At 72.4% G+C, this 55777-nt stretch carries 52 protein-coding genes and 1 tRNA gene (2 of these 53 cut by a window edge); 23 read left to right on the top strand and 30 right to left on the bottom strand.

Features of this window, described 5'->3' with window-relative positions; translation table 11 throughout:
* A protein-coding gene (mfd, locus tag AOM04_RS02535; RefSeq protein WP_082104296.1) for a transcription-repair coupling factor crosses the window boundary here: on the bottom strand, nucleotides 1-2619 show its 5' portion. Its footprint begins 918 nt before the window's first position; only the first 2619 of its 3537 coding nucleotides appear in the window; the start codon lies at nucleotides 2617-2619; its stop codon lies off the left edge, out of view.
* A gap of 75 nt (nucleotides 2620-2694) precedes the next feature.
* On the opposite strand from mfd, the gene AOM04_RS02540 reads away from it, so the two are divergent.
* From AOM04_RS02540 to AOM04_RS02565, 6 genes are read left to right on the top strand one after another with little or no spacing between them, the layout of a single operon-like run.
* A complete protein-coding gene (locus AOM04_RS02540) occupies nucleotides 2695-3432 on the top strand; it encodes an ABC transporter ATP-binding protein (protein ID WP_062461769.1) in 738 nt (245 codons plus the stop codon).
* Nucleotides 3429-4325, top strand: coding sequence for an ABC transporter permease (locus AOM04_RS02545; protein WP_062461772.1), 897 nt, complete (start codon nucleotides 3429-3431; stop codon nucleotides 4323-4325). Before AOM04_RS02540 ends, AOM04_RS02545 begins: the two co-directional genes overlap by 4 nt.
* Complete coding sequence (locus tag AOM04_RS02550) at nucleotides 4318-5286, top strand: ABC transporter permease (protein WP_062461775.1); 969 nt, start codon at nucleotides 4318-4320, stop codon at nucleotides 5284-5286. Before AOM04_RS02545 ends, AOM04_RS02550 begins: the two co-directional genes overlap by 8 nt.
* Nucleotides 5286-5879 carry a hypothetical protein gene (locus AOM04_RS02555; RefSeq protein ID WP_062461778.1) on the top strand — a complete coding sequence of 198 codons (594 nt, stop codon included), beginning with the start codon at nucleotides 5286-5288 and terminating at the stop codon, nucleotides 5877-5879. The genes AOM04_RS02550 and AOM04_RS02555 overlap by 1 nt, the downstream gene beginning before the upstream one ends.
* Before the next feature lie 48 nt (nucleotides 5880-5927).
* A complete protein-coding gene (locus AOM04_RS02560; RefSeq protein WP_062461781.1) occupies nucleotides 5928-6608 on the top strand; it encodes a response regulator transcription factor in 681 nt (226 codons plus the stop codon).
* Nucleotides 6605-7552 carry a sensor histidine kinase gene (locus AOM04_RS02565; RefSeq protein WP_062461787.1) on the top strand — a complete coding sequence of 316 codons (948 nt, stop codon included), beginning with the start codon at nucleotides 6605-6607 and terminating at the stop codon, nucleotides 7550-7552. The genes AOM04_RS02560 and AOM04_RS02565 overlap by 4 nt, the downstream gene beginning before the upstream one ends.
* 9 nt (nucleotides 7553-7561) lie before the next feature.
* On the opposite strand, the gene mtnN is transcribed toward AOM04_RS02565, so the two are convergent.
* Nucleotides 7562-8284: a 5'-methylthioadenosine/S-adenosylhomocysteine nucleosidase gene (mtnN, locus tag AOM04_RS02570; RefSeq protein WP_062461790.1), complete on the bottom strand. Its 723-nt coding sequence runs from the start codon at nucleotides 8282-8284 to the stop codon at nucleotides 7562-7564.
* Nucleotides 8284-8754, bottom strand: a complete 471-nt coding sequence (locus AOM04_RS02575; RefSeq protein ID WP_439645049.1) for an S-ribosylhomocysteine lyase — start codon at nucleotides 8752-8754, stop codon at nucleotides 8284-8286. The genes mtnN and AOM04_RS02575 overlap by 1 nt, the downstream gene beginning before the upstream one ends.
* A 72-nt stretch (nucleotides 8755-8826) precedes the next feature.
* Here AOM04_RS02575 and AOM04_RS02580 point away from each other — a divergent pair, with 72 nt between their 5' ends.
* From AOM04_RS02580 to AOM04_RS02605, 6 genes are all read left to right on the top strand, one after another.
* Complete coding sequence (locus tag AOM04_RS02580) at nucleotides 8827-10305, top strand: adenosylhomocysteinase (protein ID WP_062461793.1); 1479 nt, start codon at nucleotides 8827-8829, stop codon at nucleotides 10303-10305.
* Nucleotides 10302-11606, top strand: coding sequence for an amidohydrolase family protein (locus AOM04_RS02585; protein ID WP_062461796.1), 1305 nt, complete (start codon nucleotides 10302-10304; stop codon nucleotides 11604-11606). The genes AOM04_RS02580 and AOM04_RS02585 overlap by 4 nt, the downstream gene beginning before the upstream one ends.
* Nucleotides 11603-12028 (top strand): cupin domain-containing protein, encoded by a 426-nt coding sequence (locus AOM04_RS02590; RefSeq protein WP_062461799.1) that lies wholly within the window; start codon nucleotides 11603-11605, stop codon nucleotides 12026-12028. Before AOM04_RS02585 ends, AOM04_RS02590 begins: the two co-directional genes overlap by 4 nt.
* 112 nt (nucleotides 12029-12140) lie before the next feature.
* Entirely contained in the window at nucleotides 12141-13013 is an 873-nt protein-coding gene (locus tag AOM04_RS02595; RefSeq protein WP_062461802.1) for an ABC transporter substrate-binding protein, read from the top strand.
* A gap of 18 nt (nucleotides 13014-13031) precedes the next feature.
* Nucleotides 13032-13898: an amino acid ABC transporter permease gene (locus tag AOM04_RS02600; RefSeq protein WP_062461804.1), complete on the top strand. Its 867-nt coding sequence runs from the start codon at nucleotides 13032-13034 to the stop codon at nucleotides 13896-13898.
* Nucleotides 13895-14629: an amino acid ABC transporter ATP-binding protein gene (locus AOM04_RS02605; protein ID WP_062461807.1), complete on the top strand. Its 735-nt coding sequence runs from the start codon at nucleotides 13895-13897 to the stop codon at nucleotides 14627-14629. The genes AOM04_RS02600 and AOM04_RS02605 overlap by 4 nt, the downstream gene beginning before the upstream one ends.
* A gap of 150 nt (nucleotides 14630-14779) precedes the next feature.
* On the opposite strand, the gene AOM04_RS02610 is transcribed toward AOM04_RS02605, so the two are convergent.
* Together AOM04_RS02610 and AOM04_RS02615 are read right to left on the bottom strand one after the other, a co-directional pair.
* The gene (locus tag AOM04_RS02610) at nucleotides 14780-17296 is read right to left on the bottom strand and encodes a glycoside hydrolase family 65 protein (RefSeq protein ID WP_062461811.1); all 2517 of its coding nucleotides are present in this window, start codon (nucleotides 17294-17296) and stop codon (nucleotides 14780-14782) included.
* Nucleotides 17293-18045, bottom strand: a complete 753-nt coding sequence (locus AOM04_RS02615; protein WP_082104297.1) for an HAD family hydrolase — start codon at nucleotides 18043-18045, stop codon at nucleotides 17293-17295. Before AOM04_RS02615 ends, AOM04_RS02610 begins: the two co-directional genes overlap by 4 nt.
* A 194-nt stretch (nucleotides 18046-18239) precedes the next feature.
* On the opposite strand from AOM04_RS02615, the gene AOM04_RS02620 reads away from it, so the two are divergent.
* Entirely contained in the window at nucleotides 18240-18860 is a 621-nt protein-coding gene (locus AOM04_RS02620; RefSeq protein ID WP_062461814.1) for a hypothetical protein, read from the top strand.
* Between the two features lie 12 nt (nucleotides 18861-18872).
* Here AOM04_RS02620 and pth read toward each other — a convergent pair whose 3' ends face one another.
* From pth to AOM04_RS02655, 7 genes are all read right to left on the bottom strand, one after another.
* Nucleotides 18873-19445 carry an aminoacyl-tRNA hydrolase gene (gene pth, locus AOM04_RS02625; RefSeq protein ID WP_062461817.1) on the bottom strand — a complete coding sequence of 191 codons (573 nt, stop codon included), beginning with the start codon at nucleotides 19443-19445 and terminating at the stop codon, nucleotides 18873-18875.
* 85 nt (nucleotides 19446-19530) lie between these two features.
* Nucleotides 19531-20124, bottom strand: a complete 594-nt coding sequence (locus AOM04_RS02630; protein ID WP_062461820.1) for a 50S ribosomal protein L25/general stress protein Ctc — start codon at nucleotides 20122-20124, stop codon at nucleotides 19531-19533.
* Nucleotides 20125-20417: 293 nt separating this feature from the next.
* The gene (locus AOM04_RS02635; RefSeq protein WP_062461823.1) at nucleotides 20418-21470 is read right to left on the bottom strand and encodes a glycosyltransferase family protein; all 1053 of its coding nucleotides are present in this window, start codon (nucleotides 21468-21470) and stop codon (nucleotides 20418-20420) included.
* Complete coding sequence (locus AOM04_RS02640) at nucleotides 21470-23980, bottom strand: sodium-translocating pyrophosphatase (RefSeq protein WP_082104298.1); 2511 nt, start codon at nucleotides 23978-23980, stop codon at nucleotides 21470-21472. Before AOM04_RS02640 ends, AOM04_RS02635 begins: the two co-directional genes overlap by 1 nt.
* A gap of 156 nt (nucleotides 23981-24136) precedes the next feature.
* On the bottom strand, nucleotides 24137-25117 hold the full coding sequence (locus AOM04_RS02645; protein WP_062461826.1) for a ribose-phosphate diphosphokinase: 981 nt from the start codon (nucleotides 25115-25117) through the stop codon (nucleotides 24137-24139).
* Complete coding sequence (glmU, locus tag AOM04_RS02650) at nucleotides 25114-26676, bottom strand: bifunctional UDP-N-acetylglucosamine diphosphorylase/glucosamine-1-phosphate N-acetyltransferase GlmU (protein ID WP_082104299.1); 1563 nt, start codon at nucleotides 26674-26676, stop codon at nucleotides 25114-25116. Before glmU ends, AOM04_RS02645 begins: the two co-directional genes overlap by 4 nt.
* 135 nt (nucleotides 26677-26811) lie before the next feature.
* Nucleotides 26812-26883: transfer RNA gene (locus tag AOM04_RS02655), tRNA-Gln, on the bottom strand.
* 107 nt (nucleotides 26884-26990) lie between these two features.
* Here AOM04_RS02655 and AOM04_RS02660 point away from each other — a divergent pair.
* Nucleotides 26991-27587: a TetR/AcrR family transcriptional regulator gene (locus tag AOM04_RS02660; RefSeq protein ID WP_062462358.1), complete on the top strand. Its 597-nt coding sequence runs from the start codon at nucleotides 26991-26993 to the stop codon at nucleotides 27585-27587.
* A 108-nt stretch (nucleotides 27588-27695) separates the two neighbouring features.
* Nucleotides 27696-28085 carry a large conductance mechanosensitive channel protein MscL gene (gene mscL / locus AOM04_RS02665; RefSeq protein WP_062461829.1) on the top strand — a complete coding sequence of 130 codons (390 nt, stop codon included), beginning with the start codon at nucleotides 27696-27698 and terminating at the stop codon, nucleotides 28083-28085.
* A gap of 12 nt (nucleotides 28086-28097) precedes the next feature.
* Here mscL and AOM04_RS02670 read toward each other — a convergent pair whose 3' ends face one another.
* The 7 genes from AOM04_RS02670 to rsmI form a co-directional block, all read right to left on the bottom strand.
* Nucleotides 28098-29030 (bottom strand): 4-(cytidine 5'-diphospho)-2-C-methyl-D-erythritol kinase, encoded by a 933-nt coding sequence (locus AOM04_RS02670; protein WP_062461832.1) that lies wholly within the window; start codon nucleotides 29028-29030, stop codon nucleotides 28098-28100.
* Nucleotides 29027-29923: a 16S rRNA (adenine(1518)-N(6)/adenine(1519)-N(6))-dimethyltransferase RsmA gene (gene rsmA / locus AOM04_RS02675; RefSeq protein WP_228373591.1), complete on the bottom strand. Its 897-nt coding sequence runs from the start codon at nucleotides 29921-29923 to the stop codon at nucleotides 29027-29029. Before rsmA ends, AOM04_RS02670 begins: the two co-directional genes overlap by 4 nt.
* Nucleotides 29890-30744 carry an aggregation-promoting factor C-terminal-like domain-containing protein gene (locus tag AOM04_RS02680; RefSeq protein WP_174447656.1) on the bottom strand — a complete coding sequence of 285 codons (855 nt, stop codon included), beginning with the start codon at nucleotides 30742-30744 and terminating at the stop codon, nucleotides 29890-29892. The genes rsmA and AOM04_RS02680 overlap by 34 nt, the downstream gene beginning before the upstream one ends.
* A gap of 126 nt (nucleotides 30745-30870) precedes the next feature.
* Nucleotides 30871-31719 carry a TatD family hydrolase gene (locus AOM04_RS02685; protein WP_062461838.1) on the bottom strand — a complete coding sequence of 283 codons (849 nt, stop codon included), beginning with the start codon at nucleotides 31717-31719 and terminating at the stop codon, nucleotides 30871-30873.
* A 3-nt stretch (nucleotides 31720-31722) separates the two neighbouring features.
* A complete protein-coding gene (gene metG, locus AOM04_RS02690) occupies nucleotides 31723-33510 on the bottom strand; it encodes a methionine--tRNA ligase (RefSeq protein WP_062461842.1) in 1788 nt (595 codons plus the stop codon).
* A gap of 78 nt (nucleotides 33511-33588) precedes the next feature.
* Nucleotides 33589-34446 carry a M15 family metallopeptidase gene (locus AOM04_RS02695; protein WP_062461845.1) on the bottom strand — a complete coding sequence of 286 codons (858 nt, stop codon included), beginning with the start codon at nucleotides 34444-34446 and terminating at the stop codon, nucleotides 33589-33591.
* Complete coding sequence (gene rsmI, locus AOM04_RS02700) at nucleotides 34443-35282, bottom strand: 16S rRNA (cytidine(1402)-2'-O)-methyltransferase (RefSeq protein WP_369401307.1); 840 nt, start codon at nucleotides 35280-35282, stop codon at nucleotides 34443-34445. Before rsmI ends, AOM04_RS02695 begins: the two co-directional genes overlap by 4 nt.
* A gap of 63 nt (nucleotides 35283-35345) precedes the next feature.
* Here rsmI and AOM04_RS02705 point away from each other — a divergent pair, with 63 nt between their 5' ends.
* Nucleotides 35346-36863, top strand: coding sequence for a dolichyl-phosphate-mannose--protein mannosyltransferase (locus AOM04_RS02705; protein ID WP_062461851.1), 1518 nt, complete (start codon nucleotides 35346-35348; stop codon nucleotides 36861-36863).
* A 6-nt stretch (nucleotides 36864-36869) separates the two neighbouring features.
* Here AOM04_RS02705 and AOM04_RS02710 read toward each other — a convergent pair whose 3' ends face one another.
* Nucleotides 36870-37313: an Lrp/AsnC family transcriptional regulator gene (locus tag AOM04_RS02710; protein ID WP_062461854.1), complete on the bottom strand. Its 444-nt coding sequence runs from the start codon at nucleotides 37311-37313 to the stop codon at nucleotides 36870-36872.
* A gap of 229 nt (nucleotides 37314-37542) precedes the next feature.
* On the opposite strand from AOM04_RS02710, the gene AOM04_RS02715 reads away from it, so the two are divergent.
* Nucleotides 37543-38139, top strand: a complete 597-nt coding sequence (locus AOM04_RS02715; RefSeq protein WP_062461857.1) for an HdeD family acid-resistance protein — start codon at nucleotides 37543-37545, stop codon at nucleotides 38137-38139.
* A complete protein-coding gene (locus AOM04_RS02720) occupies nucleotides 38136-39356 on the top strand; it encodes an AI-2E family transporter (RefSeq protein WP_062461859.1) in 1221 nt (406 codons plus the stop codon). The genes AOM04_RS02715 and AOM04_RS02720 overlap by 4 nt, the downstream gene beginning before the upstream one ends.
* 53 nt (nucleotides 39357-39409) lie before the next feature.
* Here AOM04_RS02720 and AOM04_RS02725 read toward each other — a convergent pair whose 3' ends face one another.
* Together AOM04_RS02725 and AOM04_RS02730 are read right to left on the bottom strand one after the other, a co-directional pair.
* Nucleotides 39410-40351, bottom strand: coding sequence for an FKBP-type peptidyl-prolyl cis-trans isomerase (locus tag AOM04_RS02725; protein ID WP_062461863.1), 942 nt, complete (start codon nucleotides 40349-40351; stop codon nucleotides 39410-39412).
* Between the two features lie 196 nt (nucleotides 40352-40547).
* Complete coding sequence (locus AOM04_RS02730; RefSeq protein ID WP_062461866.1) at nucleotides 40548-41282, bottom strand: SDR family NAD(P)-dependent oxidoreductase; 735 nt, start codon at nucleotides 41280-41282, stop codon at nucleotides 40548-40550.
* A gap of 219 nt (nucleotides 41283-41501) precedes the next feature.
* Between AOM04_RS02730 and AOM04_RS02735 the strand changes: the two genes are divergently transcribed.
* Both AOM04_RS02735 and pdxR read left to right on the top strand, forming a co-directional pair.
* On the top strand, nucleotides 41502-42236 hold the full coding sequence (locus AOM04_RS02735; RefSeq protein WP_062461871.1) for a TSUP family transporter: 735 nt from the start codon (nucleotides 41502-41504) through the stop codon (nucleotides 42234-42236).
* 24 nt (nucleotides 42237-42260) lie between these two features.
* Nucleotides 42261-43802: a MocR-like pyridoxine biosynthesis transcription factor PdxR gene (pdxR, locus tag AOM04_RS02740; RefSeq protein WP_062461874.1), complete on the top strand. Its 1542-nt coding sequence runs from the start codon at nucleotides 42261-42263 to the stop codon at nucleotides 43800-43802.
* 234 nt (nucleotides 43803-44036) lie between these two features.
* Here the strand turns inward: pdxR and AOM04_RS02745 are convergent, their stop codons facing one another.
* From AOM04_RS02745 to AOM04_RS02780, 8 genes are all read right to left on the bottom strand, one after another.
* The gene (locus AOM04_RS02745; protein ID WP_062461877.1) at nucleotides 44037-45404 is read right to left on the bottom strand and encodes an aspartate aminotransferase family protein; all 1368 of its coding nucleotides are present in this window, start codon (nucleotides 45402-45404) and stop codon (nucleotides 44037-44039) included.
* Nucleotides 45405-45427: 23 nt separating this feature from the next.
* Entirely contained in the window at nucleotides 45428-47098 is a 1671-nt protein-coding gene (locus tag AOM04_RS02750) for an amidohydrolase (protein ID WP_062461880.1), read from the bottom strand.
* A 16-nt stretch (nucleotides 47099-47114) separates the two neighbouring features.
* Entirely contained in the window at nucleotides 47115-48173 is a 1059-nt protein-coding gene (locus AOM04_RS02755) for an ABC transporter ATP-binding protein (RefSeq protein WP_062461883.1), read from the bottom strand.
* Entirely contained in the window at nucleotides 48170-49177 is a 1008-nt protein-coding gene (locus tag AOM04_RS02760) for an ABC transporter ATP-binding protein (RefSeq protein WP_062461886.1), read from the bottom strand. The genes AOM04_RS02755 and AOM04_RS02760 overlap by 4 nt, the downstream gene beginning before the upstream one ends.
* A gap of 82 nt (nucleotides 49178-49259) precedes the next feature.
* Nucleotides 49260-50837, bottom strand: coding sequence for an ABC transporter substrate-binding protein (locus AOM04_RS02765; RefSeq protein WP_062461889.1), 1578 nt, complete (start codon nucleotides 50835-50837; stop codon nucleotides 49260-49262).
* Nucleotides 50838-50886: 49 nt separating this feature from the next.
* Nucleotides 50887-51834 (bottom strand): ABC transporter permease, encoded by a 948-nt coding sequence (locus AOM04_RS02770; protein ID WP_228373602.1) that lies wholly within the window; start codon nucleotides 51832-51834, stop codon nucleotides 50887-50889.
* Between the two features lie 5 nt (nucleotides 51835-51839).
* On the bottom strand, nucleotides 51840-52811 hold the full coding sequence (locus AOM04_RS02775; RefSeq protein ID WP_082104302.1) for an ABC transporter permease: 972 nt from the start codon (nucleotides 52809-52811) through the stop codon (nucleotides 51840-51842).
* 371 nt (nucleotides 52812-53182) lie between these two features.
* Nucleotides 53183-53965 carry an IclR family transcriptional regulator gene (locus tag AOM04_RS02780; protein ID WP_228373592.1) on the bottom strand — a complete coding sequence of 261 codons (783 nt, stop codon included), beginning with the start codon at nucleotides 53963-53965 and terminating at the stop codon, nucleotides 53183-53185.
* 113 nt (nucleotides 53966-54078) lie between these two features.
* Between AOM04_RS02780 and AOM04_RS02785 the strand changes: the two genes are divergently transcribed.
* The 3 genes in view from AOM04_RS02785 to AOM04_RS02795 are tightly spaced (at most 1 nt apart) and all read left to right on the top strand, a layout consistent with a single transcriptional unit that may run on beyond the window.
* A complete protein-coding gene (locus AOM04_RS02785; protein WP_062461895.1) occupies nucleotides 54079-54774 on the top strand; it encodes a CoA transferase subunit A in 696 nt (231 codons plus the stop codon).
* 1 nt (nucleotide 54775) lies between these two features.
* A complete protein-coding gene (locus AOM04_RS02790) occupies nucleotides 54776-55417 on the top strand; it encodes a 3-oxoacid CoA-transferase subunit B (RefSeq protein WP_062461898.1) in 642 nt (213 codons plus the stop codon).
* Nucleotides 55414-55777: the 5' end (the start) of an acetyl-CoA C-acyltransferase gene (locus AOM04_RS02795; RefSeq protein WP_062461901.1), read on the top strand. 791 nt of this gene lie beyond the right edge of the window; only the first 364 of its 1155 coding nucleotides appear in the window; the start codon lies at nucleotides 55414-55416; the stop codon falls past the right edge of the window. The genes AOM04_RS02790 and AOM04_RS02795 overlap by 4 nt, the downstream gene beginning before the upstream one ends.

Genomic DNA, 55777 nt, shown 5'->3' on the forward strand with positions numbered 1-55777 from the left:
CCCGTGCGCGACGGCGATGCGCGCCTCGGGCACCAGCTCGCCGAGCTTGAGCGCGGCGCGGGTGATGGTCTTGACGGAGTTGTGGATGTAGAACACCTGGCCGTCGCGCAGCAGCTCGCGGCGGATCGCGGCGGTCACCTGCGCGTCCTCGTGCGGGCCCACGTAGGTGAGGATCGGGTGGCGCTCCTCGGGCGGCGTCGCGAGCGTCGACATCTCGCGGATGCCGGTGACGGCCATCTCGAGGGTGCGCGGGATCGGGGTCGCGGACATCGCGAGGACGTCGACGTCGGTGCGCAGCGCCTTGAGGGTCTCCTTGTGCTCGACGCCGAAGCGCTGCTCCTCGTCGACGACGATGAGGCCGAGGTTCTTGAAGCGCACCTGGCCCGTGATGAGGCGGTGGGTGCCGACCACCAGGTCGATGGTGCCGTCGGCGAGCCCCTCGATGATCTCCTTGGCCTCCTTGTCGGTCTGGAAGCGCGACAGCGCGGCGACCTTGACCGGGAACTGGCCGAAGCGCTCCGTGAACGTGTCGACGTGCTGCTTGACCAGGAGCGTCGTGGGGCACAGCACGGCCACCTGGGTGCCGTCCTGGATGGCCTTGAACGCGGCGCGCACCGCGATCTCGGTCTTGCCGAAGCCCACGTCGCCGCACACGAGGCGGTCCATGGGCACGGGCTTCTCCATGTCGGCCTTGACCTCGTCGATGGTCGACAGCTGGTCGGGGGTCTCGACGAACGCGAAGGACTCCTCGAGCTCGCGCTGCCACGGGGTGTCCGGGCCGAACTCGCGGCCCTTGGTCGCCATGCGCGCGCTGTACAGGCGGATCAGCTCGGCGGCGATCTCCTTGACGGCCTTGCGTGCCTTGGTCTTGGTCTTGGACCAGTCGGCGCCGCCCATCTTGTTGACCGACGGGGTCTCGCCGCCCACGTACTTGGTGATGAGGTCGAGCTGGTCGGTGGGCACCGACAGCCGGTCCCCCGGGCCGCCGCGCTTCGAGGGCGCGTACTCGATCACCAGGTACTCGCGCTCGATGCCGCGCACGGTGCGCTTGACCATCTCGACGAACCGGCCCACGCCGTGCGTCTCGTGGACCACGAAGTCGCCGGGGCGCAGCTGGAGCGGGTCCACCGCGGTGCGGCGCCTGCTGGGCACCTTGACCTTGGGCCCGGCGGCCGACACGGACCGGCCGGTGAGGTCGGACTCGTGCAGCACCATCAGGCGCGCGGACGGCACCTGGAAGCCGCCGCCGTCGACGCCCGCGAGGACCGCGACGACCCCGGGGTCCGCATCGTCCCCATGCGCGGCGACGCGCGCCGGGATGTCGGCCTCGCCGCACTGCTCGGCGATGCGGTGCGCGCTGCCGGTGCCGGCGGCCGCGATGACGACGCGCCAGCCGTCGGCGAGGCGGCCGCGGACGGCGTCGAGCGCGGCGGCGAGGCGGCCGCGGTGGTCCTCGACCTCCTGCACGGCGGACGCGACGGCCGCGGCGGTGCCGAACGGGCCGATCGTGGTCCAACCCAGGCCCCGCTCCGCGGCGGCCACCTCGATGTCCTCGAAGGACAGGAAGCCGCCGTGAGTCTCGAGGGGCGAGTCGGCGCCGGCGGCCGCGCTCACCCAGGCGGCCTGAAGGAACTCGGCGGCGGTGCGCTGGAGGTCCTCGGCGCGGCGGGCGAGCCGCTCCGGCTCGAGGGCGACGAAGCGCGTGGCCGCGGGGAGGACGTCGGTGACGGCCTGCAGGCGCGTGAGCAGCGCAGGGATGAGCGACTCCATGCCCTCGACCGCGTGGCCGTCGGCGATGCGGGCGAGCATGTCCGCGGCGGACGGGTGCTGGTCGACGAGGCTCGCGGCGCGCGCGCGGATGTCGTCGGTGAGCAGCAGCTCGCGGCACGGCGGCGCCCACAGGCGCTCGACGTCCTGCAGGGACCGCTGGTCGGCGACGGAGAACGAGCGCAGCGACTCGACCTCGTCGCCGAAGAACTCGACGCGGACCGGGTGAGGATCGGTAGGCGGGAACACGTCGACGATGCCGCCGCGGACCGCGAACTCGCCGCGGCGCTCGACCATGTCGACGCGCGTGTAGGCGGCGCCCGCGAGCGCGGCCGTGAGGTCGGTGAGGTCGCGCACGTCGCCCACCGTGAGGTGCACGGGCTCGAGGTCCGCGAGGCCCGGCACGAGCGGCTGGAGGATCGCACGCAGCGGCGCGATCACCACGCGCAGCGGGGGCAGGCCGCTCTCGGCCGCGGCGGTGTCGGGGTGGACCAGGCGGCGCAGCGTCGCGAGGCGGCGCGCGACCGTGTCGGAGCGGGGGCTGAGTCGTTCGTGCGGGAGGGTCTCCCAGCTCGGGAACGTGGCGACCGTGCGCGGGTCGAGGTAGGCGGACAGGGCCGCCTCGAGCTTCTCCGCGTCGCCGCCCGTCGCGGTGACCGCGAGCAGCGGGGCCTCGGCGTCGCCCGCGGCGCGCGCGAGCAAGGGCGCCGCGGCGGGCGCGGGCGCCTGCACGTGCGACGCGTCGCCGAGCCGGGCGTCGGCCCACTCCCCGAGGACGGTGGACAACGGCGGGACTGCGCTCACGGAGACCTCCCGGGCATGACGAACGACCGGGAAATCCGGCACGGACATCCTAGGCACGTCCGGCGGCGCCCCTCCGCTCGCCTCTCATCGTCCTCCCATCGGCCCCTGCCTACGGTCGGCGTCATGACCTCCACCGCGATCGCGCTCGACCGGGTCACGCACCGCTACGGCACGCGTCCCGCTCTCGTCGACCTCACGCTCGACATCCCGGAGGGCGAGATCTTCGGCCTCCTCGGCCACAACGGCGCGGGCAAGACCACCACCGTCGGCATCCTCACCACGCTGCTGCAGGCATCCGCGGGGGACGCGGTCGTGGCAGGCCACGACGTCCGCACCGCGGCGCGCGACGTGCGCGCGTCGCTCGGATACCTGCCCGAGAACGTCACGTTCTACAACGACCTCACGACCATGGAGAACCTCGTGTTCTTCGCGCGGCTGTCCGGGCTCAGGCGCCCCGAGGCGCGCATCGGCGAGGTGCTGGAGTTCGTGGGCTTCACGGGCCACGACCACGAGCGGGTCGGGACCTTCTCGAAGGGCATGCGCCAGCGCGTCGGCCTCGCGCAGGCGCTGCTCCACCGGCCCGCGGTGCTCTTCCTCGACGAGCCGACGTCGGGCCTGGACCCCGAGGGGGTGCGCGCCCTGCGCGAGCTGATCCTGCGGGTCAATGCCGAGCACGGCACCACGATCTTCATGAACACCCACCTGCTGTCCGAGGTGACCAAGACGTGCACGAGCATCGGCATCCTGCGCTCAGGGCGGCTGGTGCACCACGGCACGCTCGCGGACACGGTCGGGGCGTTCCCCACCGAGGACGCCCTGGAGCGCGCCTACTTCGCCTCCGCGACGGACGCGCCGGCATGAGCACCGCGATCACCGCCGCGCGGCACGAGCTGCTCGCGAGCGTGCGCGCGAAGGCACCGTACGCGCTCGTCGCCGCGTTCCTCGGGATGGTCGCGGCGTCGACGTTCATCGGGTGGCGCACCACCGTCACCGTCACCGCCATCTACGAACGCGTGCTCGCCGACGGCTACACCACGCAGCCCAACCCCTTCACCGACGTCTCGCCCCTGTACTACGTGCGCAACACGGTCATCTACGTGCTGCTCATCGGCACGCTGATGGCGGCGACGCTCGGGGTCCAGTCGGCGCTGCGCGACCGCAAGGCGGAGACCGCCGCGCTGATCGGCACGCGGCCGGTCGACGCCCGCGCGTTGCGCACGGGCCGGCTGCTCGGCCTGGGCATCCTGCTCGCCGCGCTCGTCGCCGTCACCGAGGTGGTGACGTGGGTCAGCGTCGGGCTGCTCGTCGGAGGCCCGCTCGACGCCGCGGAGACCCTCCGGATCGCGGGCTTCGGCGTCCTCACGTGGCTGCTGCTGGTGGGCTTCGCGGGCGTCGGCATGCTGTCGGGCCGCCTGCTGCATCGCGAGCGCACCGCGCTCCTGGCGCCCGTGGTCGTGTGGGCCGTCATCGCGTTCGTGGTGCCCCAGCTGGGCACGGCGGCGCGCCCGGTGTCCCTGCTCAACCCCGTGCCGCTGCCCGCGCAGGACTCGGGAGCGTTCGCGTGGCTGTCGCATGCGTTGGCCCCGATCGCGATCACGGAACGCTTCAAGACAGCGTCGGGCGCGCTGCTCGGCTCGCCCACCACCGGGTCCGCCGCCGCGTCCGCGCTCCTCGTCGCGCTGTTCGCGGCCGTCGCGCTCACCGCGGCGATCCTGGTGCGCGGCACCCGCACCCAGGGGGTGCCTCATGAGTGAGACGGTCACTCTCGCACGCAAGGAGCTGCTCGACCTCCGCCGCGACCGGGTCGTGTGGATCGTGGTGGGCACGCTCGGCCTCGCCGTCGTGCTGTCCGTGGTGGTCGCCTCCCTCGACTTCCGCGCGCAGCTCGCCGACTACGAGGCCTACGCGGCCCAGGTGAAGGCCTCGGGCAGCGGCGTGACGCCGGCGGCGCCTCAGCTGTTCCCGCTCCAGCTGCTGCGCGGCGGCATGGAGTACGTCGAGGTGCTCGGCGCCCTGTTCGCGCTGATGATCGGGTACGGCGCCATCGCGAAGGAGCGCTCGCGCGGCACGGTGGACCTGCTGCTCACCCGGGCGCGCTCGGGCACGTCGATCGTCATGGGGAAGCTCCTGGGCCTGGCGATCCTGTGGGCGGTGATCATGGCGGCGGTCGTGGTGACCGCGCTCGCGTCGGTCGCGCTCATCGGCGGCTCCACGATCGGCTGGCACGAGGTGGGCCGCATGGCGCTCGCGGGGGCCGCGGGCTGGGTCTACGCCGTGTTCTGGAGCGCGATCGCGGTCGCGGTCACCACGCTCACCCGGAACTCGACCGCCGCGCTGCTCACCCTGCTGGTGCTCTGGTTGGTGATCGTGCTGGTCATCCCGCAGATCGGCGACACGATGGATCCGGACAACCAGGTGCCCGGCGGGCTGTTCAAGGCGCTCGCGATCGCGAAGCCCGACGAGCATGCCGTGCTCCACCACTTCGCGACCTACGAGAGCCTGCGGAACGGGCTCGAGGTCAGCTCCCTCTCGAAGCTCTATGAGCGGTTCACCTTCGCGACCCTCGGCATCAAGGACATCTACAACGGCCAGAGCCTCGCGGTCGTGTGGGACGGCACGTTCCGCTACGTCATCGGCGCGCTCACGCTCACGGGCGCCGCCCTCACCTTCGCGGCGGCATCCGGCCGTCGCATCCACACCCTCAGGAGGTCCTGATGCACCACCCGCTCCACGGCCCGATCGCGGCCGTCACCGTCGCCCTCGCCGGCGCGGCCCTGCTCGCCGGCTGCTCCTCGCCCACCACCGCATCGTCCCCGGCCGCATCCGGCGCGTCCGGCGCGGCGGGCGGCGCGACCGCCGGCACGGCGTCCGGGGTGCTGCCCGTCGCCTCCGACCCCATCACCGACACCGCCACCACGCCCGGGCTCACGGTCACCAAGGTCCTCGCCGAGGACAACACCGACGCGTCCGGCGCCGCCATCGCGGACTGCCTGCAGGTCACCATCTCGAACTCGTCGGCGCAGGACGCGACGGGGCTGGAGATGTACTACACGATGACCGACACCACCACGCATGCCTCGGAGTCCTACTACCAGGCGCTCGACGGCGTGACGATCCCGGCGGGAGGCTCCGCGACCGTGTGGTTCGACGGCGGCAGCGGCACCGGCCACTATCCCGAGAACCGGTACAGCATCTACCGGTCGTCCAAGAACGAGGTGGACTTCACCGTCGAGGTCGCGGCCACCGGCCTCCGCGCCGCCACCGGGACCGGGAAGAAGAGCACCGGCAACGGCGAGCAGGCCGACTGACCCGCGTAGCATCGAGCACGGTCGACGCATCGGAGAGGAGCGGGCGCGATGAGGGTCCTGGTGGTCGACGACGAGCCGCGCCTGACCTCGATCATGGAGCGCAGCCTCGGCGAGTCCGGCTACGCGGTCGACGTCGCGCACACGTCGGACGTCGCGCTCGAGCGCATCGCGGTCGAGCCGTACGACCTCCTCATCCTCGACGTCATGCTCGCGGGCTCGCCCATGGACGGTTACGCGCTGTGCACCGAGATCCGCCGCACCCACCCCGACGTTCCGATCCTCATGCTCACCGCGCTCGGAGCGGTGCCGAACCGCGTGTCGGGGCTCGACGGCGGCGCGGACGACTACGTCGTCAAGCCCATCCATGCGCTCGAGCTTCTGGCACGCGTGCGCGCCCTGCTCCGCCGCGCACCCCGGGCGGACGCACCCGTGCTCCGCGTCGGCGCGCTGTCGCTCGACCCCGCCTCGCGCCAGGTCACCTGCGGCCCCCACGAGGTCGACCTCACGGCCAAGGAGTTCGCGGTGCTCGAGTACCTCATGCGGAACGCGGGGCGTGTGGTGAGCGCGAGCGAGCTGATCGACCACGCGTGGGACGCGAACTACGACGGCTACTCCAACGTGGTCCAGACCTACATCCGCTACCTGCGGCGCAAGCTCGAGGAGGTGGGGGCGGGGGACGCGATCACCACCCGTCGGGGCGCGGGCTACGTGATGGAGGACGCCGGATGATCGTCCGCCGGACCACGGTGCGGCTCGCCCTCGCGTTCACCGGGATCCTGCTCGCCGTCGTCGCCGTCGCGTTCGTCGGCATCTACGTGTTCGCGACCCTCGCCTTCGACTTCGACGTGGTGGCGACCGACGCGGGCGCCGGCGGTGACGCGGTCACGCACGCGCTGGCGAGCCTGCGCTCGGTGCTGCTGACCTCGTACGCCGTCATCGCGGTCGCGTCGCCGCTGGTCAGCTGGGCGATGGCGCGGCTGGCGCTGCGCCCGCTCCGACGCTCCTACGAGGTCCAGGCCCAGTTCGTCGACGCGGCCTCGCACGAGTTCCGCACGCCCCTCGGCATCCTCATGGGCGAGATGTCGTGGGCCCTGCTCCGCCGCCGCTCCCTCGACGACTACGAGCGGTCGTTGCGCACCTCGCTCGAGACCGTCGAGTCGCTGTCCCACCTCACCGATCAGCTGCTGCTGCTGTCGCGCGACGACCAGGTCGAGCTGGCCGCGTCGCGCGAGCGGGTACCCCTGGCCGAGATCGCCGCCGAGGCCGTCGTGCTCGCCGCACGAGAGCACGACGCCGCGGGGCGCGTCACCCTCGAGGCCGATGACGACGCGACGGTCCTCGTGTCGCACGATCTCATGGTGAGCGCCGCGCGGAACCTGCTCGACAACGCGCTCAAGTACTCGGCACCCGATGGCCGCGTCCGCGTGCGCACCGCCCGGCGCGGACGCACCGCCACCCTCACGGTCGTCGACGACGGGCGCGGGCTGTCACCGGCCGACGCGAGGAAGGCGTTCGAGCGGTTCTGGCGCTCGCCGGCCGCCACGGATGTCCCCGGCCACGGGCTGGGGCTGCCGCTGGTCCGCAGCATCGCGGAGGCGCACGGAGGCCGCGTGGAGCTGCGCGGCGACGCGCACGGCGGCGCGATCGCCACCCTCACGCTGCCGACGGCGTAGCGCTCGGGCTCAGCCCGCGACGGGTGCCGCCTCGCGCGCCGCGCGCGCGAGCAGGTCCAGCGTCGCCCTCGCGGAGCGCGCGGCCGCGTCGTCGAGGTGCTCGTCGAACTCGACTCCGCCGTCGCCCTGGCACATGTCCGACACGCAGCGCAGCGACAGGAACGGGATGCCGGACGTGGCCGCGACCTGCGACACGGCCGCGGACTCCATGTCGGTCGCGATCACCTTGGGGAAGCGCTCGCGGATGAGGTCCACGGTCTCCGCGACGGCGAAGGCGTTCGCGGAGGCGAGGTAGCCCTTCTTGGCGCCCATCTCGACGGCGAGGTCGACGAGGTGCTCGTCGGACTCGTGGAACTCCGCGTGGCCGGGCACCTGCCCGTACTCGTAGCCGATCGACGTCGAGTCGGCGGACCAGTCGAGCGAGCAGCACGGCGCGACGATGTCGCCGACGGTGACGTGCCCGGGGATGCCGCCGCACGTGCCCGCGGACACGATCGTGGTGGCGCGGACGCCGCCGATGACGCCGTGCGACACCAGGGTCGCCGCGCGCGCCGCCGAGACCATGCCGATGCCCGTCACGACGAGCAGGTAGGTGACGTCCCCGGCGGTCGCGATCCACGCATCGTCCGGGGAGTTGAGGCCCTCGTGGGTGTCGGAGAGGTCGAGGAAGCCCTGCGCCTCCTCGGGCATCGCGACCAGGACGGCCGGCATCGACGCCACCTCGCCCGCCATCAGCGCATCACCGTGAGCAGCTCGTCGCCGCGGGCGGTGAAGCCCTCGACCGCGGCGCGCATCGCCTCGAGCGAGTGGTGCGCGCCCCAGCCGCACTGCACCTCGTTGGCGGCGGGCACCTCGGTGAGCGCGAGCATGTCCGTCATGGTGGCGAGCACCAGGTCGCGGATCTCCGCGGGGGTGTGCTCGCCCGACATGATGAGGTAGAAGCCGGTCTGGCAGCCCATGGGGCCGAAGTCGATCACCTGCGCGCTGTGGTCGCGCACGCACTCCGCGAACGCGTGCTCGATCGAGTGCACGGCGTCCATCTCGAGGTGCGCGACGTTGGGCTGGGTGAAGCGCACGTCGAACTTGGTGAGGACGTCGCCGTGCGGCAGCTCCTTGCGGTCCGCGAGGCGGATGAAGGGCGCGGCCACCGCCGTGTGGTCGAGGTTGAACGACTCGACGTTCATCTTGCGGGGCTCGGTCACCTGGGATCCTTCGGTTCGTGGACGGCCCACCAAGAGTAATGCGGCGCACCGCGCACTTCTAGACTTCTCGACATGACAGACCCGCACGCGACCGCCGAGCGGATCCTGCGCCGCTTCGCCCGCGACACCAACCTCCTCATCGCCGGGCGTCCGGTCCGCGTCTCCGCCGAGGCCGACGACACCGCCACCGCCCTCGCCGTCGCCGGGATGGCCCGCGCGCTCGGCGCGCGCCTCGTCGAGGACGACGCGACGGGCCCCGACGTGCTCGACATCGACATCCAGGGGGACGATGCTTCCCTCGCCCTGGGCGGCCGGCCGCTGGCCTCGCGCGGGGACGCCGCGGGACGCCTCGAGTTCGCGCGCGCCCACATGCCGGTCTCGACCGCGCTGGCCGCCGAGCTGGCGTCCGCCGGCACCGTCGCGGGCCTGCGGATCGGCGTCTCGATGACGCTCGAGCCCAAGACCGCGAACCTCGCGCTGCTGCTCGTGGACGCCGGCGCGGAGGTCGCCGTCTACGCGCACCCCGACGAGACCGACGCCGCGGTCGCCGACGCGCTGCGCGCGCACGGCGTCCCCGTGGACGCCGATCCCACGCTCGCCGGTCCCGCCGAGCGCGACGCCGCCCTCGCGTGGCTGGGACGCGGCTTCGACGTCGTGGTCGACGACGGCTCGCACCTCGTGCGCCTCGCGCACGAGGCCGCGCCCGACCTGGTCGACGGGTGGATCGGCGTGACCGAGGAGACCACCTCCGGGCTCACCCCGCTGCGGGCGATGGCGGCGGCCGGGCTCCTGGGGACGCCCGTGATCGCGGTGAACGACGCGGCCACCAAGACCGGGTTCGACAACCGCTACGGCACCGGCCAGAGCTGCGTGTTCGCGATCGCGGACCTCATCGAGCAGGCGGACGTGACGGTGCGCGACCTGCCAGTCCTGATCATCGGCTACGGCCCGGTCGGCGTCGGGGTCGCGGCGCACCTGGGTGCGCTCGGCGCGCACGTGACCGTCGCCGAGATCGACCCGCTGCGCGCGCTCCTCGCCGCCCACGACGGCTACGAGGTGGGACGCGCCGAGGACCTCGCCTCCGGCGCCCTGATCATCTCCTGCACCGGGGTCGCCGGCACCGTGACCCGCGAGCTGATCGAGCTGGGCAGCATCGTCGCCGTCGCGGGTGGCGTGCCCGGCGAGGTGGACCTGGACGAGGCGGCGCTCGAACCCGTCGAGGTCGGCGGCCGCGCGGTGGCGCACCTCGACGTCGACGTCGAGCGCGGCACCCTGATCCTGGACCGCGGCGGCTGCATCAACGTCACCGCGGCGGAGGGCAACCCGATCGAGATCATGGACCTCAGCTTCGCGACGCAGCTCGCCGCCGTCCGGCGGCTGGTGGAGACCCGCCCCGCCGTCGGCGTCCACGCCCTGGACGATGCCGCGGTGGCCCACGTCGCGGCGACCGCGGCGCTCGTGCGCGGCATCCCGACGGACACGGCCCCCGCGGCCTCCGCCGCCGCATCGTCCGACTGGCGCTCGCGCCGCTACCGGGGGACGTCCGCATGACCACCCTCGTCTACAGCGCCGCCCTGGTCCTGCCCATGACCGCGCCGCCCGTGCTGGACGGCGCGATCGCGGTGCGCGGCCGCCGCATCGTCCACGTCGGCGAGCGCGCGTGGGTCGTCGAGGCGCTGCGCGAGAGCGGGCACGCGTTCACCGAGCACCGCTGGGACGGCGTGCTCATGCCGGGGCTCATCAACGCCCACACCCACCTCCAGTACACCGGCATGGCCGAGGTGGGACGCGGCAGCTACCAGGGGTTCGAGGACTGGGCGCAGGCCTTCAACCCGGTCTACGACCGCGGTCAGGACTGGCGTTCCGCCGCCGCGGCCGGCGCCCGGATGGCCGTCGAGGCGGGCACCACCGCCGTCGCGGACATCGTCACGGACCTCGAGGCGATGTACGCGCTCAACGACGCGGGACTGCACGGCATCACCTACTGGGAGGTGATGGACTGGACCAACGCCGACTGGCGCGAGCGCGGACGCGCGCAGGTCGAGGCCGCGCTCGACGCCCTGCCGACCCCGCCGGGGACCGGGCTGAGCCCCCACGCGCCGTACTCCCTCGAGATCGTGCCGCTGCTCGACATCCCCGACATCGTCCGCGAGCGCGGCAGCCGCATCCACATCCACCTGGGCGAGTCCGCGATCGAGCGCGAGTTCTCCCACACCGTCGCGGAGCCGTGGCAGGCCAAGGGCCTCGGCTCGCTGTCCGAGCTGCGCTCTGCCGGCTACGGCACGTCCGCGACGGACTACGTGGACCACCTGGGCGTGCTCGGCCCGGACTGCCACATCGCCCACGGCGTCTACCTGTCCGCGAAGGACCGCGCGATCCTGCGCGCCCGCGGCACGTCGGTGGCGCTGTGCCCGCGCTCGAACGCGGTGATCGGGCTCGACGAGCCGCCCGTCGCCGCCTACCTCACCGAGGGCAGCCCGATCTCGGTGGGCACGGACTCGCTGTCGAGCTCCCCGTCCCTCGACCCCATGGGCGACGTCGCCGCGCTCCACGCGATGGCGCGCCGCCAGGGCTACGACCGCGCCGACCTCGCCGAGCGCCTGCTGGCCGCCGTCACGCTCGGCGGCGCGCGCGCGATGGGCCTGCACATGGGGCCCGACCGCACCGGCCACCTCGCGGTGGGCGCGCGCGCCGACCTGGCGTTCCTCGACGTGCCCGTCGGCGACCTCGCGACCACGCTCGAGGACCTCGCCCGCGCCGGCGACGGCCACGCCGCCGCCACCGTCATCGGCGGGCGCCTGCGCCACGCCACGCCCGCCTTCACCGACCAGACCGGAGCCACGCTCGCATGACCATCCCCGCCACCGCGACCATGCTCGGCCTCGAGGCCCACCCCGAGGGCGGCTGGTTCCGCCGCACGTACACCTCGGGCATCCCCGTCGACACCGGCGGCGGCGCGCGCCCCGCCGCCACGATCATCCACTACCTCCTCACCCCCGGCGAGGAGAGCGCGTGGCACGTGGTCACCTCCGACGAGATGTGGCTATGGCACGGCCCCGGCGCGCTCGAGCTGCGCCTCGGCGGGTCGGGTGACACCCCGGACGATGCGCCGGAGACCCTGGTGATGGGCCCCGACCTGGCATCGGGCCAGGTCGCGCAGGTGCTCGTGCCGGCGGGCACGTGGCAGGCCGCGCGCCTCGCGGGCGACGCGGAGGCGCTCGTCAGCTGCGTGGTCTCCCCCGGCTTCGACTTCGCCGACTGGCGGCTCGCGTAGGCGCATCCCCGCGTCTCACGATGCGGCGGCATCGCCCGCATCGTGGCCGGTAGACTGTGCCCGCACGGCCAGCGGTGGCCGTCCCCTCCCCCAACTCTTCCAAGGAGCATCCATGACCAGCACACGTGTGCGCGCCGGCCTTCTCGCGACGACCGCCCTGGGCGCGCTGATGATGGCGGGCTGCTCCTCCACGTCGTCCGACTCGGAGGCCTCGACGTCGGCGTCCACCGACGCCACCGCATCGTCCGCCGCCGAGCTGGAGACCCTCACCCCGGGCAAGCTCACCATCGCGACCGGCGAGCCCGCCTACGAGCCGTGGGTCGTCAACGACGACCCCGCGTCGGGCGAGGGCTTCGAGGCCGCCGTCGCGTACGCCGTCGCGGAGCAGATGGGCTTCTCGAAGGACGACGTCGTGTGGGTCCGCTCGAGCTTCGACTCGGCCATCGCGCCCGGCGCGAAGGACTGGGACATGAACATCCAGCAGTTCTCGATCACCGACGAGCGCAAGCAGGCCGTCGACTTCACGAGCCCGTACTACACGACCACGCAGGCCGTGGTGACGGTCGAGGGCTCGGCCGCCGCCGACGCGACCACGGTCGCGGAGCTCAAGGACCTCAAGATCGGCGTCCCGTCCGGCACCACCTCGTACACGGTGGCCGCCGAGGTGCTGGGCGACCAGAACCTCGCCGTGTTCAACTCGTCCGAGGACGCCGTGCTGGCGCTCACCTCGGGCCAGATCGACGCGTTCGTCATCGACCTGCCGTCGGCCTTCTACCTCTCCGCCGTCGAGCTCGAGAACGGCAAGATCGTCGGCCAGTTCGCGGACAGCACCGGCGGCGACGAGTTCGGCATCGTCCTGCCCAAGGGCTCGTCGCTGACGGCGCCCGCGACCGCCGCGGTGGACGCCCTGCGCGAGGACGGCACGCTCGACTCGCTCCAGACCCAGTGGCTGTCGACCGCGGTCGACGTCCCGGTCCTGAAGTAACCCCGAGGTAGGCGCACGATGACGGAACGGGCGGCGGTGGAGGCCTGGGAGCCCAGCTCACTCGAGCTGGAGCGCCGCCTCGCGCGCAAGCGAGCCTCCCGCCGCTCGGTCCTCATCGCGCTGTTCTCGACCGTCGCGTTCGCGGCCCTCGCGTGGTGGGCGATCGTGAGCTCGCCGGGCTGGGAGGGCGTGCAGCAGCAGTTCTTCAGCCCCGAGGTGGCCAGGAAGGCGTTCCCCAAGGTCCTCGAGGGCCTGTGGCTGAACATCCGGGTGCTGTTCTTCGCGACGATAGTCGTCGCGGTGCTCGGCACGCTGCTCGCGGTGATGCGCTCGCTGCGCGGGCCCGTGTGGTTCCCGGTGCGCGCCCTCGCCACGGGCTACACGGACCTCTTCCGCGGGCTGCCCGTGCTCATCGTGCTGTACCTGGTCGGCTTCGGGATCCCGGCGCTCAACCCCGAGAGCCGCATCTCGGTGGCCGTGCTCGGCACCGTCGGCATCTCGCTGTGCTACTCCGCCTACGTGGCCGAGGTGCTGCGCGCCGGCATGGAGGCCGTCCACCCGTCGCAGCGCATCGCGGCCCGCTCGCTGGGCCTGTCCCACGCGCAGACGCTGCGCCTCGTGGTGATCCCGCAGGCGCTGCGCAAGGTGGTGCCCGCGCTCATGAACGACTTCGTGTCGATGCAGAAGGACGTGGGCCTCATCTCGGTGCTCGGCGCCGTGGACGCGGTCCGCGCCGCGCAGATCGTCACCGCGCAGACCTACAACTTCACGCCCTACGTGGTCGCCGGCCTGCTCTTCGTCGCGCTGAGCTTCCCGATGATCCGCCTCACCGACGCGGTCCAGGCGCGCATGGCCCGCCGCGAGCAGATCGGAGGGACGGTGTGAGCGTCCTCGAGCTCGACAACGTCCACAAGCTGTTCGGCGACAACCACGTCCTGCGCGGCGTCGACCTCACGGTCGACGAGCACGAGGTCGTGGTCGTCATCGGAGCGTCCGGCTCGGGCAAGTCGACGCTCATGCGCACCATCAACCTCATCGAGCGCGTCGACGACGGCCGCATCCTGCTCAGCGGCGACGACATCACCGAGCCGACGGTCGACGTCGACAAGGTGCGCGCCCGCATCGGCGTCGTGTTCCAGCACTTCAACCTGTTCCCCCACATGCGCGTGATCGACAACGTCACGCTCGCGGCCCGCAAGGTCCACGGGACCGACGCCGACGTCGCGCGCGACCGCGCGATCGGGCTGCTCGACAAGTTCGGGCTCGGCGAGAAGGTCGACGACTACCCCGACCGCCTCTCGGGCGGCCAGCAGCAGCGCGTCGCGATCGTCCGCGCGATCCTCACCGACCCCGAGCTGCTCCTGCTCGACGAGATCACCTCGGCGCTCGACCCCATGCTGGTCGGCGAGGTGCTCGACCTGGTGCGCGACCTCAAGGCTCAGGGCTCGACCATGCTCATGGCGACGCACGAGATGTCCTTCGCCGCCTCGGTGGCGGACCGCATCGTCTTCATGCACGCCGGCCGTCCCCTCGAGGTGGGCACCCCGGACCAGATCTTCGGCGACCCGCAGCAGCCGGAGACCCGCGAGTTCCTCGCGCGCATCACGCACCGCTGAGCCCCCCACTCCGCGCGACCGTCCCCCACACGCGATCTGCAGTGGGAGGGCCTCTGGTCGAGGTTCACCGCGCGACCTGCATCGCGTGAACGGTCACAGCGACCCGCCTGTGTGGGGCAAGGTCACTGTCGGGCAAGGTCAGGCAGCCCGCTACTCGTAGTCGTCGGGCTCGACCACCGCGGGCAGCGACGCCGTCACGACCGACCCGTCTGCGCGCAGCGTGCCGTGGAACGCCGAGGCGTCGGGCGCGCCGGGCAGCCGCGGCCCCTGGTCGGCCAGCGGCACCACCGCGTCCTCGCCGCGCAGCACGCTCACGCGGTGCCCGCGCACCATCACGGTGAGCCCCTGTCCCTCCTCGACCGTGAACGCGATCTCGTGCTGGCGCAGCGTCACCAGCAGCCGGGTGCCGCGCTGGGTCAGCCGGAAGCGCATCTCGGGCCACGACTCGGGCAGCCGCGGGTCGAACGACAGCACGCCGCCGTAGTCGCGCATGCCACCGAAGCCGTGCACGAGCGCCGACCACACTCCACCCGCGGACGCGACGTGCACCCCGTCGGCGGTGTTGGAGTGGAGGTCCGCGATGTCGACGAGCAGCCCGTCCCAGAAGTAGCGCAGCGCGAGCTCGTGGTAGCCCACCTCGGCGGCCATGATCGACTGGACCACCCCGGACAGCGTCGAGTCGCCGGTGGTGATGGGGTCGTAGTAGTCGAAGTCGGCCTTCTTCTCCTCCGCGGTGAACTGGTCGCCCTGGAGGAACAGCGCGAGCACCACGTCCGCCTGCTTGAGCACCTGGAACCGGTAGATCACCAGCGGGTGGAAGTGCAGCAGCAGCGGGCGCTTCTCCGGCGGGGTGTTCTCGAGGTCCCACAGCTCGCGCTCGTGGAACAGCGCGTCCTGCGGGTGGATGCCCAGGTCGTCGTCCCACAGGATCGCCATGGCCTCCGCGGCGGACTCCCACTCGATGACCTCGGCGTCCTCGAGGCCCAGGCGCGCGACCATCTTGCGGTGCTGGTCGGGCCACATGGACGCGAGCTTGCGCACGGCCGCCGCCGCGGCGCGCAGGTTGAAGCGCGCCATGACGTTCGTGTAGAGGTTGTCGTTCACCACGGTCGTGTACTCGTCGGGGCCGGTGACGCCGTGGATGCGGAAGCTCGACCCGTCGCCCTTGATGTTGCGCCAGAATCCCAGGTCCGCCCACATGCGGGCGGTCTGCACGAGGATGTCGATGCCCTCGCGGGCGAGGAACTCGTCGTCGCCGGTGGCCTTGACGTACTTGTCGATCGCGAAGGAGATGTCGGCGTCGATGTGGTATTGCGCGGTGCCGGCCGCGTAGTACGCGGACGCCTCCTCGCCGTTGACGGTGCGCCACGGGAACAGCGCCCCGTGCTGGGCCAGCTCGCCGGCCCGCTCGACGGCCTTCGGCAGCATCCGGTAGCGGTAGCGCAGCGCGTTCCGGGCGATGCCGGGCGACGTGTAGACGAAGAACGGGACCACGTAGATCTCGGTGTCCCAGAAGTAGTGGCCGCTGTAGCCCGAGCCGGTCACGCCCTTCGCCGCCACGCCCTGCCCGTCGCCGCGGGCGGCGGCCTGCGCGAGCTGGAACAGGTTCCAGCGGATCGCCTGCTGCACGCGGTCGTCGCCGTCGACCTCGACGTCGGAGCGCCGCCAGAAGTCCGCGAGCCACTCCTCCTGGTCCGCGAACTGGTGCTCGACGCCCTCGCTCCGCACGCGCGCGAGCGTGCGGTGGCAGCGGTCGCCGAGCTCGCGCGCCGGCACCATGCGGGACGTGTGATAGGTCACGACCTTGGTCAGCGAGAACGTCCGCCCCGGCTGCGCGTGGAAGCGGAACACCTGCTTGGCGTAGTCGGGCTGGATCTCGGTCTCGATCGCGACGTCGCCGTCGAACTCGTACGAGTGCTCCATCGCGACCGCGAGCGTCATGCCCGAGTTCACCGCCTCGTAGCCGAGCATGAGGTGATCGCCGTGGGCGCGGTGGATGCGCGGCTCGAGGACCCGCTCGTTGAAGGACTCCGACTTGCGCGGGTCGAAGCCGGCGGTGGCGCCGGGCGACGATCGGTACTCGTCGGCGCCGGCCTGCCGGTTGAGCAGCTGCGAGGAGATCGCGATGGGCGCCTCCTTGTCCAGCAGCGTCACCTCGAACTGCATGATCGCGAGGTGGCGCTGGGTGAACGACACCATGCGCCGCGACCGCACGCGCACGCGGTTGCCCGCGGGTGTGCGCCACAGCAGGTCGCGCGTGAGCACGCCCGTGCGCATGTCGAGCGTGCGCGAGTACTCGGGCAGGTCCGCGATGGACAGCAGCAGCGGCTCGTCGTCGACGTACAGCCGGATCACCTTGGGGTCGGGCACGTTGACGATGGTCTGGCCGGTCCGCGCGAAGCCGTACGCCTCCTCGGCGTGCCGGATCCGGTAGGTCTCGTGGAAGCCGTTGATGAAGGTGCCGTGCGCGTGCGCGTCGTGGCCCTCCTCGATGTTGCCGCGCAGGCCCAGGTAGCCGTTGCCCACCGAGAACAGCGTCTCGGTGGTGCCCAGGTCCTCGGCGCCGAACTCGGTCTCGATCAGCCGCCACGGGTCCGCGGGGAACCGCAGCTCGTCCACGTAGTCGGGCGCGCTCGTGTCGCCGAGCGCCCGCTGCGCCGCCTTCATCCCTGCACCAGCTCCCTCAGGTCCTCGACGACGATGTCCGCCCCGCCCTCGCGCAGCTCCTCGGCACCCGCGCCGCGGTCCACGCCCACGACCAGGCCGAACGCCCCGGCCCTGCCGGCCTGGACGCCCGACATGGCGTCCTCGACCACCACGGCGCGCTCCTTGGGCACGCCCAGCAGCTCGGCCGCATAGAGATAGGTGTCGGGAGCCGGCTTGCCCGCGATGCCGTGGTCGGCGGCGACCTGGCCGCTCACCACGTGCACGAAGCGGTCCGCAAGCCCGGCGGCCTCGAGCACGGCGGGGGCGTTCCTGGACGAGGACACGACCGCCATCGCGCAGCCGATCGCCTCGAGGTGCTCGATCAGCGCGACCGAGCCCGCGTACGGCGTGACGCCCTCGTCGTGCAGGATCCGCGCGAACGCCTCGTTCTTGTCGTTGCCCAGCCCGCAGACGGTCTCGGTGCCCGGCGCATCGTCCGGCGTGCCCTCGGGGAGGTGCACGCCGCGCGATGCAAGGCACGCGCGCACGCCGTCGTAGCGGGGCTTCCCGTCGACGTACGTGAAGTAGTCGTCGTCCGTGTAGGCCGGGGTGATGCCGTGCGACTCGAAGTAGTCCGTGAACATGCGCCGCCACGCATCCATGTGCACGTCCGCGGTCGGCGTGAGCACGCCGTCCAGATCGAACAGCGCGGCGGCGAAGCTCGCGTCGGGCACCTGCGGCAGGCGCCAGGGGCTGGTCTCGGTCGTCACGGGGTCTCCCTCCAGCTCGTGTCTCGGGCGGCATGCCCGGCATCCGCTCGAACGCACGCGCCCTCCGGAGCATGCCCAGCGGCGCCGCGTCACGTCCCTTCGATACTAGCCACCACCCCTCCCGGACGGGCCGGGACCGGGGACGATGCGCCTCCCGGCCCGGCATCGGGACCCCCGCGCCGTACAGTGGTCGGGTGGATACCGAGGCGCTCGACCCCATGCGAGCCGAGGACGTCGTGTCCGGCGCGGTGCTCGAGAACCGTCATCTCGACGGCGGCGTCCTGGGCGACCTCGAGGCGGCCTCGGTCGCGCTGATCGAGTGCATGGTGAGCGACACCCAGGGCGACGAGTGCCGGTTCCCGGGCCTGCGCTCGACGGGCACCACCGTGATCGGCTCGTCGTTCGCGACGCTCGCCGTGCCCGGCGCGACGGTCTTCTCGGGACGGCTCGAGGGCGTGCGGATCGGCGCGCTGCTCATGGACGGCTCGGACGTGTCCGTGCATCGCATCGTCGCCTCGCGCATCGACGTGCTGTCGCTGCGGGACTCCAAGGTGCGACGCCTCGAGATCGTCGACTCGCAGATCGGGCTGCTGGACCTCGGCGGCTCGAAGATCCGCGAGGTGACGGTGGTGGGCGGCTCGATCGACGAGCTGGTGCCCTCGCGCGGCAGCGTCGAGGACTTCGACGTGTCCCGCACCGCGCTCGGGACAGTGGCCGACCCCGCGGCGCTGCGGGGCCTGACGCTGTCCGCCGCGCAGGCGATGACGCTGGGCACGGACCTCGCGCGCCACCTCGGCGCGACGGTCGTCGACTAGCCGGAGGCGCGCTCAGCCCTTGGTGTGGAACCTCATCTGCGCCGCCTCGACGCCCGACTCGAGGATCGCCTCGACGGCGTCCGCCGCATCGTCCACCAGGAACGGCAGCTCCTTGCGCTCGGCCGCGGAGAACGGCTTGAGCACGAACGTCGCGGCCTCCATGCGGCCCGGCGGGCGGCCGATGCCCACGCGCACCCGCACGTAGTCGGGGGTGCCGAGCGCCTTGGTGACGTCCTTGAGGCCGTTGTGGCCCGCGGATCCGCCGCCGCGCTTGATCTTCACGGTGCCGAACGGGATGTCGAGCTCGTCGTGGACGACGATGACGTCGGTCGGCTGGACCGAGTGGTACTTCGCGAGCGACGACGTGGGGCCGCCCGAGACGTTCATGTACGACATCGGCACGCCGACGACGACGGGACGGCCCGCGAGGCGCACGGTGGCGTTGCGGGTGTGGGTCTTCTTCGACACCGACAGGGACGAGGAGCCCCGGCGGCAGAGCTCGTCGATCACCATCTGGCCGATGTTGTGGCGCGTCTCGGCGTACTCGGGGCCGGGGTTGCCCAGGCCGATCACCAGGTCGCTCACGCGCGCCTCCGTCTCGTTCGTGCGATCAGACGACGACGCCCGGCGCGCCCATAGTCGGGCGAGCCGGGCGTGCATCGGTGTGAGATTACTCCGCGGCGGTCTCGGTGGCCTCCGCCGCCTCGCCCTCGGCGGCGCCGGCGCCACGCGGGGTCGAGACGGAGACCACGAGGGTGTCGCCCTCGGTCACGAGCACGGCGCCCTTGGGCAGCACGATCTCGGACGCGTGGATCTTGGCGCCGTCCTCGAGGCCCTCGACGGAGACCTCGATGACCTCGGGGAGGTGGGTCGCCTCGGCCTCGAGGTGCAGCGACGCGTGCTCGAGCACGTGGATGGTGCCCGCGAAGGACTCGCCGACGACGTGGACGGGGACGTCCACGGCGACCTTCTCGCCCTTCTTCACGATGAGCAGGTCGACGTGCTCGATGATGCGGCGGACCGGCTCGGTCTGGACGTCCTTGACGATGACGAGCTCCGACTTGCCGTCGAGCTCGATGTTGAGCAGGGCGTTCGAGTGCTTGAGCGCCATCATCGTGTCGTGGCCGGGGAGGAAGATGTGCACGGGCTCGGAGCCGTGGCCGTAGATGACGGCGGGGATCTTGCCGGCGGCGCGGGCGCGGCGGGCGAAGCCCTTGCCGAACTCGGTGCGGGTCTCGGCGGCGAGCGTGATCTGGTCGGACATGCGGGTCTCCTCTAACGTCAGATGGGGCCAGGGCAAGGCAGGCTCTCGCATCTGCCGCGTCGATCACGCCGGGTGCGAATCCCAGCCTCGCCGAGGAACCGGACGAGTATACGTGGTTCCGAGGACGATGCGCCAGTCGGGGCCACTCACCCACGACCGTCCTCCACACCGGATCTGCGGATCGCGGCGCTCACGTCGAGGTTCGCCCCGTGAGTTGCATCGGGCGAGCGTTCACATCGCGGTGCTCGTGTGGGGGACGGTCGGGGTGCGCACGCCGCCGCTGACCCGGCTGCTCACGCGGCAGGGAACCAGCGGGCCACGGTGGCGGCGAGGCGCTCCTCGAACTCCGAGTCGTCGTGGCGGCCGCGCAGCCAGCCCACGAAGTCCCCGCCCGCGACCGCGTCGAGCTCGGCCCGGCACGCGGCGGCGTCCGTCACCGCGCGCAGGAGGAGCCGCTCGGCCTCGGCCGCGTCCTCGTAGAGGTACGGGTACCGCTCGGGCAGGATCGCGCGCGACCACGGGCGGTCCGGGAAGACGCCGATGGCTCCGGCCACCATCGCCTCGACGTACTCGAGGCCGTACGACTCGTCGCGCGCGGTCGCGAGGAAGGCCGTGGTGCGCGCGAGCCGGTAGTAGTAGTCCTCGCGCGTCGCGGTGAGCGGACCCACCCACGCCCAGTCCCGGCGCGACAGGCGGATCGCCTGCTCGGAGATGAGATGCGACTCCTCGAGGCGCATCTCCACGCGGATCGGCGTGCGGCGGCGCACCCTCTCGACGACGTCGAGGAACAGCTCGGGGCGCTTGCGCTCGGACAGCCGGATGGCCGGGTAGAGGACCACCGGCACCGCGGGCTCCTCGCGCGGCTGCACGTGGTCGAGCCGGATGCCCAGGTTCGCCCAGTCGAGGCGCGCCCGCTCCGCGAGCGGCGGCACGGTGAGCGCGTCGACGATCTCGCGCACCTCGGTCGCGGTGCGCCGCGAGTTCGCGAAGGTGGGGAACAGCGCGCACGACAGCGCGAGCGACGCGCGCTGGACGGGGTGGGTGAACTGCGACGTGCTCCACCACACGAAGTTCATGAGCCGCGGCTCGGCGCCCGTGGCGGCCAGGGTGCGCCACACCGCGGGCGACGTCACCACGTCCATGTTGACCACGACGGTGTCGCGCGGGTCGACGAGCTCGAGCGGCACCACGTCGAAGCCGTCCGCGCGCCGCGGATGCGGGCCCACGAGCTCGGCCCCGGGGAAGAGCCGCTGGAGGCGGCGTACCAGGGTGGCCCGCGCATCGTGCCCCGCGACGCGACCCTCGGCGACGGTCACCCCGTCGCTGAGGATCGCGATCCCGGTCATCAGTCCACCGCCACCCGGGCGGCCTCGCGCGGGGCCACCGGCGCATCGTCCGCCGGCCGCTCGGGCTCGTCGTCGCCCTCGAGCGACGCCGTGATGCGCATGCCGTAGAAGGACCGGTGGACGAACAGGGCGGAGGCGACGAAGAACACGCCGGCGAGCACGTAGACGAGGGTCTGGCTGCCCTGGTCCGCGAGGCCCACCGCGAGCTCGACCGCGAGCAGGCCGAACAGCGTCGTGAACTTGATCACCGGGTTGAGCGCGACCGACGAGGTGTCCTTGTAGGGGTCGCCCACGGTGTCGCCGACGATCGTCGCGTCGTGGAGCGGGGTGCCCTTCGCGTGGAGGTCGACCTCGACGATCTTCTTGGCGTTGTCCCACGCGCCGCCCGCGTTGGCCATGAAGATGGCCTGGTAAAGGCCGAACAGCGCGATCGAGATGAGGTAGCCGATGAAGAAGTACGGCTCGACGAACGCGAACGCGAGGGTCGCGAAGAACACCGCGAGGAAGATGTTGAGCATGCCCTGCTGCGCGTACTGCGTGCAGATCTCCACGACGCGGCGGGAGTCCTCGGTCGAGGCCTTGGTGACGCCATCGAGCTTGATGGTGCCCTTGATGTACTCGACCGCCCGGTAGGAGCCGGTCGTGACCGCCTGGATCGAGGCGCCCGTGAACCAGTAGATGGTCGCGCCGCCCGCGATGAGGCCCAGCAGGAAGGGCGGGTGGACCAGCGAGAGGTTCTCGATCCCCGTGGTGAGGCCGTCCGTGAGGGAGATGATGATCGAGAAGATCATGGTGGTCGCGCCGACCACGGCCGTGCCGATGAGCACGGGCTTGGCGGTGGCCTTGAACGTGTTGCCGGCGCCGTCGTTCTCCTCGAGCATGCGCTTGGCGATGTCCCACTGCGGCGCGATCCCGAAGTCCCGCTGCAGCTCGGCGTCGATGCCGTCGAGGTCCTCGATGACGGACAGCTCGAACACGCTCTGCGCGTTGTCGGTGACCGGGCCGTACGAGTCGACCGCGATGGTGACCGGGCCCATGCCGAGGAAGCCGAACGCGACCAGGCCGAACGCGAACACCGCGGGGGCGAGCATGATCTCGTCGAGACCGAGTCCGGAGATCAGGTACGCGGCGCCCATGAGGGCCACGATGACGATGCCGAGCCAGTAGCCCGAGAAGTTGCCGGCGACCAGGCCGGACAGGATGTTGAGCGACGAGCCGCCCTCGCGCGAGCTCTTCACCACCTCGCGCACGTGGCGGCTGTTGGTCGACGTGAACACCTTGACCAGCTCGGGGATGAGGGCGCCCGCGAGGGTGCCGCAGCTGATGATCGTGGCGAGCTTCCACCACAGGCCGTCGCCGAGGTCGCCGATGAGCCACGCCCCCGAGGCGTAGGTCGCCGCGATCGACACGGCCGAGGTGAGCCAGACGAGCGACGTGAGCGGGCGCTCGAAGTCCATGCGGTCGGCGCTCGCGTAGCGGCGGCGCGCCCACGCGTCGTTCGCGAGGTAGGACAGCACCGAGGCGATGAGCATCACGGCGCGCACCGCGAAGATCCACACGAGCAGTGTCGCCTGGACGGCCGGGTCGTGGACGGCGAGCAGCAGGAAGGTGACGAGCGCGACGCCCGTGACGCCGTAGGTCTCGAACCCGTCGGCGGAGGGGCCCACCGAGTCGCCCGCGTTGTCGCCCGTGCAGTCGGCGATGACGCCCGGGTTGCGCGCGTCGTCCTCCTTGATCTTGAACGCGATCTTCATGAGGTCGGAGCCGATGTCCGCGATCTTGGTGAAGATGCCGCCCGCGATGCGCAGCGCGGCCGCGCCGAGCGACTCGCCGATCGCGAAGCCGATGAAGCACGCGCCCGCGATGTCGCGCGGCAGGAACAGCAGGATCACCAGCATCATCAGCAGCTCGAGGCTGATGAGCACCATGCCGATGCTCATGCCCGCCTTGAGGGGGATGCGGTGGACCGGCAGCGGCCTGCCGCCGAGCGCCGCGAACGCCGTGCGCGAGTTGGCGTACGTGTTGACGCGGATCCCGAACCACGCGACCGAGTACGAGCCGGCCATGCCGATGAGGCTGAAGGCGATCACCACGGCGACGCGGCCCCACGAGAACCCGACGAGGACGCCGTAGTACAGGACGATCACGGCGGCGATCACCGCCCACAGGCCGAGCAGGAACCTCCCCTGCTGGACCAGGTACGCCTTGGAGGTCGCGTAGATGAGCTCCGACACCTCACGCATCGAGGAGTGCACCGTCAGGCGCCGGATCTGCCCCAGCACGGTGAAGCCGAACGCGAGCCCGAGCACGGTCACCAGGAGGCCGCCCACCAGGAGCGCCGTCCCGGAGGTTCCTCCCCCGACGGTGACGCCCGACAGGTCCGGCAGCTCGAGGCTGGCCTCGCCGCCGCTGATGTGGTCGCAGCCGGACAGCGCGAGCACGCCCGCGCCGGCCAGCACGGCGGCGCCGGAGCGCCGCGCGAAGGTGGACAGGTTCCGCCGTTGGAACATTCTTACCCCTGGAAGATCACGGTCGTGGGGACCTTCCCGCAACCTAGGGGCGGCGGCGGCGGGCCGCGGGTGACCTTGGGCCCAGACGGGCCGGAGAACGCGGAACGGGGCCCGCGCATCGTCCCGATGCGGGGCCCCGTTCGCGAGAGGGTGGCGTCAGACGGCGCCGTCGAAGAGCGACGTGACCGAGCCGTCGTCGAAGACCTCGCGGACGGCGCGCGCGATGAGCGGCGCGATCGACAGCACGGTGAGCTTCTCGAACCGCTTCTCCTCCGGGATGGGGAGGGTGTCGGTGACGATGACCTCGGACGCGCCGGAGTTCGACAGGCGCTCGACCGCGGGGCCCGACAGCAGGCCGTGGGTCGCGGCGACGATGACGTCCTTGGCGCCGTTCTCGAACAGCGCCTCGACGGCCTGGACGATGGTGCCGCCCGTGTCGATCATGTCGTCGACCAGGACGCACGTGCGGCCCTTGACGTCGCCGACGAGCTCGTGGACCTTGACCTGGTTGGGCACCGAGGGGTCGCGACGCTTGTGGATGATCGCGAGCGGCGCGCCCAGGTGGTCGGACCACTGGTCGGTGAGGCGCACGCGGCCGGCGTCGGGCGAGACCATGGTGAGGTTGCCCGGCTCGGTGCGGCTCTTCACGTAGTCGGCGAGCAGCGGCATCGCCCACAGGTGGTCGACGGGGCCGTCGAAGAAGCCCTGGATCTGCGCGGTGTGCAGGTCGACCGACATGACGCGGTCGGCGCCCGCGGTCTTGAACAGGTCCGCCATGAGGCGCGCCGAGATCGGCTCGCGACCCTTGTGCTTCTTATCCTGGCGCGCGTAGCCGTAGGACGGGATGATCACGGTGATGCGCTTGGCCGACGCGCGCTTCATCGCGTCGATCATGATGAGCTGCTCCATGATCGCCTCGTTGATGGGCGCCGCGTGCGACTGCAGCACGAACGCGTCGGCGCCGCGCACCGACTCGCCGAAGCGGACGTACAGCTCGCCGTTGGCGAACGTGTAGGCCGTCGTCGGCAGGAGGTCGATCCCGAGGTGCTCGGCGACCGCGTCCGCGAGCTCCGGGTGCGCCCGGCCGCTCGCGAGGACCAGGCGGCGCTCGCTCGGGTTCGAGATCACGGCGTTCATGCTTCTCCCTCTTGGTCGGCGGCCGCGGCCGCTCGCTCCTCCTGTGCACCCGACGATAGTCCGCGGGTGGCGTCTGCGTCCTGCGCTGCCCTGGCCGCCTCGGCCGACGGCGAGCCCGGCCTGCGACGCTCCACCCAGCCGTCCACGACCTGCTGCGGGACGGCGTTGAGCGCGAGCGCCCCGGCGGGGACGTCGTGGCGGATGATCGCGCCGGCGCCGGTGTAGGCGCCGTCGCCGATCTCGACCGGGGCGATGAGGGTGTTGTCCGAGCCGATGCGCACGTGGTCGCCCACGATCGAGCTCGACTTGGTCACGCCGTCGTAGTTGACGAAGATGGTGCCGGCTCCGACGTTGGAGTGCCGGCCCACCGTGGCGTCGCCCACGTAGCTGAGGTGCGGCACCTTGGAGTGCGCGCCGATGGTCGCGTTCTTGGTCTCGACGTACGCGCCGATCTTGCCCTTGTCGCCCAGCACCGTGCCCGGCCGCAGGAACGAGAACGGACCGACGGTCGCGCGGGCGCCGATGCGCGAGCCCGAGCCGTGCGTGCGGGTGACGGTCGCGCCCTCGCCCACCTCGACGTCGGTGAGCGTGGTGTCGGGGCCGACGGTCGCGCCGGCGCCGATGCGCGTGGCGCCGTGCAGCTGGGTGCCCGGCAGGAGGGTGACGTCCGCGTCCAGGGTGACGTCCGCGTCGATCCACGTGGTCGCGGGGTCGACGACGGTGACGCCCGCGCGCATCCAGCCCTCGACGATGCGGCGGTTGAGCGCCGCGCCCGCGTTCGCGAGCTGGACGCGGTCGTTGACGCCCTCGACCGCGGCGGCGTCGGGGGCGACGAGCGCACCGACCCGGCCGCCGGCCTCGCGGGCGAGCGCGAGCACGTCGGTGAGGTACAGCTCGCCCTGCGCGTTGTCGGTGGTGAGGTGCGCGAGCGCGTCGCGCAGCCGCGCCGCGTCGAAGACGTAGATGCCGGCGTTGATCTCCGCGATCGCGCGCTCGGCGTCGGAGGCGTCCTTGTGCTCGACGATGCGCGTCACCGCGCCCGACCCGTCGCGCACGATGCGCCCGTAGCCGGTCGCGTCGGGCACCCGGGCGGTGAGCACGGTCACCGCGTTGCCCTGCGCATCGTGGGCCTCGACCAGCATCGACAGGAGGACGCCGTCGACCAGCGGCACGTCGCCGCTCGTCACGACGATCGAGCCCTGGATCCGGCTGTCGAGGTGGGCCATGTCCGCGCCCCCGGCGGCGACGGCCGCGGCGACCGTGGTGGCGTCGAGGGTGGACAGCCCGCAGCGCACGGCGCTGCCGGTGCCGGGCACGTGGTCCTGGTCGGCGACCAGCACGTGCGGCGCGACCTCGGTCACGTGGGAGGCGACGGCCTCGCGCTCGTGACGGACGACCACGACGGTGCGGCCCGGGTCGAGCTCGGCGGCGGCGGCGAGCGCGTGGGCGACGAGCGAGCGGCCGGCGATCCGATGCAGCACCTTGGGCGTGGCCGACTTCATGCGCGTGCCCGCCCCGGCGGCCAGGATCATCACGGCTGCGGGTGGAGTCGGGGTCACCTGATCTCCTCACGTAGCGGTCCCCCGGCGGGGGCGGAAGGCTGGACCCGGCAAGTCTAACGTTCGGTGAACGGGCCTTCGTGCGCAAGGTCCCAGGTCCGCGGCTCGTCGGTCCCGCGGCGGGGATTCGCAGCGCTCCGCCCAGAGGATTCGAACCTCTACCGCAGGGCTCCAAAGGCCCGCATGCTGCCGTTACACCAGGGCGGAACGGGGCGGCTCGCGAGAGGCGCGCCGACCCCGGGCGTCAAGTCTGCCAGGATTCACGGCACACTTGAGCCGTGACCGTCGAGCCCCGCCGCACCCCCCGCTCCCGCATGACCGCGCGCGAGCGCCGCGAGCAGCTGCTCACCGTGGGTCGTGCGCTCTTCGCCGAGAAGGGCTTCGAGGGCACGTCCGTCGAGGAGATCGCGTCGCGCGCCGACGTCTCCAAGCCCGTGGTGTACGAGCACTTCGGCGGCAAGGAGGGCATGTACGCGGTGATCGTCGACCGCGAGGTCCAGGGACTCCTCGACGCTCTCACCGGGGCGCTCGCCACCCGCGCCCACCCGCGCCAGCTGGTCGAGCGCGCCGCGCTCGCGCTGCTGGGCTACATCGAGGACTCCCCCGACGGCTTCCGCATCCTCGTGCGCGACTCCCCGGTCGCCCAGACCTCCGGCACGTTCTCGTCGCTGCTGGGCGACGTCAGCGCGCAGGTCGAGGGCCTCCTCGCCGATCAGTTCCAGAAGCGCGGCCTCGACCCGGCCGTCGCGCCCGTGTACTCGCAGATGCTCGTCGGGATGGTCGCGCTCGCGGGACAGCAGTGGGCCGAGGTGCGCGAGCCTTCCAAGCAGGTGGTCGCCGCGCACATGGTGAACCTCGCGTGGAACGGCCTGTCCTCGCTCGAGCGCCGGCCCGACCTGCCGGACGCCTGACCCGATGCCGCGCATCGTCCCTGGGAATGCGCGGAAGGACCGCGGCGTCGTAGGGTGCGAACCAGGATGCCGCGCGGGCGTCCGCAGCGTCTCAGGGGAGGGACAGCCATGATCAAGGGCTTCAAGGACTTCATCATGCGGGGCAACGTGGTCGACCTGGCGGTCGCCGTCGTCATCGGCGCCGCGTTCGGCAGCCTCGTGACGTCGATCGTCGACGGCATCATCAACCCGCTCGTCGCCGCGATCTTCGGCAAGAACGACATCAGCGGGGTCCTCAGCTTCACGATCAACGAGTCGACGTTCAGCATCGGCCTGATCCTCCAGGCGCTGCTCAACTTCCTCGCCGTGGCGGCGGCCGTGTACTTCCTCATCGTGTCGCCGCTCAACGCCCTTGCGGCGCGCCGCAAGAAGGACGAGCCCGCCGTGGACGAGCCCGTCGCGCCCACCGAGGTGGAGCTGCTCGCCGAGATCCGCGACGCGCTGCGCGACCGGGCCTGAGGCCGCGGGTCGCTAGTCGGCGACCACCACGGTGCCGGAGGCGGGGCCCGACGCGGTGACCACCGCATCGGCCACCTTCGCGGCCTTGAGGTGCGCGGCGATCGCGAGCGCGTGCTGGCGCGAGCGCGCGAGCGCGGCGACCGTCGGCCCGGAGCCGGACACGATCGCGCCGCACGCGTCGGCGGCGTCGCACGCGTCGAGGACCGCCTCGAGCCGCGGCATGAGGGACATCGCGGGCCCCTCGAGGTCGTTGGTGAGCGCCTGGCCGAGCGCGACCGCGTCGCCGGCCATGAGCGCACGCATGAGCGCGCCGTCGACCTCGAAGTCCGACGTCGCCTGCTCGCGCGCGGCGCGCCGGCGGTCGAGCTCCGCGAACACCGTCGGGGTCGACAGCCCCTCCGACTGGGTGGCGAGCACCCAGTGGAACTCGCCGTGGGTCATCGCGGGCGTGAGCCGGTCCCCCCGGTCGAGGCCGACCGCCGTGTGGCCGTGCAGGCTGAACGGCACGTCGGCGCCGAGCCGGGCGGCGAGGGTCGCGAGCTGGGCCCGCGTCGCGCCGGCGTCCCACGCCTCCGCGCACGCGACGAGCGCGGCGGCCGCGTCGGCCGAGCCGCCCGCCATGCCGCCGGCGACCGGCACGCCCTTGACGATGCGCAGGTCCACGCCGTCGTCGATGCCGAACGTGCGCGCGAGCAGCGCGGCGGCCTTCCACGCGAGGTTGGACTCGTCGAGCGGCACCCGGGTCGCGTCGACGGGTGCCCCCGCGGGGACCTCGAGCGCGAGCGTGATCTCGCCGTCCGTGCGAGGCGTGGCCTCGACGGTCTCCCACAGGTCGAGCGCCTGGAAGACCGTGACGAGCGGGTGGTAGCCGTCCGAGGACGGTGGACCCACGGTCAGCTGAAGGTTCACCTTCGCGGGCGCCTTCGCGCGGACGGTGCGGGTCATGCCTCCACTGTGCCAGAGGACAGGGCCTCGGCGATGCGTGAGAAGTCCTCGACCGTGAGCTGCTCGCCGCGCGTGAGGGGCTCGATGCCCGCGGCGCGCAGCGCGGCCTCCGCCGCGGTGGCCGAGCCGGCGATGCCGGACAGCGCGCCGCGCAGCGCCTTGCGTCGCTGCGAGAAGGCCGCGTCGATCACCGCGAACACCTCCTCGCGGCTGGCCGTGGTGCCGGGCTGCTCACGACGCTCCATGAGCACGAGGCGGCTGTCGACGCGCGGGACCGGCCAGAACACGGCGCGGCCCACGTCGCCGGCGCGGCGCACGTCGCAGTACCAGGCGGCCTTGGCCGACGGCACGCCGTAGGTGCGCGAGCCGGGCGGCGCCGCGAGACGGTCCGCGACCTCGGCCTGCACCATGACGAGCACGCGCTCGAGCGTGGGGAAGGTCTCGAGGAAGTGCAGGATCACCGGCACCGAGACGTTGTACGGCAGGTTCGCGACGAGCGCGCGGGGCTCCGAGGGCAGGCTCTCCACGCGCAGCGCGTCCTGGTGGATGACGTCGAAGCGGTCGGCGTCCTCGGGGGCGCGCTCCGCCACCGTCGACGGCAGCGCGGCGGCGAGCACCGGGTCGATCTCGACCGCGGTGACGTCCGCGCCCGTCTCGAGCAGCGCGAGCGTCAGCGAGCCCAGCCCCGGACCCACCTCGACCACGCGGTCGCCCGGACCGACGCCGGACAGGCGCGCGATGCGGCGCACCGTGCCGGCGTCGACCACGAAGTTCTGTCCCCACTTCTTGTGGGGAGCCGTGTCGAGCGACTGCGCGAGGAGGCGGATGTCGGTGGGACCCAGGAGGCTCGCCACCGGGGTCAGTACCAGCCCGTCGACTGCGAGTGGCCCCACGCGCCGCACGGCGTGCCGTAGCGGGCGCTGATATAGCCCAGGCCCCAGCGGATCTGGGTCGCCGCGTTGGTCTGCCAGTCCGCGCCGGCCGAGGCCATCTTGGAGCCGGGCAGCGCCTGCGGGATGCCGTAGGCGCCGGAGCCCGCGTTGTACGCGCTCGGGTTCCAGCCTGACTCGCGGGCGAACAGCGCGTCGAGGCACGACCACTCGGAGCCGGTCCAGCCGTACATGTCGGCGGCCATCTGCTGGCCGAGCGCGCGGGCGGTACCCGGCGAGACGGCGGCGGCGGCCGGCACGGACGACGAGCTCGAGCCCGAGGCGGTGCTGTCGGTCGTGGTGGTCGCCGGGTCCGGCTGCTCCTTGGTGCCGACGGCGATGACCTTGTCCTCCGGCTGCGCGACGGTGAGCTTGAGGGTCTCGACGCGCGAGACCTCCTTGCCGTCCACGTAGGTCACGTCGTAGGTCACGACCTGCGAGCCGGGCTTGCCCTCGGTCACCACCTCGGTGGTGCCCTTGTCGAGGTCGGGGTCGTCCTGCTTGACCGAGCCCTGCTTGATGGAGACCTCCTTGGTCTCCGTCTTGACGACGGAGCCGTCGGCCTTGTCGGTCGCGATCTCGGGCAGGGCCGCCAGGTCGGCGGCGGTCACGTTGGTCTGGGGGTCGTCGAGCGACGGCACGGCGGCGGCTGCGATGGAGCCCACCGCGAAGGAGCCGACGGCGACGGCGACGCCGACCTGCGTCAGCACGCGGGTCCGCGCGCCGCGCCGGACACGCCGCTCGCGGCGGCCTCCGGGCACGGGGTTGGTACGTCGGTAGCTCACGTGGTCCTCTCGTCTCGCGACCCCGTCGGAGCCGCTCGTTCTGGAGCCCTTTGTCTCATATTGATAACGGCGATGTCCAACCCGGCTTGAGGCCAAGGTCCTGTGAGAAAGGCCACAGACCCCCGTCTACCAGGGACCATAGACGGCCTCGGACGTCTCCGAGATCGTCGCGCAGGCGACCCCCAGATCGACGTCGAGGACGCTCGCGACGGTCCGCATCGTCAGCGGCACGAGGTAGGGGGCGTTGGGGGCGCCGCGGTGCGGGTGCGGCGTGAGGAACGGGGCGTCGGTCTCGACCATCACGCGCGAGAGCGGCGTGACGGCGAGGGCCGCCCGCAGCCCCTCGGCGTTCTTGAAGGTGACGGTGCCGGCGAACGACAGGTAGTAGCCGCGGTCGGCGCACACGCGCGCCATGCCGGCGTCACCGGAGAAGCAGTGGAACACGGTGACGTCGGGGGCGCCGTCGCGCGCGAGCACGTCGAGCACCTCCGCGTGGGCGTCACGGTCGTGGATCTGGAGCGGCAGCGTCAGCTCCTTCGCGAGCGCGATGTGATCGCGGAAGGAGCGCACCTGCGCGTCGCGTCCGCCCTCCGAGGTGCGGAAGAAGTCCAGCCCCGTCTCGCCGATCGCGCGGATCCGGTCCGCCCGCGCGAGCGAGGCGATCTCCGCGAGCGCGTCGTCGTAGGAGACCCCCGACGCGTGGGTGCCGGCGGCGTGCAGCGGCGCCTCGTTCGGATGCAGCGCGATCGCGCCGAGCATCGACGGGTACGTCTCCACCGCGGACGCCGTCCAGCGTGCCGACTCGAGCTCGCATCCCACCTGGACCACGCGGTCCACGCCCACCGCGGCGGCGTCCGCGAGGCGCCGCTCGACGGTGAGCTCCGGGTCGCCCGCCGGGTGCTCCAGGTGCGTGTGGTTGTCCACCACGGCGACCGGCAGCGCCTCCGGCGCGGGCGGCCAGGCTCCGTCCCGCATCGGCTACTCGTCCGCCATGCGCTCGAGCTCGGCCTCGACCATCTCGTCGTCGAGCTTCTGGAAGATCGGCGACGGCGCCGGGACGACGGTGCCCGCGACCAGGTCGGTGCGGCCCCAGCCGGCCACCGACCGGTAGTCGCCCTGGATCACCGGGTAGTGGCGGTCCGCGAGGTCGAGGTCGTCGACCTCGTTCATCTGCGGCATGGGCGCGAGCACGCCGGTGCCGCCGAGCGCCTCGTGCACCTGCTGCGCGCTGTGCGGCAGGAACGGCGACATCATCGTGTTCGCGTCCGACACGAGCTGGGCCGCGACGGCGAGCACGGTCCGCATGCGCTCGGGGTCCTCGTTCTTGAGCTTCCACGGCGCCGTGTCGGCGAGGTACTTGTTCGCGTCGCCGATCACGCGCATCGTCTCCGAGATCGCGGCGCGCTGGCGCTGCGTGCGGATGTGATCGCCCACGGTCGCGAACGCGCCCTCGGAGGCCGCGAGCGCGGCGCGGTCGACGTCCTGCAGATCGCCGAGCGCGGGGATCTCGCCCACGTTCTTGTGCAGCAGGGACGCGGTGCGGTTGACCAGGTTGCCCCAGCCGGCGACCAGCTCGTCGTTGTTGCGGCGCTTGAACTCGGACCACGTGAAGTCGGCGTCCGAGGTCTCGGGGCCGGCGACGGCGATGAAGTAGCGCAGCGCGTCGGGCTGGTAGCGCGACAGCATGTCGCGCACGTAGATGACGTGGCCGCGCGAGCTTGAGAACTTCGCGGACTCCATGGTGAGGAACTCGCTCGAGACCACCTCGGTGGGCAGCTGCAGGTCGCCGAACTCGCTGAGCGAGCCGCCGCGCGCGCCGCGGCCGTTGGCAGCGATGAGCTCGCCGGGCCAGATCTGCGAGTGGAAGGTGATGTTGTCCTTGCCCATGAAGTAGTAGGACAGGGCCTCGGGGTTGTTCCACCACTGGCGCCACGCGTCGGGGTCGCCCTCGCGGCGCGCCCACTCGATGGACGCCGAGAGGTAGCCGATGACCGCGTCGAACCACACGTAGAGGCGCTTGGCGGGGTTGTCCTCCCAGCCCTCGAGCGGGACAGGGATGCCCCAGTCGATGTCGCGGGTCATCGCGCGAGGGCGCACGTCCGCCAGCAGGTTCTTGGAGAAGTTCATGACGTTGGGGCGCCAGCCGTGCCGCGAGCCGAGCCAGTCGGTCAGCGGCTGGACGAGCGCCGGCAGGTCGAGGAAGAAGTGCTCGGTCTCGATGAACTTGGGCGTCTCGCCGTTGATGCGGCTGTGCGGGTTCTTGAGGTCGATCGCGTCGAGCTGGTTGCCGCAGCTGTCGCACTGGTCGCCGCGCGCGCCGTCGTAGCCGCAGATCGGGCACGTGCCCTCGATGTAGCGGTCGGGCAGCGTGCGGCCGGTCGACGGGGAGATCGCGCCGCGCGTGGTCTCCGAGATCATGTAGCCGTTCGCGTGCACGGCCTTGAACATGGCCTGCGCGACGGCGTAGTGGTTGCCCGTGGTGGTGCGCGTGAAGAGGTCGTAGGACAGGCCCAGCTGGGTGAGGTCCTCGACGATCACGCGGTTGTAGCGGTCCGCCAGCTCCTGCGGCGTCACGCCCTCGCCCTCGGCCTGCACGAGGATCGGGGTGCCGTGCTCGTCGGTGCCCGACACCATGAGCACGTCGTGGCCCGCGAGGCGCATGTACCGGGAGAAGACGTCCGAGGGGACGCCGAAGCCGGCGACGTGGCCGATGTGACGGGGGCCGTTGGCGTACGGCCAGGCGACCGCGGACAGGATGCGTGACATGGCGTCCATCCTAGTGTTCGCGGGAGGTGCCCCCGTGGGCCGTCCGGCCGGGGGACGATGCGGGGCGCGGCGGGGCCGTCAGCGGTAGTCGGGCGCGGGGTCGAGCCCGAAGACGCGCTCGAGGGTGGTCTCCCCCGCCCGGTGCATCCACGTGGCGAGCTCGACGCCGACGAACCGCAGGTGCCACGGCTCGTAGATGTAGCCGGTGACGTCCCGCTCGTCGTCGGGGTAGCGCACGATGAACCCGTGCTCCCACGCGTGCGCCGCGACGAAGCGTCCGGCCGCGGTGTCCGCGAAGCACGCCTCGAGGCGGCAGCCGTCCGCCTGGATGTCGGCGGCGAGGCCGGTCTGGTGCTCGGAGTAGCCCGGCCGCGCCGAGAACATGTCGGCGGCCTCCCGGCCGCGATCGGCGACGTAGCCGTCGTAGAGAGAGGCCTGCAGGTCGTGGTCGCGGTAGCCGGTGGTGATGGTGAAGCCCGCGCCCGCGTCGACGGCCTCCGCGTGGAGGGCGGTCATCGCCGCGGCGGCGTCGGCGCGCATCGTCGCCCCGCCGGGCACGTCCGCGACCGCCTGCAGGTCGTCGGGCGCGTAGTCCTGCGGGTCGAGCGGCCGCACCTTGTTCACCACCACCCAGACGGAGCCCGGATCGTCGACGCTGTGGGCCGTGAGGTCGAGGGGAGGCGTGACCGCGGCGGCCGCGGTCGCGTCGGGCGCGGCCGAGGCGACGCCGGCGACCGGGGACGCGCTCGCGGCGGGCGTCGGCGACGCGCTCGCGACGGGGGTGGCGCTGGGGGCGGGGCTCTCCGTCGCGACCGGGATCGCGCGGGACGCGTTCCACTGGTCGGTGAACGCGCCCGCGATGATGCCGAGCGCGAAGCAGGCGACGGCGACGGTGACGGCGGGGACCCGCGGTCGCGCCGCCTCGCCCGCGGTCATCCCGAGGCCCGTGCCGCGAGGACGGCCGCGTACAGCTCGCGGCTCGGCACGCCGGCGGTCGCGGCGACGTCGTTGACGGCGGCCTTGGCCCGCTCGCCGGCGGCGACGCGCGCGAGGACCTCGGCGACGAGGGCGGGCACGCCGGGGGCCTCGGCCGGGCGGCCGGCCACGGTGACGACGATCTCCCCGCGCGGCTCCTCCGCGACGGCCCAGCCGGCGAGCTCGGCGAGCGTGCCGCGGCGGGTCTCCTCGTACGTCTTGGTGATCTCGCGCGAGACGGCGGCGCGGCGTTCCCCTCCCCACGCCTCGGCCATGGCGGTCAGCGTCGCCGCGAGCCGGTGCGGCGCCTCGAAGAAGACGAGCGTGCGGTCCTCGGTGGCGAGGGACGCGAGCCGGGCGGCGCGCTCGCCGCCCTTGCGGGGCAGGAAGCCCTCGAACGCGAAGCGGTCGGTCGGCAGCCCGGAGAGCGCGAGCGCGGCGAGCGCGGCGGAAGGTCCGGGCAGCACGGTCACGTCGACGCCGGCCGCCGCGGCGGCCTCGACCACGCGGAAGCCCGGGTCGGACACGGCCGGCATGCCCGCATCGGACACCACGACGACGGTGTCGCCCGCGGCGGCACGCTCGACCAGCGCGGCGGCGGAGTCGCCCTCGTTGTGGTCGTGGTGGGCGACCGTGTCGCCCGCGATGCGGATCCCGAGGCGCCCGGCGAGGTCGCGCAGGCGGCGCGTGTCCTCGGCGGCGACCACGTCGGCGGTCGCGAGCGCCTCGCGCAGCCGATCGGACGCGTCGCCGACGTTGCCGATGGGCGTCGCGGCGAGCACGATCCGTCCTGTCATGCCCCCACTTTCGCACACGCCGTGCCGCATCCGGCCCGGAGCCCGCGCGGATAGGCTTCGCGTGTGAATCTCGCCACGTTGTGGCGCTGGCGCGGCGCCCTCATGGCGACCGGCGTCGGCGTGCTCGCCGCCATCCTCCGGCTCGCCTCGCTGTCGCAGCCCCACGCGCTCGTCTTCGACGAGGTGTTCTACGCGCGCGGCGCCTTCTCCCTCACCGAGCTCGGGTACGAGGGGAAGTGGACGGGCGACGACTCCCTGTTCGCGACGGGTGACACCTCGGGCCTCACCGCCCAGGGTGACTTCGTGGTCCACCCGATGGTGGGCAAGCTGCTCATCGCGCTCGGCATCGAGCTGTTCGGCAACTCGCCGTTCGGGTGGCGCGCGGTCGGGGCCGTCCTGGGCTCGCTGCTGGCCGTCCTGATCGCGCTCGCCGCGCGCCGCCTGTTCCGCTCGACGCTGTGGGGCGGCGTCGCCGGCGTGCTCGTCGCGGTGGACGGCGAGGCGATCGTGCTGTCGCGCACCGCGCTCCTGGACGGCTTCCTCGCCTTCTTCGTCGGCCTGGGGTTCTGGCTGCTCGTGGTCGACCGCGACCGGACGCGCGTGCGGCTCGAGACCGGAGCCGCCGAGGAGCGCACCATGCTCGGGCTGGCGGACGATGCGCCGCTCCCGGGCATCGGTCCCCTCACCGGGATCCGGTGGTGGCGCCTCGGCGCGATCCTGGCGTTCTCGCTCGCGGGGTCGGTGAAGTGGAACGGCTTCTACTTCGCGGCGGTGCTGCTGGTGCTGTCCGTCGTGTGGGACGCGGTCGCGCGCCGGGAGCTGGGCGCGACCCGGTGGTTCACCGGGACGCTCGCGAGCGCGTTCCCCGCGGGCCTCGCCACCGTCGTCATCGCGCCCGTCGTGTACGTCGGGACGTGGGCGAACTGGTTCCTCACCAACGGCTCGTACGACCGCCACTGGGCGGAGTCCCACCCCGGCGAGGGCGTGACGTGGCTGCCCGACGCCCTCAACTCGCTGATCCACTACCACCAGCAGATGTGGGTCTTCCACACCGGGCTCACGACGCCGCACAACTACATGTCGAACCCGTGGCTGTGGCTGGTGCAGTGGCGCCCGACCGCCTTCTACTTCGAGGACGTGCCCGACGCCGACTGCGGCGCGGCGCGATGCGTCTCGGCGATCCACGCGCTGGGCAACCCGCTCATCTGGTGGCTCGCGACCGCGGCGCTCGCGTGGGCGCTGTGGCGCGTGATCCGCCGCGGCGACGTCCTCGCGCTGTCGGTCTCCGCCGGCGTGCTCGCGGGCTGGCTGCCGTGGCTGCCGTACGCCTACCGCACCATCTTCACGTTCTACTCGGTCGCGTTCATGCCGTTCATGATCCTCACGCTCGTGTGGGCGATGCGGCGCGTCGCCCAGCCCGACCGGCTCGAGGGCGGGTGGTCGCGCGGCGGCACGATCGCGGTCGGCTGCGCGGTGGCGGCGATCCTCGTGGTGTCCGGCTTCTTCATCCCGCTGTGGGTGGGCACGCCGATCCCGTTCCGGTACTGGCAGACCCACATGTGGCTGCCGAGCTGGATCTGATCCGCGTCAGGCCTGACGGCTCTCCACGAGCCGCGACAGGATGATCGCGCTGCGGGTCTTGTCGACCTGCGGCGCGAGCCTGACGCGCTCGAGCGCCTCCTCGAGGTCCGCCATGGTCGCGGCGCGCAGCCGCACGATGGCGTCCGCCTGCCCCGTCACGGTGAACGCCTCGACGACGTTCGGGATGGACGCGAGGATGCGACGCAGCTCCTCGGGTCCGACCGTGCCCGTGCAGAACACCTCGACGTACGCCTCGGTGCCCGCGCCGTCGAGCGCGGGATCGATCCTCACATGGAACCCCTGGATCACGCGTTCCGCGACCATCCGGTCGACGCGACGCTTCACCGCGGAGGGCGACAGGCCGATGCGCAGGCCCATCTCCGCGTAGCTCGCGCGGCCGTCCCGCCGCAGCTCGTCGATGATCCTTCGGTCCAGGTCGTCGAGCGACATTCTTCTCCCCCCTCGCAAGCAACCTGCATCCGGAGGTCCATCCTCGCACGTAATCGGCGCGTTCGGCACAAATCCGTCACGGTTCTCACGTAGGCCCCGGGCGGTGGGCACCCCGAGGCGGCGCCGGCACCCCTCGTACCGGCCGGATCCCGGGTCCGTCACGCGGCGCCGCGCCGACGGTAGCGTGAGAGCAGCCACCCCGCGCGCGCGGGGCGCGAGAGGAGCCGTCATGCAGGAGACCAGGCAGTTCAGCTTCGAGATGGACCCGGCGGAGCTGACCTCCCGAGCCGTCACCGCGGTGCGCGTGGTGTTCGCGGTGCTCGGCGTCATCGCCCTCGGCGTGGGCATCGCGCTGCTCGTGTGGCCCGGCCACACGCTCGCCGCGGCCGCCGCGCTCATGGGCGTCTACTTCCTCCTCGCGGGCGTGGTGCGCATCGCCATGGGCGTGCTCGGCACGTCGCTCACGGGCAGCCATCGCACGCTCGCCATCATCCTGGGCCTGCTCATGCTCGTCGCCGGCGTGGTGATGCTGCGCAACCTCGAGGCCTCGGCCGCCGTGCTGCTGCTCGTGGTCGCGATCACGATCGGCCTCGGCTGGATCATCGACGGCATCATGGTGCTCGTCGAGTCCGGCAGGGCCCGTTCGCGCGGATGGGCGATCGCCTACGGCACCATCGGCGTCCTCGCCGGCATCGTGGTCCTCGCCTCGCCCGCCATCACCGCGACCGTGCTCGTGTGGATCGCGGGCTTCGTGTTCGTGCTGCTCGGCATCGTCGGCCTCGTGCGCGCCTTCACGCTCGGCCGCGGGCTCGAGGGCTCCCGATGAGCGCCGACGCCGCCGAGCACCGCGAGCCGATGCCGCCCGAGGTGGCGCGGGCCGCCGCCGACGAGGCGGCGCGGCGCGCGGAGGAGCCCGCGCCCGCGTGGATCGACGCGGTGGTGCGCCGGTCGATGTGGCGCGCGGTGCGCATCGTCCTGCTGGTCCTGCTCGTGCTGTGGGCCGCCTTCCAGATGCGGCACCTGCTCGGGCTCATCGTGTTCGCGCTGTTCATCGCGCTCGCCATGATGCCTGGCGTCACCAGCCTGCACCGGCGGTACGGCATGCGCCGCGGCGCCGCCGTGGGCCTCATGTACCTCGCGTCCGTCGTGGTCGTGGTGTTCATGGTGTCCGTGCTGATCCCCGCGATCGCGCGCTTCGCCGAGTCCGTGCGCGAGAACCTCCCCGGCTGGACCAGCGCGCTGAGCGAGTGGAGCCGGTCCGTGCTCGGCGTGCCCATCGACACGAGCTCCACGAACACGGGCGTCGACAACGTGATGCAGACGCTGCTGGGCTGGGCGGACAACGCGTTCGGCATCGTCACGTCCGGCATCGGGATCGTCTTCGACGTCTTCACCGTCGCGACGTTCGCCTTCTACATCGCCGCCCAGTGGCCGCAGATCATGCACGCGCTCATGACCCGCATGCCCCCCGCACGCCAGCGCACGTTCGCGTGGATCGCCGACACCTCCATCCAGCAGACGGGCGGCTACTTCTACTCGCGCGTGCTGCTCATGGGCGTGTGCGGCGGCCTCGGCTTCGTGGTGATGCTGCTGGTCGGGCTGCCGCTGGTCTACGCGATCCCGCTCGCGCTGTTCATGGGATTCGTGTCGGAGTTCATCCCGTTCATCGGCACCTACCTCGGCGCCGCGCTGCCCATCGTCATCATCCTCGCGGTGCAGGGCCTCGTGCCCGCGATCATCATGCTCGCCTGGGTGATCGTCTACCAGCAGGCGGAGAACTACTGGCTGAGCCCGCGCTTCTCGTCGCAGAGCATGGAGCTCAACGGCGCCATCGCGTTCGGCGGCGCGCTCGCCGGCGGCGCCATCGCCGGCCCGCTCGGCGCGTTCATGGCGCTGCCCATCGCGGCGCTCATCACCGCGATCGTCAAGAACTCGGGACGCACCTACGAGGTGGTCGCGATCGACGCGGCGAGCGCGGCCGCGCCCACGCCACCCGGCGACGGCGACGCGGAGGCCGCGACCGCATCGTCCCCCGACGCCTGACCCACGAACGACGAAGGGCCCCGCCGACGGCGGGGCCCTTCGTGCTGTGCGCGCTAGTTCTTCGCGAGGATGTCCACCACGAAGACCAGGGTCGAGTTCGCCGGGATGGTGTCCGACTCCTGGTCGCCGTAGGCGAGGCTCGGCGGGATGACCAGCAGCACCTGGCTGCCGACCTTCTGGCCCGCGAGGCCCTTGACCCAGCCGTCGATGAGCGAGCCGCTCGCGAGCGTGAACGACGCGGTCTGGCCGGCGTCCCACGACGAGTCGAACTGGTCGCCCTTCCAGATCCAGCCGGTGTAGTTCACGGTGATCTGGTCGCCGTCCTTGACGGTCTCGCCGTCACCCTCGATGAGGGTCTGGGAGACCAGGTCCGACGGCTTCTTGTCGACGGTGGAGAAGTCGATGGAGGGCTTGCCCGAGTCGTCGAGCGTGACCGTGGGCAGGCCGTCCTTGGGCGTCACGGCGGTGCCGGTGGCGCGGTCGAGCGGCGTCACGGCCTTGGTCGCGGTCACGGCCATGACCACGGCGGAGCCCGTCTCGCTCGAGGTGTCGGGGTAGACGTAGAGCAGCTGCGTGCCGACCTTCTGGCCCACGAGCTGGTCGTACAGGTCCTGGACCACCTGGCCCTCGGTCATGGTGACGACCTCGGGGGTGCCCGCGTCGTAGGTCGAGTAGATCTGCGACGCGTCGTCGCCCGAGTACACGACGTAGTCGAGGCTGACGTTCTGGCCGGCCTCGATCACCGCGCCGTCGCCGTCCGCGACATGGCGCGTGGCGACGTCGCCGACGGTCAGCGGGGTGTCGAACGTGAGCGCCGGGACGCCGTCCTTGTCCGTCCACTGGATGGACTCGAGCGCCGCCGAGTCCGCGGCGGAGGTGTCCGCGGCGGCCGAGGCCGAGGCGGACGGGTTCGCGTCCGAGGCGGGGCTGCACGCGGCGAGGCCGAGCACGGCGAGGGTGCCGAGCATGGCCCCTGCGATCACGTTCTTCTTCATGAATCTCCTAGGGGTGTGGGCTGCGTCCGCCGCGGCGGCGCGCGACACACGGGGGGTCGACCGGGTAACCGATGGGAGTCCGCGCGGGTTCCCGGACCGGCCGCATCCTTACGCGGCCGTGACCTTCGCACGCGGGCACCGATCCAGGGTACCCGCACGCCGAAGCGCGACCCCCCGTGCGCCCCTGGGAGTTTGCTCAGAGTTCCCGATGCGCGACCTGGGCCGAGGTCTGGGCCGTCGCGAGCATGAGGATCTGGTCGATGTTGACGTGCTTGGGGCGCGAGGCGACCCAGCGGACGGCGTCGGCGATGTCGCCCGGGCCCATCGGGGTGAGGCCCTCGTAGACCTTGGCGGCCTTGTCCTCGTCGCCGCCGAAGCGCACGAGCGAGAACTCGGTCTCGACCATGCCCGGGTCGATCTCGCACACGCGCACCGGCTGGCCGAGCAGCTCGATGCGCAGCACGCGCGTGAGCGCGGCCACCGCGTGCTTGGCGGCGTTGTAGCCGCCGCCGCCCTTGTAGGGCTCGCGCGCGGCGATCGAGCCGATGGTGATGACCTGGCCGTCGCCCGACGCGATGAGCTTGGGCAGCAGCGCCTTGGTCATGCGCAGCGTGCCGAGCACGTTGACGTCGTACATCGCCTGCCACTCGTCGACGTCGGCGTCCGCGATCGAGGTCGCGCCGAACGCGCCGCCCGCGTTGTTGAGCAGCAGGTCGCACGTGTCGACGGCGGCGCAGAACGCCTCGACCGAGGACTCGTCGGTCACGTCGAGCGCGATCGCGGTGCCGCCGATCTCCTCCGCGAGGGCCTCGATGCGGTCCACGCGGCGCGCGCCCACGATCACGTGCCAGCCGTCGGCCGCCAGGGCGCGCGCGCTCGCCGCGCCGATCCCGCTGCTCGCTCCGGTGACGACCGCCGTGCGCTGTGCCATTGCTGCTCTCCGTTCGTAGGGGGGTGCCTGCCGGGGGCCCGGCGGCGATGGCACCACTATGGACTGGCCGGGGACCTCCCAGCCAGGTCCAGAGGGGCCGGTCACGAGGGGGCCACCGTGTTTCCTCGACGTAACGCCTGGCCCCCGGGAAGCGCGCGCCGTGGACCTGGCCCTCGCGCGCGGGGGCCAGCAGGATCGATCCATGCCTCGGAGGAACGGATGACCGCGCTCGCGTGGGCGGCGGCCGCCGCCGTCGTCGTGGTCGCGACCATCGTGCAGTCGGCCACCGGGATGGGCTTCGGCATCGTCGCGGTGCCGCTGCTCGTGCTCGTCGCCCCCGAGCTGGGCATCGGCGCGGTGCTCGCGATCACCGTCGTGGTGATGATCGTCGCCGCGTGGACCGAGCGGCGCTGGCTGCACTGGGGCGACCTGGGATGCGCGTCCGTCGCCGCGCTGCCCGGCATCGTCGCCGGCACCGTGATCGCGTCCGTCACCCCGACCGCGGCGACCCAGGTGGTCGTCGGGCTCGTCGTGGTCGTCGCGTCCGCGCTGTCGCTCGCGACGTGGCGCGCGCGCATGACGCCCGGCACCGTCGCGCTGGCCGGCGGGCTCGGCGGGGCGCTCACCCCGATCGCCGCGCTCCCCGGCCCGCCGATGGCCGTGGTCTACCGTCCCGCCGAGGTGCGCACGATGCGCGCGACGCTGTCCGCGTACTTCGCCGTGACCTCGGTGCTGTCCCTCGTGTCGCTATCCTGGGCCGCGGGCAGGGCCGGCGCGGGCCCGCTCGGGCTCGACGCGCTGTCGGGGCTCGCGCTCGCACCGGCCGTCCTCGTGGGCGCCGCCGTCGCCGTGCCGCTGGTCCGACGGATCCCCCCGGGGACCGTGCGGACCGCGTCGCTGGTGCTGTCGTTGGTGTCGGGCGCGGTGCTGGCCGCGCGCGGGCTGCTCGCATGACCCCTGACCCCACGGGAGCCCCCCATGACGATCGAGCGTGACCTCGACGCCGACGAGGCGTTCGGCGCGCGCGCCCGCCAGTACCTCGACCCCGAGAGCCGCGAGCCGCTGTTCCAGCAGGTGCGCCGCTTCCTCGAGCAGTCGCTGCTCGAGGGCCGGTTCAAGCCGCACCGCCCGCTGCCGTCGTCGCGTCACCTCGCGGGCGTGCTCGGCGTCTCCCGCAACACCGTGTCGGCCGCGTACCAGGAGCTGACCGCGCTGGGGCTGATCGAGTCCCGCCCGCGATCCGGCCTCTACCCCGCCGCCGAGCGTCTCGCGACGGCCCAGCCCGCCGCATCGTCCACCCCCCAGCCGGCCCGCGCACCGCACCACCGGGCCGTCCCGACCGGCCAGGTCGACTGGCAGGCGCGCCTGCCCCGCCCGCTCGGCGAGGACCTGCACCACGCCGCCGCCCACCCCGACTGGAACCGCTACCCGTTCCCGTTCCTGCCCGGCCAGCCGGAGCTGTCCAGCTTCCCCGCGCGCGCATGGCTGCGCACGCTCAACGACGCGCTCGCCGGGCCGCACATGGCGGCGAGCCTGCGCGACTCGGTCGACGCGGACGACGAGCTCCTGGTGAAGGCGATCTGCCGCGAGATCCTGCCCCCGCGCGGGATGTCGGTGAGCCCGTCCGAGGTGATCGTCACCAACGGCGCGCAGCAGGCGCTGTCCCTGCTCGCGGACCTGCTCATCGAGCCCGGCACCACCGTCAGCGTCGAGAACCCCGGCTACGTGGACGCGTGGCACATCTTCCGCAACGCGGGCGCGACGCTGCACCCGATCGAGGTCGACGCCTCGGGCGCGCGCGTGTCGAAGGCCGATGCGGCGCGCTCCGAGTTCGTCTACCTCACCCCGAGCCACCATCACCCGACGTCGGTCACGACCTCGTACGCGCGGCGCGCCGCGATCCTGCGCGCGGCCCAGTCGGAGGACGCGCTCATCATCGAGGACGACTTCGACTCCGAGGTCCGCTTCAAGGGCCGTCCGACGCCGTCGCTGAAGTCGCTCGACCGCACGGGCCGCGTCATCTACGTGGGCACCTTCTCGAAGTTCGTGGCGCCCGGCCTGCGGCTGGGCTTCGTGGTGGCCGATGCGGCGCTCATCGCGGCGCTGCGGCAGCGCCGGCGCTACCTCACCAAGCACCCCTCGGGCCACCTGCAGCGCGCGCTGGGGCTGTTCATCGAGTCGGGCGAGTACCACCGGGCGCTGCGCCAGCACCGCCGCCACCTCGTGCGCAAGTGGGAGGTGGTGATGGAGGAGCTCGAGCGGCACCTGCCGTTCCCGCTGCCGCCCGTGCCCGCGGGCGGGCTGAGCGTGTGGGTGACCGGGCCCGAGGGCTTCGACGGCACGCGCGTCGCGGAGCTCGCGCGGCGCAGGGGCGTCCTGGTCGACGCGGGCGAGCGCTTCTTCCTCGAGGGTGCCGAGCGGCGCCACATCCGGGTGGGCTTCAACGCGATCTCGCTGCAGGCGATCCCCCGCGGCATCGAGCTGCTCGGCGAGGCGATCCGGGAGCAGATGGCCGAGTAGCGGCGCCGTCCTCCGGCGCGCTGCGCTGCGCCCCGCGCTGCGCCCCGCGCCGACCCCTATCCACACGGGATCTGCAGTGCGCGGCGCCCTGGTCGCGCTTTGCCGCGCGAGTTGCAGAACTGAAACGTTCCACTCGGGTGCGCGTGTGGGGCACGGTCACGCGCACCTCCGGCGACCCGCCCCCGGACGCGCGACGGGGCGGGACCGTCGCCGGCCCCGCCCCACGCATCGTCCCTACGCGAACGCGGGCTCGAGCACCCCCTCGTACGCGGCGTCGGCCACCTCGAGCGCCTCGTCGAGGATCGCGATGCCCGCGCGGGCCTCCTCGTCGGAGATGTTGCACGGCGGGCAGATGTGGATCCGGTGGAACTGGTTGAACAGCAGCAGCCCCGCCTGACGGGCCGCGCCGAGCACGCCGGTGACGGCCGCGGACGCGCCGCCGTAGGGCGCGAGCGGCTCCTTGGTCTCGCGGTCCTTGACCAGGTCGAGCGCCCAGAACACGCCCAGGCCGCGGACGTCACCGACGGAGGGGTGACGCTCGGCGAGCGCGCGCAGCTCGGGCCCGAAGACCTCCGCGCCCACGCGGGCCGCGTTGCCCACCACGTCCTCCTCGTGCATCGCCTCGATGGTCGCGACGGCGGCCGCCGCGGCCAGCGGGTGGCCCGAGTAGGTGAGGCCGCCCGGGAAGGCGCGCTCGTCGAAGGTCGCCGCGATCTCGTCGCGGATGATGACGCCACCCATGGGCACGTAGCCGGAGTTCACGCCCTTGGCGAAGGTGATGAGGTCCGGGGTGATGCCGTAGTGGTCGATCGCGAACCAGGCGCCGGTGCGGCCGAAGCCGGCCATCACCTCGTCGCAGATCATGACGATGCCGAACCGGTCGCACAGCTCGCGGACGCCCGCGAGGTAGCCCGGCGGCGGCGGCATGATGCCCGACGTGCCCGGCACCGTCTCCAGCACGATCGCCGCGATGGTGCCCGGTCCCTCGAACGTGATCATCTGCTCGAGGTGGTCGAGCGCGCGCTCGCACTCCTCCTGCTCCGTGGTCGCGTTGAACACGGAGCGGTAGAGGAACGGCCCGAAGAAGTGGACCGTGCCGGCGGGCACGAACTCGTTGGGGAAGCGGCGCGGGTCGCCCGTGACCTGGATCGCGGTCGCGGTGGAGCCGTGGTAGCTGCGGTACTGCGACATGACCTTGGTGCGGCCGGTGTGCAGGCGCGCCATGCGGATGGCGTTCTCGATGGACTCGGCGCCGCCGTTGGTGAAGAACACCTTCTCCATGCCCTCGGGCGCGAGGCCCGCGATGAGGGCCGCGGCCTTGGCGCGCTTGTCGTTGGCGTGCGCGGGCGCGATGGTCGCGAGGGTCGCGGCCTGCTCCTGGATCGCCTTGACGACCTTCGGGTGCTGATGGCCCACGTTCGTGTAGACGAGCTGCGACGAGAAGTCGAGGTAGCGGGTGCCGTCGGCGTCCCACACGTAGGAGCCCTCGCCGCCGGTGATCACCATGGGGTCGAGGCTCTTCTGCGCGGACCACGAGTGGAACACGTGGGCGCGGTCGAGGACGTAGGTCTCCGCGCCGGCGGGGTCGTTCGGGATGGGCATCTCAGTCTCCTTGTGGGGGCGGGTCAGACGGCCGCAGCGACCGGGGACGGGAAGTGGACGCCGCCGACGACGGTGCCGAGCACCGTGATGTCGCGCAGCTCCTTGGCCTCGAGGACCTCGAACGGGTCGCGGTCGAGCACGGCGAAGTCCGCGTGCTTGCCGGGCACGATCGAGCCGATGAGGTGGTCGAGCTTGAGCAGGTAGGCCGGGCCGATGGTGATCGCCTCGAGGGCCTCCTTGACGGAGATGCGCTCGGCGTCGCCCCACGAGCGGCCGGTCGGGGTGCGGCGCTCGACCGCGTACGAGGCGGTGGCCAGCGGGTCGAGCGGCGTCACCGGGGTGTCGCAGTGGAGGGCGATGGTCACGCCCGCGTCGAGCGCGGTGCGGGCCGCGTTCATGCGCTGCACGCGGTCCGGGCCGACGGTGAGGTCGATGTGCTGGTCGCCCCAGTACCAGATGTGGTTGGAGAAGATGTTGGCGCCCATGCCCAGCTCCGCCATGCGCTTGTACTGGGCACGCGTGGTGAGCTGCGAGTGCGTGACCGTGTGGCGGTGGTTCCAGCGCGGGGACTCCGCGAGCACCGACTCGACGGCGTCGCAGAAGACCTCGGTCGCCTCGTCGCCGTTGCAGTGCACGTGGATGTTGAGGCCAGCCTTGTGGAACGCGCTCACCTGCGCGCGGAACGTCTCGGCGTCGGTGTTCCAGATGCCGTCGTCGTGGCCGCACACGTAGCCCGGGTCCTGCAGCTTCGCGGTGTGCTGCTGGATCGAGCCGTCGAGCATGAGCTTGACCGTGCCCAGGTGGAGCTTCGGGTTGCCCTTGCCCTGGACGGACCTCACCACGGCGGCGAGGCCCTCGGCCTCCTCGGCGGACTTCGTCATGCCGCCGAACGTGGCCGGCACGAGGCGCAGCGAGAAGTCCTCGCGGGAGGTCACCTCGGTGAGGAGGTCGAGTCCGCCCGGGCGGACGGCGTCGAAGCTCGCGAGGTCCGTCGCGGTGGTGCAGCCGTGGTTGCGGGCGTCGGCGGCGAAGTCGTACATGCCCTTCTCGCTCGTCATGCCCTTCGAGAGGTCCATGCCCAGGGCCTGCATCACGGCCATCATCGCGCCCATCTCCTGCAGCTCGCCGGTCGGGAGCCCGTCCTCGCCCTTGACGACGCCCTCGACCTCGGTGTCGGCGCCGTACCCGGCCTTCTCCAGCAGCACCGAGTTGGCGGTGGCGACGTGGCCGCTCGCGTGGATCACGTAGATGCCGCGGGTGGCGCTCACCGAGTCGAGCGCGTGACGGTCGAGCGCCTCGCCCGGGAAGAACAGCATGTCGAGGCCGCGCGCGCTGAGCACCTCGCCCTCCGGCAGCTCGGCGTCCCACGCCTTGAGCGCGTCGAGCACGCCCTGCCAGGACTGCGCGCCGTGCAGCGGGGTGCCCTCAGGCGTCATGCGCGGGAAGTAGCCCAGGTAGAACGGGCTCTCCATGACGCCGCCCATGTGCGAGTGCGCCTCGACGAAGCCGGGCGCGAGGACCTGGTCGGCGTAGCGGTCGTCGACCTCGGCGCCAGGGTAGGTCGCGAGCAGCACCTCGGGGGTGCCGACCGCGAGGATCGTGCCGCCGCGCACGGCGACGGCGGTGCCGGTGGGGACCGCATCGTCCATGGTCCGGACGAGCTTCGCGGTGAGGATGGTGACCTGGTCGGTCATGGTGGTGCTCCTTCTGTCAGACGGTGGTGGACGATGCGGGGTGCAGGCCGAGGCGCAACGCCTCCTGCCCCTCGCCGGGACGGTGGCAGGCGACCAGGTGGCCGCCGGTCGGGTTGGCCGCGACGTCGGTGTGGACCAGCGGCGGGGCCTCGGTGCGGCACTGCTCGGTGGCGAGCCAGCAGCGGCTCGCGAACGCGCACCCGGCGGCGCGCTGCGTGGGGCTCGGCGGGTCGCCCTGCAGGATGATCCGCTCGCGCGGCCCGGCGTCGGGGTCCGGCACGGCCGACAGCAGCGCGGCCGTGTACGGGTGCAGCGGGTCGGCGAGGACCTGCGCGGCGGGCCCGACCTCGACCACGCGGCCCAGGTACATCACGGCGACGCGGTGCGACAGGTGGCGGATCACCGCGAGGTTGTGCGAGATGAACATGTAGGTGAGCTGCTTGCTCTCCTGCAGCTCGAGCAGCAGGTTGAGGATCTGCGACTGGATGGACACGTCGAGCGCGCTCGTGGGCTCGTCGAGGATCACCAGCTCGGGCTCGGTCGCGATCGCGCGGGCGATCGCGATGCGCTGGCGCTGGCCGCCCGAGAACTCGTGGGGGAAGCGGTCGGCGGCGCCGTCCGGGGCGCCGACGGCCTCGAGGGCCGCGAGCGCCCGCTGCTTCGCCTCGCCGCGCGGCACCCCGGCCGCGAGCAGCGGCTCCATGACGGAGCGGAGCACCTTGTAGCGCGGGTCGAGCGAGTCGTTGGGGTCCTGGAACACCATCTGCGCGCGCCGGCGGTGGGCGCGGAGGCGGCCGCCGCGCATCGCGAGCGCGTCCTTGCCGTCGAAGCGGATCTCGCCCGCCGTGGGACGGCGCAGCAGCAGCGCCGCGCGGGCGAGCGTCGACTTGCCGCAGCCCGACTCGCCGACGATGCCGAGCGTCTCGCCGCGCTGCACCTCGAGGGTGACGCCGTCGAGCGCGTGCACGGTGCGGCCGCCCGCGGCGGGGAACTCCTGGCGGATGCCGTTGAGCACCATGAGGGGGTCCGCCGCCGCCTCGGGGCGGGGGGTGAGGGAGAGGTCCGTGAGGGTCATGCCGTCGCCTCCGTCGTGGTCGTGAGGTCGAGCTCGGCGCTACGCCAGCAGCGCGCCGTGTGGGTGGGGGCGATCTCGACGAGCGCCTGGGGCGAGGCGCACCGCTCGGTCGCGAAGGCGCATCGTGCCGCGAACCGGCAGCCGGCGGTCGCGCGGTCGGCGTCCCGGACGCCGCCCGGGATCATCGGCAGGTCCTGGCGGGCCGGCGTCGTGGTCGTGGGGATCGAGGCGACGAGCGCCGCCGTGTACGGGTGGGACGGGCGCGCCAGCACCTCGGCGGGCTCGCCCTCCTCGACGATCTCGCCGGCGTACATCACCACCACGCGGTCGCAGGTCTGCGCGATCACGCCCAGGTCGTGGCTGATGAGCAGCACGCCCGCGCCGGTCTCGCGGCGCATCCGGTCGAGCAGGTCGAGGATCTGCGCCTGGACGGTGACGTCGAGCGCGGTGGTGGGCTCGTCGGCGACGAGCAGCCGCGGGTTGGCGGCCATGGCCATCGCGATGACGATGCGCTGGCGCATGCCGCCGGACATCTGGTGGGGGAACTGCTTGGCGCGCAGCTCGGGCTCGGGCACCTGCACCATGCGCAGCAGCTCGAGGGCGCGGGCGTGGGCGGCCTGCTTGTCGGCGAGGCCGTGCACCAGGAGCACCTCGGCGATCTGCGCGCCGACCCGCATGCAGGGGTTGAGGGCCGACATGGGCTCCTGGAAGACCATCGAGGCGACGCGGCCGCGCACCTGGTTCCAGTCGGCCTCGTCCGCCTCCAGCATGCCGTGCGAGCCGACGTCGAGGCGGTCGGCGTCGACGACGGCGCTGGCGGGCAGCAGGCCGAGCACCGCGAAGCCGATGCTCGACTTGCCGCAGCCGGACTCGCCGATCACGCCCAGGATCTCGCCGGGGCCGACCCGCAGGTCGACGCCCGTGACGACGGGGATGCCGGCGCCGTAGCTGATGGTGAGGTCCTCGACGGCGAGCGCGTCGGTGGTGGCGATCGTCGCGGTCATGGCGTCCTCCTCGGGTTGAGGTGCGGGTGGGTGGATCGGGGGTCTCCCGGCGGGCGGTGGGAGGCCGCCCGCCGGGAGGGGTTCAGGAGGTCTTCGACGTGGAGACGAGGCCCTCGCGGTACGTGAACGGGTCGACCTCGTAGCCGGTCACCGTGTCGCCCCACACCTCGTAGCGCTGCGGGCCGGTGTAGGCGACGAGCACGTCGACGTTCTCGGCGACGGTGTCCTCGAGCTGCGCGAGGATCTCCTCGCGCTGGGCCTCGTCGAAGGTGGAGCGCAGCTGCATGTACAGCGCGACCTCGGGCGAGTCGGCGGTGACCGTGGTCACCATCGGCAGGCCCGGCGTGAGGATGGTCGAGAAGTACGAGGCCGGGTCCGGCTGGTAGACGCCGGGGACCAGCACGAGGTCGGTCCACGAGCCGCCGATGTAGGACTGCAGCACCTCGGTCCACGGCTTGCCGACGAGCTCGAGCGTGATGCCCGCCTCGGCGAGCTGCTGCTGGAGCACCTCGACCATCGGCACGTCGAGCGCGAAGGCCGCGTCGGACGCGTAGGTCAGCGTGATGGTCGGGCTCGTCTGGCCCGCCTCCGCGAGCAGCGCCTTCGCGCCCTCGACGTCGTGCGTGTAGTTCGGGGTGTCGGCGTCGGGCGCGATGCCCGACGGGTCGCCGACGGGGACCACGAGGCTGGGCTCGGCCATGCCGCCCATCGCGAAGTCGATGAGGGCCTGGCGGTCCATCGCCTTCGAGACGGCCTGGCGGACCTTGACGTCGGCGAGCGGGCCCGACGAGGCGTTGACGTACATGGTCAGCGAGCGCGTGGCGGCGTTCTCGCCGACGGTGTAGCCCTCGTCCTTGAGCGAGGCGACCTGCGTCGGGTCGCGGAACCATGCCATGTCGGTGCCGGAGCCCTGGCGCAGCTGCGCGGCACGCGCGTTCTCGTCGCCGATGAAGTCGAACTCGAGCGAGTCGACCGACGGCGCGCCGCCCCAGTAGTCCTTGTTGGCGGTGAAGGTCATGGAGACCTGGTCGGTCCACGTGTCGAGCACGAACGGGCCGGTGCCCATCGCCGTCGTCTGGCGGTCCTCCTCGGAGGTGGACTCGTACCAGGCCTTGCTCACGATCGCGGAGCCGCGGTAGGCGAGCACGTTGAGCAGCGTCGCGTCGGGGGCCACCGTGGTGATCTGGACCGTCGCGTCGTCGAGCGCGGTGACCTCGCCGAGCGTGGCGAAGTTCGCGGCGCCCGCGGCCGAGGAGCGCATCTGCTCGATCGAGAAGACCACGTCGTCGGCGGTCAGCGGCGAGCCGTCGGAGAACGTGACGCCATCGCGCAGCGTGAACGTGTACGTCGTGTCATCCACCTGGTCCCACGACGAGGCGAGCCACGGGATGATCGTGCCGTCGGCGTCCTTCGCGAGCAGGGGCTCGTAGATCTGGACGGTCGCGTTCATGTTCGCGAACGCCGTGGCCAGGTACGGGTCCAGGCCGCCGGTGATCGGCTGCACGTCGGTCGCGTAGACGAGCGCGCCGCCCTCGACCGCCGCCTTGGGCGAGCTCGAGCCCTGCGCGCCGGTGTCGGCGCCGCTCGCGCAGGCGGCGAGGGAGAGTCCGAGCACGGCGACGCCGGCGGTGGCGGCGATCCCTCGGGTGATGGTCCTCATGATGCGGGTTCCTCCTTGGATGGGGGTGGGACGATGCGCGGCGTGCGGGTCAGACCCGGGCCGGCGCCGCATCGTCCAGGGGGGTGTCGGCGGTCACGGGGTCGTCGCCCGCCTCCACCGTCGTGCCGGTCGCGGCCCTGCCGGCCGTCCGGGACGCCTTGTTGCGGCGCCCGCCGCGGGTCGGCACCGCGAGGTTGCCGGCCTTGGGCGAGAGCGCGACCTGGACACCGTCGGCCAGGAGGTTCCACGCCACGGTGAGCAGCGTGATGAGGACCACGGGGAGCACGATGAGCATGGGCGCCTCGTTCATGAAGCGCATCGACTCCTGGATCATGCGGCCCGCGCTCGGGTCGGGCGCCTGCACGCCCTGGCCCAGGTAGCTGAGGCTCGACTCGATGAGCACCGCGAGCGACGCGGTCGAGGCGAAGTTGACGAGCATCGGCGTGGTCGCGTTGGGCAGCAGGTGGCTGAGGGCGATCCACGGCTTGCGGACGCCCGCGATCTCGGCGGCCACCACGAAGTCGCGGTCGCGCAGCACCAGGATGGGCGAGCGCATGATGCGGGCGAAGCCGGGGGCGCCGATGATCGCCATCGCGACGATGAGCGGCAGGAAGCCGGGGCCGATGATCACGCGGATCACCAGCGCGAACAGGATCGCGGGGATCGCCATGACGATCTCGGTGCCGCGCATGAGGAGGTTGTCGAGGCGCCCGCCGGCGTAGCCCGCGAGCAGCCCGATCGAGGTGCCGATCACCATCGAGATCACCGAGGAGATGAACGAGATGCCGAGCGCATAGCGGGTCGCGATGGCGAGGCGGACCAGGTTGTCGCGGCCCAGGTTGTCGGTGCCGAGCCAGTGGGAGCCCGAGGGGCCCTCAAGGCGCATGCCGACCGTGAGGTTGGGGTCGTAGGGCGACACCAGCGGCACCACGATCGCGTAGACCGCGAGCGCCGCGAGCAGCACGAGCCCGGCGACGAGGGCTCCGTTCTTCTTCATCTTGATCACGAGGCACGCACCCGGGGGTCGATCACGGGGTAGAGCAGGTCCACCACGAGGTTGATGAGGACGAAGCACGCGCCCAGCACGAGCACGCACGCCTGGATGGTCGGGTAGTCCGAGCTGTTGATCGCCTCGATGAGCATCGAGCCCATGCCGGGGATCGCGAACACGTTCTCGATGACGACCGTGCCGCCGATGAGCGCGGCCAGCTGGATGCCGACGACGGTGGTGACGGGGATGAGCGCGTTGCGCAGCGCGTGGCCGCGGACGATGCGCCCGGTCGGCACGCCCTTGGAGCGGGCCGTGCGGATGTAGTCCTGGGACAGCGTGTCGAGCACCGTGCCCCGCGAGTACCGCGACACCACGGCGGACATCGCGAGCGACAGGATGAGCGCCGGCGCGAGCAGCGACAGGATCGAGGAGATGGGGCTGACGCTCCACGGGGTGTAGCCGATGAGAGGCAGCTTGAGCGTGAACGCGTTGATCATGATGACCACGGCCGCGATCGCGAAGGCCGGCACCGACAGGGCGACGAACGACCCGCCGCGGATCACCGCGTCGAGCGGCGTGCCCTGGCGGACCGCGGAGACCACGCCGGACGGCAGGCCGATGAGGAGCCCGACGAGCACCGCGACCACCGCGAGCTGGAGGGACACGGGGAACCGGTCGGCGAGCATCGTCCCGATGTCGGCGGACTTGGTGAGCGACTGCCCGAAGTCGCCGTGGAGGACCCCGCCGAGCCAGCTGAGGTACTGGGAGTACCAGGGGGCGTCGAGGCCGAGCTCGGCGCGGATCTGGTCGAGCTGGGTCGGGTCCGGGTTGTCGATGTTCAGGTACTGCAGCGCGGGGTCGCCGGGCATCAGCCGCACCATCCCGAAGGACAGCAGGGACAGCGCGAACAGCACCAGCAGTGCCGCTCCGAGCCTCTTGGCCAGGTACTTCGCCACGGTCACCTCCTCGGTTCTCGTCGTCATCAGGTTGGTGACGATTCTTCGAGGAATGGCGCCCGCGGATAAGCGCCACGGGCCCGGGGAAGGTGCGGGCCACCGTTAACCGGTCCGACACGTGCGTGTCGCCCGTGTCACGCGGCAGGTGCCAGACGAAACATCCGTGACACACGGTGCCGCGTATCGCGCGGGCGAGCCCCGTGACTGCGCCCCGCCCACGCCCCGCGACCGCCCCGCCCCGCCCCGCCCCGCGCCGCCCCGCGACCGCGCCCCACACGCTCACTCGTGTGAATCGTTTCAGTTCTGCAACTCGCGTCGCAAACCCCGAGACGAGCGCCCGCAAATGCAGATCGCGTGTGGATAGGGGTAAAGAGGGGCGAGGGGCGAGGGGCGGCGCGTCAGCGCGCGCGCAGGCGCTGCGTGACCGCGTGCGCCTGCTCGAGCAGCACGCGGCCGATCTCGCCGCGGCGGTCGGGCCCGAAGCGCGACTCGACGCCGGTCGCGGACAGCGCCCACGCGGGCCGGCCCGCGGCGTCGAACACCGCGGCCGCCATGCCCCACGACCCCTCGACGATGAGCCCCGGGTTGACCACGTAGCCCGTCGCGCGCGCCGCCGCGAGGCGCGCCCGCAGCGGCTCCGCGGCGTGCGCGGGACCCCACGCGGGCACGAGGTCGGCCCGCGCGAGATACGCCTCGCGCTCGGCGTCGGGCAGCATCGCGAGGATCGCCAGGCCCGCGGACGCGACGCCCAGCGGGAAGCGGATGCCCTCGTACAGCACGTGCGAGCGCAGCGGGAAGGACCCCTCCTCGCGCAGGAGGCACACGGTCTCGTCGCCGCGGCGCGCGGACAGGAACGCGCACTCCCCCGTCGCGCGGGCGATCTCGCGGACCGCGTCGGCCGCGAGCGCGGTGACGTCGTAGCGCTCGGCGGCGACCGCGCCGAGGATGTACGCCTCGGGGCCGAGCACCCAGCCGCCCGCGGCGTCGCGGTCGACCAGCCCCTCGCCCGCGAGCGCCGCCAGGAGACGATGCGCGGTGGGCCGGGTGAGGCCCGCGAGCTCCGCGACGCGCGAGGTGGGCACGGGGGCGCCGGCGCTCGCCCCCAGCACCCGCAGCACCGCGCCGACGCGCGCCACCACCTGGGCTCCCTGCTCCGCCACGGCCACCCCCGCATCGTCCACTTTGTGGACACCTTAGGTCCGCTCGGCCACATCATGCACGACCGTTGACCCGAATTCCTTCTCAGGTCTAGCGTCCGTGGAATCCACGATGTGGTCAGACAAGGGAGTTTGGCATGGGGAAGCTCTACGCGAGCGCCGCGGCGGCGGTGCGCGACGTGGTGAGGGACGGGCAGATCATCGCGGTGGGCGGGTTCGGCCTGAGCGGCAACCCGACGGACCTCATCGAGGCCGTCCGCGACACGGGCGCGCGGGACCTCACGATCGTGAGCAACAACATGGGCGTCGACGGCAAGGGACTCGGGATCCTGCTCGAGGCGGGCCAGGTGCGCAAGGTGGTCGCGTCCTACGTCGGGGAGAACGGGCTGTTCGCGGAGCAGTACCTCGGCGGCACGCTCGAGGTGGAGTTCGCGCCGCAGGGCACCCTCGCCGAGCGGATGCGCGCGGGCGGTGCCGGCATCGCGGGCTTCTACACGCGCACCGGCGTGGGCACCCCGGTCGCGGAGGGCAAGCCCGTCGAGGTGTTCGACGGCGTCGAGTACGTGCTCGAGCGCGGCATCGTCGCCGACGTCGCCCTCGTCAAGGCTCACCGCGCCGACACGGCCGGGAACCTGCGCTACCGCTTCACGGCGCGCAACTTCAACCCGCTCGCCGCGATGTCGGGGCGGGTCACCATCGCGGAGGCGGAGAACGTCGACCCGCACGCGCTCGACCCGGACACGGTCGAGACTCCGGGGATCTTCGTGCAGCGGCTCGTGCGCTCGACGCCGCGGGTCAAGGACATCGAGCAGCGCACCACGAGGGAGGCCTGACATGGGGTGGACGCGCGAGGAGATGGCCGCGATCGCCGCCGAGGAGCTCGAGGACGGCCAGTACGTCAACCTCGGGATCGGCATCCCGACGCTGGTGGCGAACCACCTGCCGCCGGGCGTGACGGTGACGCTGCAGAGCGAGAACGGGATGCTCGGCATGGGGCCGTTCCCGATCGCGGGCGACGAGGACGCCGACCTCATCAACGCCGGCAAGCAGACCGTGACCGTCCTGCCGGGAGGCAGCTTCTTCGACTCGGCGACCTCCTTCGCGATGATCCGCGGCGGCCACGTCGACGCCGCGATCCTGGGCGCGCTGCAGGTGTCCCAGCACGGCGACCTCGCCAACTGGACCATCCCCGGCAAGCTCGTCAAGGGCATGGGCGGCGCGATGGACCTGGTCGCGGGCACCAAGCGCGTGGTGGTCATCACGGACCACGTCGCCAAGGACGGCACCCCCAAGATCGTCGCGGAGTGCACCCTCCCGCTCACCGGCGTGCGGGTGGTGAACCGCATCGTGACCGACCTGTGCGTGCTCGACGTCGACGACCGCGGGCTGGTACTGAGCCGCCTCGCCCCCGGCGTCACGTTCGAGCAGGTCGCGGAGGCCACCGCGGCGCCCGTCCGCGTGGAGGTGCCCGCGTGAGCGTCGTGATCGCGGGCTACGCGCGCACTCCCTTCGCCCGGTACTGCGGCGCGTTCGCGCGCATCCCCGCCACGGCGCTCGGCGCACACGCCGCGACGGCTGTCCTGGAGCGCGCCGGGGTGGACCCCGCCCGCGTCGACCGGGTGGTCGCCGGCCAGGTGCTGCAGGCCGGCGCGGGGCAGAACCCCGCCCGACAGGCGGCCATCGCCGCGGGCGTCCCGATGACCGTGCCGGCGTCCACCCTCAACGTCGTGTGCCTGTCGGGCACCGAGGCCGTCGCGCACGGCGCCCGCCTCATCGCGTCCGGCGAGGCGGAGGTGGTGCTCGCGATCGGCCAGGAGTCCATGACCCTCGCGCCGC

The organism is Demequina soli, assembly GCF_000971195.1.
Taxonomy (GTDB): Bacteria; Actinomycetota; Actinomycetes; order Actinomycetales; family Demequinaceae; genus Demequina; species Demequina soli.

What these genes read in the sequence shown, in the direction of transcription:
- AOM04_RS02635 (WP_062461823.1), bottom strand. Translation starts at nt 21,470, where the DNA reads ATGACCGGGATCGCGATCCTCAGCGACGGGGTGACCGTCGCCGAGGGT.
- AOM04_RS02715 (WP_062461857.1), top strand. Translation starts at nt 37,543, where the DNA reads ATGCAGGAGACCAGGCAGTTCAGCTTCGAGATGGACCCGGCGGAGCTG.
- AOM04_RS02545 (WP_062461772.1), top strand. Translation starts at nt 3,429, where the DNA reads ATGAGCACCGCGATCACCGCCGCGCGGCACGAGCTGCTCGCGAGCGTG.
- AOM04_RS02555 (WP_062461778.1), top strand. Translation starts at nt 5,286, where the DNA reads ATGCACCACCCGCTCCACGGCCCGATCGCGGCCGTCACCGTCGCCCTC.
- mscL (WP_062461829.1), top strand. Translation starts at nt 27,696, where the DNA reads ATGATCAAGGGCTTCAAGGACTTCATCATGCGGGGCAACGTGGTCGAC.
- AOM04_RS02695 (WP_062461845.1), bottom strand. Translation starts at nt 34,446, where the DNA reads ATGACCGCGGGCGAGGCGGCGCGACCGCGGGTCCCCGCCGTCACCGTC.
- AOM04_RS02585 (WP_062461796.1), top strand. Translation starts at nt 10,302, where the DNA reads ATGACCACCCTCGTCTACAGCGCCGCCCTGGTCCTGCCCATGACCGCG.
- AOM04_RS02785 (WP_062461895.1), top strand. Translation starts at nt 54,079, where the DNA reads ATGGGGAAGCTCTACGCGAGCGCCGCGGCGGCGGTGCGCGACGTGGTG.
- AOM04_RS02775 (WP_082104302.1), bottom strand. Translation starts at nt 52,811, where the DNA reads ATGACGACGAGAACCGAGGAGGTGACCGTGGCGAAGTACCTGGCCAAG.
- AOM04_RS02645 (WP_062461826.1), bottom strand. Translation starts at nt 25,117, where the DNA reads ATGAACGCCGTGATCTCGAACCCGAGCGAGCGCCGCCTGGTCCTCGCG.
- AOM04_RS02750 (WP_062461880.1), bottom strand. Translation starts at nt 47,098, where the DNA reads ATGACCGACCAGGTCACCATCCTCACCGCGAAGCTCGTCCGGACCATG.
- AOM04_RS02580 (WP_062461793.1), top strand. Translation starts at nt 8,827, where the DNA reads ATGACAGACCCGCACGCGACCGCCGAGCGGATCCTGCGCCGCTTCGCC.
- AOM04_RS02770 (WP_228373602.1), bottom strand. Translation starts at nt 51,834, where the DNA reads ATGAAGAAGAACGGAGCCCTCGTCGCCGGGCTCGTGCTGCTCGCGGCG.
- AOM04_RS02765 (WP_062461889.1), bottom strand. Translation starts at nt 50,837, where the DNA reads ATGAGGACCATCACCCGAGGGATCGCCGCCACCGCCGGCGTCGCCGTG.
- AOM04_RS02600 (WP_062461804.1), top strand. Translation starts at nt 13,032, where the DNA reads ATGACGGAACGGGCGGCGGTGGAGGCCTGGGAGCCCAGCTCACTCGAG.
- AOM04_RS02710 (WP_062461854.1), bottom strand. Translation starts at nt 37,313, where the DNA reads ATGTCGCTCGACGACCTGGACCGAAGGATCATCGACGAGCTGCGGCGG.
- AOM04_RS02745 (WP_062461877.1), bottom strand. Translation starts at nt 45,404, where the DNA reads ATGCCCATCCCGAACGACCCCGCCGGCGCGGAGACCTACGTCCTCGAC.
- AOM04_RS02670 (WP_062461832.1), bottom strand. Translation starts at nt 29,030, where the DNA reads ATGACCCGCACCGTCCGCGCGAAGGCGCCCGCGAAGGTGAACCTTCAG.
- AOM04_RS02730 (WP_062461866.1), bottom strand. Translation starts at nt 41,282, where the DNA reads ATGGCACAGCGCACGGCGGTCGTCACCGGAGCGAGCAGCGGGATCGGC.
- AOM04_RS02560 (WP_062461781.1), top strand. Translation starts at nt 5,928, where the DNA reads ATGAGGGTCCTGGTGGTCGACGACGAGCCGCGCCTGACCTCGATCATG.
- AOM04_RS02760 (WP_062461886.1), bottom strand. Translation starts at nt 49,177, where the DNA reads ATGACCGCGACGATCGCCACCACCGACGCGCTCGCCGTCGAGGACCTC.
- metG (WP_062461842.1), bottom strand. Translation starts at nt 33,510, where the DNA reads ATGTCACGCATCCTGTCCGCGGTCGCCTGGCCGTACGCCAACGGCCCC.
- AOM04_RS02720 (WP_062461859.1), top strand. Translation starts at nt 38,136, where the DNA reads ATGAGCGCCGACGCCGCCGAGCACCGCGAGCCGATGCCGCCCGAGGTG.
- AOM04_RS02755 (WP_062461883.1), bottom strand. Translation starts at nt 48,173, where the DNA reads ATGACCCTCACGGACCTCTCCCTCACCCCCCGCCCCGAGGCGGCGGCG.
- AOM04_RS02685 (WP_062461838.1), bottom strand. Translation starts at nt 31,719, where the DNA reads ATGCGGGACGGAGCCTGGCCGCCCGCGCCGGAGGCGCTGCCGGTCGCC.
- AOM04_RS02590 (WP_062461799.1), top strand. Translation starts at nt 11,603, where the DNA reads ATGACCATCCCCGCCACCGCGACCATGCTCGGCCTCGAGGCCCACCCC.
- AOM04_RS02640 (WP_082104298.1), bottom strand. Translation starts at nt 23,980, where the DNA reads ATGTTCCAACGGCGGAACCTGTCCACCTTCGCGCGGCGCTCCGGCGCC.
- AOM04_RS02610 (WP_062461811.1), bottom strand. Translation starts at nt 17,296, where the DNA reads ATGAAGGCGGCGCAGCGGGCGCTCGGCGACACGAGCGCGCCCGACTAC.
- rsmI (WP_369401307.1), bottom strand. Translation starts at nt 35,282, where the DNA reads ATGACAGGACGGATCGTGCTCGCCGCGACGCCCATCGGCAACGTCGGC.
- AOM04_RS02630 (WP_062461820.1), bottom strand. Translation starts at nt 20,124, where the DNA reads ATGTCCGACCAGATCACGCTCGCCGCCGAGACCCGCACCGAGTTCGGC.
- AOM04_RS02725 (WP_062461863.1), bottom strand. Translation starts at nt 40,351, where the DNA reads ATGAAGAAGAACGTGATCGCAGGGGCCATGCTCGGCACCCTCGCCGTG.
- AOM04_RS02550 (WP_062461775.1), top strand. Translation starts at nt 4,318, where the DNA reads ATGAGTGAGACGGTCACTCTCGCACGCAAGGAGCTGCTCGACCTCCGC.
- AOM04_RS02540 (WP_062461769.1), top strand. Translation starts at nt 2,695, where the DNA reads ATGACCTCCACCGCGATCGCGCTCGACCGGGTCACGCACCGCTACGGC.
- AOM04_RS02735 (WP_062461871.1), top strand. Translation starts at nt 41,502, where the DNA reads ATGACCGCGCTCGCGTGGGCGGCGGCCGCCGCCGTCGTCGTGGTCGCG.
- AOM04_RS02565 (WP_062461787.1), top strand. Translation starts at nt 6,605, where the DNA reads ATGATCGTCCGCCGGACCACGGTGCGGCTCGCCCTCGCGTTCACCGGG.
- AOM04_RS02595 (WP_062461802.1), top strand. Translation starts at nt 12,141, where the DNA reads ATGACCAGCACACGTGTGCGCGCCGGCCTTCTCGCGACGACCGCCCTG.
- mtnN (WP_062461790.1), bottom strand. Translation starts at nt 8,284, where the DNA reads ATGGCGGGCGAGGTGGCGTCGATGCCGGCCGTCCTGGTCGCGATGCCC.
- AOM04_RS02790 (WP_062461898.1), top strand. Translation starts at nt 54,776, where the DNA reads ATGGGGTGGACGCGCGAGGAGATGGCCGCGATCGCCGCCGAGGAGCTC.
- pdxR (WP_062461874.1), top strand. Translation starts at nt 42,261, where the DNA reads ATGACGATCGAGCGTGACCTCGACGCCGACGAGGCGTTCGGCGCGCGC.
- AOM04_RS02660 (WP_062462358.1), top strand. Translation starts at nt 26,991, where the DNA reads ATGACCGCGCGCGAGCGCCGCGAGCAGCTGCTCACCGTGGGTCGTGCG.